Below are 54,917 nucleotides of genomic sequence, written 5' to 3' on the forward strand. Positions count from 1 at the left end.
GCACGCCCCGTCGGTGGGGGCTGAGCCAGGAAGGACCCGTTGCCACCACATCACGCCTCGCGCGCGTACACGCGTGCGCACGTCGCGCGTGCAGGGGCGGGATGAGAATATGAGGTAACTGAAAAGAAGAAGTAGTAAGTTGTTTATTATTCATATCTTACGCTTCTCCCAGTTCCCGCATCGGACCAGGCGGCAACCGTGAGGGTACGGCGGCAACTATCCCCTGCGGATCGCCAGTTGCCGCATTTTGATGTGGTAACTGCGGTAACTGCTCACCACCGCTCGGGGCCAGCAAGCGATACCGCACGGCAACGGGACCGCCCACGGGCGTCGAGCCCACGTCGTGCTCGATGCGCCGCTGGCCACGCAGGGCGTTGCGGACCTCCTCGATGTCCTTGTCGCTCCACTTCAGTCGGCGGGACAGCTCCCAGTGCGGCATCCACGCATCCCCGCGCCGCTGCCGCCACAAGGTGAGCACCTCGAGCATCCGCTTGCAGCGGGCGTCGAACTCGCCCTCGGCCACGTGCTGGCCGGCCATGAAGAGCATCCGCCGGGTTTGGTAGTCCACGAACCGCCACGCCCACCGGACGGCCGGCTCGCCGATCCGCATCTGAAGATGGTTCTCGCTCGCCGCGTAGACGAGCGCCAGCTTGCGGGCCTTCTCGTAGGCCCGGGCCCAGATGGCCATGCCCGCCGGGTCGTCCCGGTCCTCGGCCTCGGCGTAGCGGTCGTCGGCCAGCGCGCGGAACTCCTCAAGCGCCGCTTCGGCATCCGGGGTCGCCTCTACGCACACTGGGATGGGATGCCAGTTCTGGAGGTTGCCTTCCCCGGGCCGAAAGTCGGCCCACCAGCGCGCCGTTTGGAGGATGGCCTCTGGGATAGGCCGCGATACCGGCGTCTGGCCCCGGCCCCGCTTGCCTGCCTCCAGGACGATCAGCCGCGCGAAGAAGCCGTTGTTGAGCATGCGGACGCTCAGGGCCTCGTAGTAGTACTTGGGCACGGCCGTGCCGAGCATGCACAGCGACGGCTGGTCGATCACCCCGGGCGATCGTCCGCCGGCCTTGACCCGCATTGGATGGATGGTGCTGCTGGAGGTGTACATCTTCAGCAGCACGTTCATGATGCCCTCGTGCCGTGCGTCGGCAGTTCGGTTGATGGCGTTCATCAGGCCGTCGATCTCGTCGGTCTGGAACAGCACCGATGGCGTGAGGAAGAGGCGGTCCTCGATGCCTTCCCCGGAGGCGAACGCATCGCCCAAACAGTCCTGGAGACCTACCTCGACGCAGATGCGCTGGTTGACCTTGCGGGGCTCGTTCTTGCCCGCGCCGCTATTGGCCAGGGCCAGGACGTAGAGGTTGGTGCGGTTGTCGGCCGCGTCGCGGACCTTGCGTCCGGCCAGGAAGGCTTGGAGGACCAGCGCTGCGGCGAAGGCCAGCGCCGGTTGTGGATATGGCGAGACGGCAAGCGTGTAGTCGGTCACCTGCCGAATGAATCCGGGTACATCCAGAAGGTCGTCGGGCATCGGCCCGGGATCGGGCGTAGTGGGCTCCGCAGGGGGCGGTGGATCGGTTGGGCCGGCAATGCCCGACAGGTTTACCGCCTGCGGCACGCCGGAATCGCTGCCGAAGCCTTGGGCACGCAGGGCGGACGCGGCGGCCGTGTAGTCGCCGCCGTGCTCGAGCAAGGCGTACACGGCAAAGGGCGAGTAGGCCCGCTCGGGCTCGAACGGCGCGGCGCTGGTGGTGAAGCAGTAGAACACGCCGTCCTTCAGTGTGGCTGAGGTGCCGATGGTTTTACCCGGTCGTCGCCAATGCTCGTTCCCGTCGCCGTTGGCTTTGACAAACGTCCAGCCGTGCCGCTGGAGGACCGCTCGGACATCGCCCCGCTGGTTGAAGTCGTCGCCGGGGCGATTGTCGGTGCCGCCGGTGCGAGTGGGCACCGCATCTACCACTGGCGGCCAGTACTCGCCCAGCGACCAAGCCGCCTCCAAAAGCGTCTCCCGCTCGGCCGCGGAGAGCACCGGCAATTCCGCCAGGTCGCCTTGCAGCAACTCGTAGCCCGGCGTCGGGGCGCACAGGAATAGCCCGCCTTCGCCGCGGGTCTCGATCAGCGTGAGCACGACGGACCACTGGCCATCGGCGTCTTGCCGGGGCTTGTAGGCCTTACCGGCGATGGTCACCTCGTCTGGGCCGCCGACAGGCTCGACCCGCTGGGCCAGCTTCAAGTTGCCACACACCATTTCCTGGCAGCGATAGACAACGTGCCATCCGCCCGAAGGCGATTGCTCGATGACCAAACGCTCTGGCAGCGTCGCGTCCACTTCGCGCACCTTGGCGTACCAGGCGTCGAACGCTTCTCCGCCCACGTCGAAGTCGAGTATTTCGAGGTTGCCCGAGACGGCCCCGCAGACCAGACACAGGGCATCGGCGCGGCGGCACCAGGCCGCAAGCTGCGTTTCGCTGGGCCGCGCACGCTGGAACTGCTTCCAGCGCGGCACGGCCGGGCGTTTTTCAGCCCGGACGGCCGGCAGGGCGCACAAGCCCGCTTTCAGGTATCGCAGGGCCGCCTCGATCATCCGCGCTCCTGATTGCGTGCTGGAATGTCGATCATTTCGGGCATCGCTTCCTCGAAGTGGCACACGCCCAGGACGTTCCATGCCGCGTGGGCCAAGTGATCTTCCGAATCGTCGCCCGCTAGGTATAGGTAGATGTGCCGGATGGCGTGATTGAGCATGACGCTGGCCGGGATGCCTTTCTGCCAGTTGTGCTCGCCGTACTTGGCTGCCCCTTCGGCGCAGGTTTCGGCCAGGCGACGTAGGCCGATGGGCGTGATCAAGTCCCAGCGCTCGCCGTCGGCGTCCGTGCCGCGCACCGCGCCGGTGGCGAAGCGGGTGACACCTGATCGCGGCAGAGTGCCCACGCCGTAGACGCTGACGTAGGGTTCTTCATGCTGTTCGGTGCTCATGTGGGGCTCCTGGCCACGACGAAATCAGGAAACACCTCGTCGATCTTGAACACCACGAACCGGGAACTGCCATCGAGGTTCTCTTTCAACTCGCCCGGCCAGTCGTGGTGGGTCGCTTGGTACCACCGCACCCAACGGCGGAAGACGTCCAGGTCCCCCAGAAACCACGCCGCCAGCGCGGTGCCATCCTGGCTAGCGAAACCGTAGAAGAGATAATCCCCCCAGCCGGCGAGCAGTTTGTCGATCTCGGTCGCGACCCCGCTGGGCCGCGAACATCGCAACGTGAATTCATCCCCGTACAGACGCAGGTATTCGTGCTGGCGGACCCGACAGGCGATGCGCATGTCGCCAGCCAGACGCAACGTGATCAAATCCGTGTTGTGGAAGGCGTCCTCGGCCACGTCCGCCTCGGCGATCAGGTGCTCGCCTACGATCCGTTTGATGGCGGGGATGAACCGGTCGGACCAGGCCTTGTCAGACTTCCAGTTCTTCATGACGCCAGTGCTCTTCCGCCAGCCTGTGGACCGCCTCGGTCGCGACCCCATGCCATTGCGGCTCCAGGTCGATTCCGAAGAAGTCGCGCCCTGTCTGGTAGGCTTCCACGATCGTGTTGCCGCTCCCCATGAACGGGTCGACCACGGTCTGGCCAGGCTCGGTCACCGCCTCGATCAGTTGCCGCAGCAGGTCCCGCGGCTTCTCGCAAGGATGCTCACTTGCGGGCGGATCCTTGCCGTAGAGGACGTCGGCCACGCGTTGTTGTAGCCTGGGCTGGCCCTTGACGGCGTGGAGGATGCGTTCATGCTTCGGGGCGAAGCAGCCGGCCAGATCGCCGGTGCCGTGGTTGGGTTTGACCCAAATGAGACTACCTTTGAGGGTGAACCCTGCCTCTTCGAGGACTTGCCGGAACTCGGGCTCGTGACGCCAGCCGGTGAACACCAGGCAGGTGGCGTGGTCGGCCATGCGGGGGTACGCTTTGGCGAGCACGTCTCGAAGCAGGGCCAACGCCTGGTGCTTCTCGTCACCGGCGATCTTGGCCTTCTTGGGGGTCACCACCCGGCGGTGGCTTTGGAACTCCACGCCGTAGGGCGGGTCGGTCAACAGGAGCGAGAACCCCGGGGGCGCTTCGAGGATCAGGTCGCGGGCATCCCCGCAGCGGAGCTTCTTGGTCTGGCTCTCCAGGAAGGCCAACCGTTGTTGTTCCCGTTGGAGCCGCAGGGCCTCCTGCTCTTTGGCGTCGGCTTCGGCCCGCAGCCGGGCGGCTTCCGCTTCCTCTTGGCGACGTTTCCGTTCGACGACCTGCCGCAGGGCGTGGCTGACGGCCGACTCGGTCCGCGCATGCTCGTGGGCCAGGACTGCGACGAACCGCTCCCGCCAGATTCCTTCGGGCAAGGAGTGGTACGCCTCCTCGGCCATTCGGATGAGCGCTTTCCAGCGCCCGGCCGCCTCGCGGACCACGCGGACCGTCGGCCTCTTGCCCGCGGAGGATCCGCGATGCTTGGTGAGGATGTCGTTCACCAACTCGGTTTGGGCCTGCGTGGTAGTCAACCAGGGGGAAAAATATGCGACGTCGCATACGACGGCAGAAATCGCCTCAAGATGCCCTTCATCGAAGAGGCCGTCGCATACAGCCTGTTTTGCAGCTTCTGGTAGTGAGGTGTGCCATCGAATGCGGCGTGAAACTGTGGATTGATCCCACCCTTTCGCGTCAGCGATCCGCTGTTGCGTCCAGCCTTCCTGCGTGGCAAGCCGGTGGCATTCGGCCCACACGTCCAGGAGGCTCACGGGCGTGTGGTATTCGTCGTTCTCATTGTCCTCGTCCGCCTTGCGGCTGATCTGGTCCTCGGAGAGGCCGAGGTGGACAAAGACCGGGACGGTGCGTAGGCCGGCGATTCGGGCCGCCTCCAGGCGCGTGCCGCCAGCGAAGATCTCGTACTGGCCGTTGACTTCCACGCCCCACAGGCTCCGCGTCCGCTCGAACCCGTTGCGCCGAATCCGTTCCGCCAGACGCCGCACCTGTTCCGGGTCGCGTCGCTTCCGTGTGTTGAACCGGCTGTGGACACACCGCTCGATGTCGGCGTCCACCAGCCGTATGGGAACCGTCCCTGTGGTTTCGCCGCATGCAGTAGCCATGTCGGATTCCATTCAGAAAGACCTCTCGCTCGCAACCATGTTTGTAATGGTTTTTGCCTCATTCACGGCCTTGCCTCCATTCAGAACGGAACGCCGTCCAAGTCGTATTCCGTGTTGCCGATGGGCACGGGCTCCGGCTTCGGGCCCAGCGTGTAGCCGACGATGCGGTCGTACTTCTCGCCGGCGATGGAGCGGACCACGATCTTCTCGGTCCACGCCACGCCGCCGCCCTCGGCGATCTCGACGGCCCGCTGGGCCGTGTCGGGTATCGGGTCGGGCGAGCGGCGTCGCCACCACTGCTCAGCCTTCCATCGGGCATAGCCGTTGTGCTCGAAGCACACCCATTCGGAAACGTAGGTGAACTGGCCGATCTGGTAATCCACTCGCATGGTCTTGGGGGCCTCCGGCGGGGCGTCGCGCTTGGTGTGGACGCTGTAGCGGATGTCCAAGACCTCGTACTCGGTGTCCGTCACTTGGCCGGAGAGCACGCCGGCGGTGCCGGCCCGGGCGTCGTGCCTCTGGCGATCAGGCGGCGGGAACTCGTAGCCGCACTCCGGGCAGGTGGCGTAGCCGGCGGCGATGACCGATAGACACTCGGGGCACTCCTTGGCCGGGGCTTCGCCCGTGCCGCGCCCGGGCGCGTCGGGCATCGTGAGTTGATCCACCGGCCCGTGGCGCAGTGCGTTGCCGCCGAAATCCAAGACCAAGGCGTTTTGCTTGCCCGGATGCAGCCGGAACGATCTCCCGACCATCTGGTAGTAGAGCCCCGGCGACATCGTGGGCCGCAGGATGGCCACGCAGTCGATGTTCGGGGCGTCAAAGCCCGTGGTCAGCACGTTGACGTTGACCAGGTATTTCAGCGGGGCCTGCGGCAAGAGGCCCGGAGCCGTCTCTCTGCGGAACCGGGCGATCAATTCCGCCCGCTCGGCGGCCGGCGTCTCGCCATCCAGAAAGCCCACCTCGCATCCCGAAATCTCGGCCAGTACGCGGGCCACGTGCCGCCCGTGGCGCACGCCGGAGGCGAAGACCAGCACGCTTTGGCGGTCGTGCGTGTAGGCGACGATCTCGCCGCAGGCCGCGGCCACGAGCCGGTCGTCGTCCATTAGGTCCTCGACCTCGTCGGCCACGAACTCGCCGCCGCGGACATGGAGCCGCTCGAAATCGGCCTTGTTGATTCCCGCCTTCGTGACCAGCGGGCAGAGATACCCGTCGCGGATCAACTCCCGCACACCCACCTCGTAGCAGATGTGGTTGAGCACGCCCTCCGGCGTACAGATCGGCCCGCTTGACAAGCGGAACGGCGTCGCCGTCAGCCCGATCACACGCAGGTGCGGGTTGACGACCTTCGCCTCGGCCAGGAAGGTGCGGTACATCCCATCGGCCTCGGTGGGGATCAGATGACAGTTGTGTGCAAGAACCCCGCCAGCGTAGTAAGTAGGGTGTCCCGAGACTTGCAGATTGAACACAGCCACAGGGCTTTGGCATTCGATAGCCGTAATACGCACCACCCGTTGCGAAGCAAGACTGCCGTCTTTCGCTTGTCGGCGTTGTGCGTCGCCAGTGTCCGATGCGATATTCCGTCGAGCTCGATGGCGATCTTCTTCTCCAAATGGGCGATGTCGATCTTGAGATTCTTGGGCAGTCCCGGAGGACGCGGATGTCCAACTGAAACCGTCACTTCGGCCTGCCATTCGGGGCCCAGTATCTTGAGAAGCTGAACCTGCGGCGTGGTGAGTCGTCCGTTCCCGCCACGTTCGACGGGCGCATGCCCGATCTCCTTGAGCGTCCGTCGGAGTCGCTCTCGAACTCCCGGAATCCACATCGCATTCTCGACCTTCTTGGCGCAGGAGATCGAGCAGAACCGCTGCCGTCGCCAGTCCTTCTCGCGCATGTAGCTGATTAGCTTGCCCATCGAGTCCAGCTTGATCCAGGGACGGAACTCGCTGCCGCAGCATTGGCATGCTTTCCTGGCGGAGTGAATCCTGACGGACCTCCAAGGTGGCAGCTTCATTGGACGAGAAGGCCGAGGCTTCCGCCTCGATTGTGCGCCGCACTTCGCCGAGCAATACTCCTGGGCATCCCACTCGGTCTCCGACTGACACACCTTCGGGCTGCCGTCGGGGTTGATGTAGATTCTCGGATGCATTACTGTTCCGCAGTGCTTGCACGTCTTTTGGGCTAAAAAGACGCGATCCCACCTCCAGGGCCTTGGCTTCCCGCCATCCCTGTTCGGTGAAGAACGGATGATTGGGTGTGCATCGCAGGGTTCGTCCATCTTCGAACTCCAGTTCAAGCAAGCCGTTCGCCGGTCTGGCAGAGATCGCCTCCACCTCTCCCACACCGAGGGCAGTATGGACGGGCTGACCGATGGACAGGTCTTCGATGGCCGTGTCACCGCGGGGCGTGGAGATCATCGTTCCCGCCGGGAAACACTCATCGACGATCGCCAGATCGAAGGCGTCCAGCTCGCAAGCCCGCTTGTAGACCGATTGGATGCCAGCGACCACGACAGGTTTGTCGGCTTCGCGGCGATTCAGCCCCGCCGAGTAGATGCCGATGGGCACCTCCGGGCACAGCCGCCGAATCTTCTCGGCATTCTGCTCCAAGAGTTCCTTCACGTGGGCCAGCACCAGCACCCGGCCGTTCCACCTGAGCACGGCGTCTTGGACCAACTGAGCGATGACCCAGCTCTTTCCGGCCGCGGTCGGAAGCACCACCGCCGGGTTGTCGTCGCGCGTGCGCAGATGCTCGTAGACGGCCTCGACCGCAGCCTGCTGATAGGGACGAAGCGGCGTCACGTCGGCACCTCCAGCCCGTCGCACAGCACGCACCGCCGCCGGATCGTCACGACGGCTTTGCCCCCTTTCACAACGTCTCGCTTCTCGACCGAGAGCTGTTCAATCAAGCTGTCGTCCGGGTACACGCCTGCATGCTGAAGCGCATCGAGCAGCGCCTTCAGGGCGTTGTCCAAGTCGCGTCGCCGGCGATCGGGCGGATACAGCGAGACTTCCACACGGAGCGGACCGGTCAAGGGCAGTCGGTCTGCCGCATGGTCGATCCGCCGCACGGCGGTCGCCACGTCGCGGCGATACGCCCGTCCCTGACGGCTGATCAGGGTCCGCGGCCCAACTCGTCGCCAGTAATGATTGACGGACGGCGGGTAGGACAGCTCCACCGTAAGCATGCTCTTCCTTTCTTCGTGCGGAGGTGCAGGCGTGCGTCTCGCAGGGGACCGGCAGTCGCCGGTGCGTGTCCTGCAAGTCGCGGGGACGATCGTTTCGCCTTCGCCTTTCCTTTTCGGCTCCACCGGGGCGCTGACCTGTCGTCGCCGCTCCACCGCGCCGGCTCGCACGCACGCCTATGACCTCCTCGTTTCTGCCACGCCACGCCGAACCGTGCCAAACCTCGCCTGTCCAAGCCGTGCCAAGGCCCGCCATGCCCGGCCATGCCCTGTCATTGCGCGTCCAACAGATCGAATCGCATTACTTGGAACCGGCCGTAGGTGGGCCGGAAGTCGCCCACGCCGATCAACCGCCCGGCATCCGTCAGCAGGCCATGCAGCATCTCCAGCGAGACGTATTCCGGCAGATTCACCAGAAGCACGAAGGACGCCGACCAGCCGGCGCCGAGGGCCGGCCGCACGCGGGTCACTCCGTTGCGCTGCACCTGCACGCGGCACCGATGCTCGTAGTCCCACGCCTTCACTCCCAGAGTGGCCAACGGCGTCAGGCTGACGATGGCAGCCTTCACCAAGTCCATCGCGCTTTTGCGTGGCGAGCGGGGGTCCTGCCGGTACTTGGCGGCAGCAATGATCGCCTGCCGCAGGTACTCCCCGGGGAGGCACAGTTCCCCCGCATCGTTGCGGTAGACGTAGGATTCCAGATCGTCGGCCTTCTTGGCTGCCGAACCCTTGGCCGCCTTCGCCTTGGCCTCGACCGCTTCGCAGTTCCAACGGTGGAATAGCACGTCGGCCTCGCCGCGGACCGTAACCTCGACGCGATAAGGCAACGAAAGCGCGATGGTGCCGCAGGCGCCATTGGTCGCCTCGGGCCCGATGGATTTGGGTTTGCCGTTTCCGTTGTGCATACGTTCCCCTTGCGAATGAAAAGCCATGCCACGCCTTGCCTTGCCCAGCCGCACCACGCCCGACCACGCCACGCCAAACCGGACCAGGCCTTGCCTGCCCAGGCCTCGCCACGCCCAGCCTTGCTGCGCCCCGTGCTATCACGGCCTCCGCCACGGCGGTGTGCTCGTCTGGGCCTGCTGCGGTCGGCCGGTCACGGCGTCTCGCTTCTCGTAGCCTTTGATGACGTTGACGACCTCGTCGGTGTCCCTACGGCGCTTACAGGTCACCCGGACCGTCAGAGGGACGCCATGTAGCTCGCAACTGTCTCGTGGAGTCAAAACGCCGGCTGCCCGGCAGATCGCCGACAGTTCAGCCCGGGCGATCTTCACCGCCAGTTCGTTGGGGTTGTCCAGGTTGAGCCGCGCCCAGAGCTGCCGGCCCTTGTACTCGCCCTCGAGGATCGTGAAGACCAGCTCCAGGTAGCTGCCGGTACCCGCCTTGTTCGGCTTCATCTCCGAGGCGGTGATCATCGCCAGGTATTTTCCGGCGGGGATGGGATCGAACGTGGTGGTGGGCTCCACCTGTGAAGCATCGAATCCAGCTAGATTGGCCATACTTTCAGGCTCCTTGGGGCTTGAGGTTGTGGTTGCTGATCGCCGCGACGAAGGCCGGCCAGGACAAGGGCAAGCTCTCCGCGATGCCATAGCGGTTCTTGGCCACCAGTTGCGGCGTCTCGTAGAGGACGAGTTCCCGCTCCTGCCCCACCAGGCGAATCGCCCCCACGAAGTCCGACCACTCGATCATCGTGTTGGCCAGGTCGGGGTGAATCTCCGGGGCGGACTTCTCCAGTTCGATCCCGTCGATCGTGGTAATCGAGCGGCGGGCGGCATGGGCCAAAAGCAGCACAGCCACGCCCGCGTTGACCAGCCGATCCAGCACCGGAAGCAGGTACTGGTAGACGTAGTTCTTCAAGACTTGCCGGCCGTTGCCGTAGCCGCCGTGCGAGCGGTTGAGAGTCTGCTTCATTCCGGCGGGCGTGCCGTCCACCCCGGCCACGTGCTCCTCGATCCGCCGCAAGAGCCAGTCGATCGAGTCGATCACCACGGTCTGGTACTCGTGGCCGCCGGCGGCTAGGCCGTCGAGCCAGGGCTCGATCTCCGGCCATGTGGCCAGATACGGCGTGCGGTGGCACTGCACATGGGCCGCGCCGTTTTCGCAATCGACGATGAGCGGCCGATCGGCCGAGGCCCCATAGGTCGTCTTGCCCGAACCGGGCGGTCCGAAAACGATGCCCTTCGGGGCGCGGAGGTGGGATTGGGTCAGGACGGTATCGGGTAAGGCCATAACGAATCTCTCCCGTGCAAAGGGAATCTCGAAGCTCAAAAAGGGCCGGTCGCCTTCGGGTGCACGCAGCGATCCTCATCCATGACATGCCTACGTGGCTTCAAAAGACCCGACAGGCGACCGGCGGTCATGCGGGCAGCCAAGCCATGCCATACCCAGCCTCGCCAAGCCACGCCCGGCCCAGCCTCGCCTCGCCTAGCCCCACCGTGCCAGGTCCAGACGTGTCAAATCGAGTCGAAAAGCCGAAGGGATTCATAACCTGTCTGCCATGTATCGCTGGCCATACACCGCCGCAAACGTTCGATGGCTGCCTCGTTGTCGCGCCGCGCCTGGGCCAGGACATCCTCGTGGACCCGCCAGACGCCCGAGCGGTACGGCTCCTTCTTCTCCACAGCGATGAAGTAGACCGGCATAGGCAAGGCGATCGTTTGCGAGAGCACGGCCTGGTAGAACCCCACCTGGTGGACGTATCCGTAGCGCCGGGCGTCGGCCTCGAACCAGTCCAGGTCGTCGCAGGTCTTCAGGTCCACGATCCCCCGAAGCGGGTCGAACCAGTCCATGCGGATCTGGCACGGCATCTGGCAGTACTCGGCACGCACGACGCCCTCAGGAACGCCTTCCGAAAGCAGGTCGCAGGCCAATTGGTGCCCACGAACCCCTTCGGCCATGCGCTCGACCAAGTCATGCTGCTGCACGGTGAGCACAGGCTTGCCCTGCTGAGCGGCCCACTCGGCAAACGCCTTGGTATTGGAACCGTAGGGTTCGCCGGTCTTCGGATTGACGGGCCCGCCGACGGCGTACTGCTCCTCAAAGGCGTCCCTGCCTTCCAGCACCAGCGTGTGCAGCGCCCGGCCCACCAGGTATGCCGGCCGGTCCTCGTCCTCGATCAGGCCCAGCTTCTTCTTGCGGTACAGCACCGGGCATCGGCGGAAGTCGGCAAGCTGGTGGCTCGTGAGGTACTCTCGTGCCTTTTCTTGATAGGTCGCGTGCGACTCGCGGAGGATCGGATCGGCGATCGCGCTCATGCGGCGGCTTTCGTTTTCGTCCAAGGGGGTGTCGTGGCGCGGAAGTGCGCGGCCTCGCGCGCTGGCCGTTGGGGCCACCCGTCAGGCCTGGCACGGAGATGAACCGGCCAGCCGAAGGTCTCAAGCGGCGCGGCCTCTACTAGTAGACCTACCGGCTGGCCGGCCGAACTGTCGCAAATCACGCCAAATAATCCCGCAGGTCCGACCGCTCGAAGCGCTCGCGGATGTCCTCAAGCAGCCCGTACAGGGCGGACCGCGAGATGCCCAACTCCCGGGCGATCGACGCCTTCGACTGGCCGGCCATCAGACGCCGGCAGATTTCTTGCAGGCGGTCAGGCAGCGTCTGAAGCACGGTGGCAACATCCTGGACCAGCTCGGCAGTTCCTTGGGCGGATCGCGGCCAGTGGCCGGTCCGCTTGCCCGGCTGGGTGTCGGGGAGGGTTTCGCCGAACTCGGTGCGACTGCCCTCCCCGTCCTGGATGGGACGGTCGAGCGATCCTTCCTCCCGCTCGGGCGAGCGCATCTCGGCCTGCCGACGCTCCAGAATCGTGGCCAGACAGTTCTCGCACACGACGACCACGAACGCTTCCCAGGTTCCCTCGCCGGGATCGAAGTTCTTGCGCCGCTCGATCAGGTCGAGCGCGAACTCCTGAAGCAGATCCTCACGATCGGCCTCGGTGAAACCAGCCCGGCCGATCAGACCGCGGACCTTGCTGCGCATGAAACGAACCGTAAACTCGTCGAAGCAATCGAGATGATGCTTGCGTGCCATAGGAAGCTCCTTCTCGGACCGCCGAGGAGGGCGTGCGGGTGGTCGCCAAGCACCGGCAAGAAAGCAGCACGAGCGGAAACGTGCGGGGGCGCCATCGGTTGGCGACTCCCACAACGCCTCCGCTCGTGCGGTCGGTCGGTTGTCCGGAATCGAATGGGGTTACGAAGAGAGAACCATTACACCTGTTCGCGGATTTCCAAGGCCACCGGCAGGCCGTCGTGGACCTTGATCGTGTCGATCACGCCCGTGCCGATGGCCGCCAGCGTTTCGACCAGCGCGATCTCGGCGGGCTTCAAAGGGCGTTGGGCGCCGGCGCGTTCGGGGCGCATGGGCCCGACCTCGGCAAGCCGGACCGCGCGAACTGCCATGGCCTCAATGCGGCAACCTATCGCACACCCTGCGAAGGACCGATGCCCAGATGTTTGCGGATATCATCCGCTTTGCCCCAAAGCTCATTCACAGCAAGGCCTTTTCCAAGAATGCGAATGCGCCAGTCCCCTGGAATCTGGCAACCGCTGTTGCTGGACATCCCAATGATAGCAATGAGCAGAGCGTAAATCATCAGAACGGGGATATAGAAATGCCCGTCTCTTTCACCGTAGAACGCCTCTTCGGCAAACATCACATTCCCTGGGAGCGACGCTTCGTGCAGTAAAGTGCAGCGAAGGGTCTCATAGATTATTCCTTCGAGAGCCTCTAACTGGTTTGACGATCCTGGTGTTTTGAGGTGCAATTTCGATCCGGGAGCCGAGTAGATTGCCCCACCAAAGCCGACCGCAGTGATAATGTCGAGGTTACGATTCACGAAGGCCTCGCATCGTTTCCGGGTATTTCCCTTTGTTGCCAAGTGCGGAAATTCTCTTCGCGCAGTGGCGTCCAAGGCGATGCAAACGGCGATCATCGCCGATTCGTAATCCTTCTCTGCCAGATGGCGAACAGCTTCGGCCACACGGGACGCGATGGACATTTTGTGCGCTCCAGCAATCACGGTAACAGTTGGCCAGCCCCCAATCCGGTGCCTTGGGATGCCAGCGTTAGGAAGTCATTCTATGGGGCAGATCGACATTCGTCACCGTGTTCGCGTGCCTCAGCTCGGAAAGCCTTCCTCGCTTCCCGCCACATGCGCCGCTGGCGCTGCCAATCCGGCTCGGCGGCGATGGGCAAGAGGTCGCGCAGCACGAGCGGGTCGCGGCCGCGCTGGACGGGAGGCAGAAACAGCAACTCCTCCTTGATATCCGGGGCCAGGCCCAAGAGGTCCATGATCTGCGTGACCCGCGCCCGCATGACATGCCATGAGCCGGGCCAACTCGGCCTGGTCCGCCACGTCGTCACGACGTAGGCGCGCAGCGAACTCCCGGCCCAAGGGCCGCTCTGCCAGATCGCCCGCGTTCTGGCTGCCGGGGTGCTTCGCTTGCGCAAGTGCGGGGCCAGTCTTGCCGAGATCAGCAGGCCGGGACCGAAGCCTACCCCAGAATCCGGCCGCCAGGGCCTTGAGTTTTCCAACGAACTGAGGCTCAGTAACCGTGCTGGTTGACGGCTCCTGCGTCCCCAAGAATGGAGAAACGGCATGGCATTGAATATCGAAAGAGAACTCGCCGCGATGGCGCGGATGACGCCCAAAGAGCTCCAGGAGAAGTACGCGCAAGTTTTCGGCTACCAGCCCCGCAGCCGCAACAAGCAGTGGATGCTGAAGCGCATCGCCTGGCGGTTGCAAGCCAACCAGGAAGGCGATCTGTCCGAGCGGGCCCGGCGCCGGGCCACGGAACTGGCCAACGACGCCGACCTACGGCTGACGGCACCGCGCTTGCGAAAACGTTCTCCGGATGGGCAGGACCGGACCGTGACCCTGCCGGCCCGCTTTTCGGGCCCCGCGTGCCTGCCGCCGGCCGGCACGATCCTCACGCGGCAGTACAAGGGGCGCGTGCTCCAGGTCAGAGTCCTCCCGGACGCGTTCGAGTACGAGGGCCAGGTGTACAAGTCGCTCACCGCCGTAGCCCGGGCGATCACGGGCGTCCACTGGAACGGCTACCACTTCTTCGGGCTTACAAGGCGGGGAGATGCCCAATGAGCCGGACGATGGCAGCCGCGGCAACCCCGTCGCCACCGGCCGTCCGCTGCGCGATCTATACCCGCAAGAGCACGGAAGAAGGGCTGGACCAGGACTTCAACTCCCTGGACGCCCAGCGGGAGTCCGCCGAGGCCTTTATCGCCAGCCAGCAGCACGAGGGCTGGCAGTGCCTGCCGGACCGCTACGACGACGGCGGCTACTCGGGCGGCACCATGGAGCGGCCGGCCCTCAAACGCCTCTTGGCCGATATCGAAGCGGCCAAGGTCGATTGCGTGGTGGTCTACAAGGTCGACCGGCTCAGCCGGTCGCTTCTGGATTTCGCCAGGATTCTGGAGACGTTCGAGCGGCACAAGGTCTCGTTCGTCTCGGTCACCCAGCAGTTCAACACGGCGACGTCGATGGGCCGGCTGGTGCTCAACGTGCTCTTGTCCTTCGCCCAGTTCGAGCGGGAGATGATCAGCGAGCGGACCCGCGACAAAATGGCCGCGGCCCGGCGCAAGGGAAAGTACGTCGGCGGCCGGCCGATCCTCGGCTACGACGTGGTGGACACGAAGCTGGTGGTCAATGAAGACGAGGCCGAGCGCGTGCGGCAGGTCTTCGAGCTGTATTTGCAGCACCAATCCCTGCTTCCGGTCGTGAAGGAACTGGGCCGCCGCGGCTGGACCACCAAGCGCTGGACCAGCAAGAGGGGCACGGCCCGTGGCGGTCAGCCGCTGACCAAGAATCGCCTGTACCAGTTGCTCACCAACGTGGCCTACATGGGCAAGGTCCGGTACAAGGGCCAGCTTCACCAGGGCGAGCACCAGGCCATCGTCGATCAGGAGGTCTTCCGGCAAGTCCAGGCAGCCTTGAAGCGGAATGGCCGGGGAGGCGGCGTGCGGAATAAGCACGGGGCGCTGTTGCGGGGGCTGCTTCGGTGTGCATCATGCGGGTGTGGCATGGCCCCGACGTACACGACTAAGGGCCAGCGGCGCTATCGATACTACGTCTGCATGCAGGCCCAGCAGCAGGGGTGGCAGACCTGCCCGGCGCCGTCGGTCCCTGCCGGCCAGATCGAAGCTTTCATCGTCGACGAGATCAAGTGCATCGGCCGGGACCCGGAGCTGGTGGCCGCGACGTTGGCCGAGACACAGCGCCAGGCGGAGGAATCGCTCAAATGCTTGGAGAGCCAGCGCGAAGCCTTGAAGCGCCAACGCCGCGACGACGAGGGCCTGCTGCGGCGTCTGGCCGCCTCGCCCGGAAATAACGGCGATCGCCTCGCCCGCCTGGCCGAGGTGCAGGAACGCTTGCGGCTTGCCGAACAGCGGCTGGTTGAGATCGATGAACAACTGGCAGCGCTGTCGGGCAATCTCGTGGACGAACAAGAGGTGGCCAAGGCCCTGGCCGAGTTCGACCAGATGTGGAGTGTGCTGGCCCCGGCCGAGCAGGCCCGGGTTCTCAACCTGCTCATCGAGCGGATCGACTACGACGGCCCGGCCGGGAATGTGTCGATCACGTTTCGCCCCACCGGGATCAATTCGCTGGCCGCAGAACTCGGCGTTTGCAGCCAGGAGGAGACCGCATGCCCCAGAAACTGACCGTTGCCCGTCCGTTCCATGTCCGCCGCGGGAAATATGGCCGCAAAGACCTTTGCCAAGGCGAGGCTGCCCCGACGCCCCCTGCCGGCCGCGCGCCCCGCGTTGCACGGCTTATGGCCCTGGCCATCCGCTTCGACGGGCTCATCCGCCAGGGGGTGGTGAAGCACCAGGCAGAGCTGGCCCGCTTGGGCCACGTGAGCCGAGCAAGGCTGACGCAGATCATGAACCTGCTCTGCCTGGCCCCCGATATCCAAGAGGCGGTGCTGTATCTACCTTGCACCCATCGCGGGCGTGATGTGATCACCGAACGTCATCTTCGTGAACTCGCCGCCGTCCCGGATTGGCAAACGCAGCGCAGGCTGTGGCAGGAACTTGTCGTTCGAACAACGTTGGCCTCAGGGTCCGAACCGAACCTAGTTGTAAACCAAGACGGGCCGGCCGGGCGGAGAGTCTGAGAGTTCGCGGCAAGTTCGGTTCGGGGTGCGATCGAAACCTGGCAGGTTCGGCTCGCTGCCCGAGCGGAACTAAGCGAACCGGAGAGTCGTTGGTTAACGCAGATCGAAAGGCCCTGGTCGTCGTAACGCCTTCGGCCGAAAAGAGTTACGCAAGCGCATGAAAAAACGCCGAAGCGACCCGCGCCCCGGCGTAGAGAGTCAACCGCCCGAGCAGCCCCTTTCCGCTACTTGATCGAAGGCTCCCCGGCCAGGGCTCGAACCTGGGACCTAGCGGTTAACAGCCGCTCGCTCTACCTACTGAGCTACCGGGGAAAAACTTTGGCAACTAGCGGTCTGGATTACGGCCTGAAAAACCCACCAAGAACCAATTGTGAACGATCCCAGACAGCTAGACCTCTGCGCGGGAAAGATCACAACAGACGGGGTTCTTCCGACCTCACTCATTGCCTAAACCAGGCAATGGATCGCCGTCGCAGTGTAAGACCCCATATTACCCGTTACGGCGATCCTCTTCAAGAGAGGCACGCACTGGCTGTTACCCATCAATTGGAAGTGTCCGCGTATTCTCATGGATGGAAATTAACGTCGAATGGGGGATCATTCTCCCACCCACATTGGTCTTACCAGATTCGAACTCGCTCCGCTCGTCTTCCTGTACAACCCAAAAGAAACGCCCGCCTTAGGGTGTGAACCGTTATGGTCCGATCCCCCCATAAAGAAGGTGTTAGCGAGATCGCAATTCTTTTCACGGCTCAGCGTACATGACCCATCCATGGGGGCGGCGGATGATTGCTCGCGGCGTGACGAAGGCGAGACGTGCTCCTCGGAGAATTAACGCGTGGCTAAGAGCATGTCTTCAAGTCGGGCCGCACACTTCCCCCCTCTGCGAGTAGGTTAGGGTGAGGGCGGCGTGGTCAAGAAACAGCACATTCCTCTTGCCTCAACCACAACGGTCACCTTTATTGGGTGGCTCAACCGCCACCCTCTTCTGAAGGGAAACTGGGCCATTTGAAGACACGCTCCAAGGTACAAAACCTAATCCCGCGGGATTTAGTCCGCAAAACGATGTTCTATTGAGCCCGTTCCGGAGGGGGCGAGTTTCAGCAGGTACAGATCACAAATTCCGGCCTCGGCAACCGAGGAGGGGGCCGATTTCGACACCGCGAACGCGACACGACCGTCAACGCAGGGGAGGGAGCGGGACGCTTTCGCCCGCAAGCTGGCGACCTTGGTCCCGGCGGTCATAGGTCCCATAGAAAGGGACGTTGGCATCCATCCAGAGGGCGAGGCAGCGACGCTCGGCATCGGAAAGCTGAATGACTTGCTGATGATTCTCGTCGGCTAAGACCCGCCACAAGGGGCTTTCGTCGGCCCCCATCCGACCCGGTTGCGTGACGATTTCACTGATCGTAGATCCGCCCCATTCGTACCAACGGAGATAGGGGCGAAGGTTTTGGTAGGACGCGATGAAAGGCGCGGCGGGTCGAGACGTCAGGGCTGGCGGAACGGTATTGCCTGCGTCTTGTTCACCGTGGCACGACGTGCAACGGCGGTCCAAGATCGGCTGAATCAGCCGCACAAAGCTGAAGGGGTTGGTGCCGTCGGGACCGGATTCCAGTCGCGATGGCGGTCGACGCACGGCGAGGGCCCGCCCCGGCGGAACGGAGCTACCAGGCGGTTCGTGGCATCCGATGCAGGCGCGGCGTTCGCCGCGCTGGAGATAGGTGGCGGATCGCATGCCCTGCACCGCGTGTCCGCGTTCGTCCACGATCTGAAAGTAGAGAGGGCGTTCGGCCGGCACCCGAAAATAGGCGGAACCGTCCGCTTCCACCGGCACGGAGCCCAGATAAGCTCGGACGTTTTCTGCGCTCGCGTGGCCGATTCGGGGATCGTTGACGGGATGCGTCGCCTTGGGCAATAGCTGGAAAACACGAAGCTCCTTGATCGGACGATCCTCCGGCAAGGGATACAGGCTGCGACGCACGTCGTACACAATCAACTCCGCCTCGTCGCCAAGCTCGTCCCTATCCGTCTCTTCCAACGACGCCGGTGCGGTACGGGGAGCAACCGGGATCGGGTCGAGGCAAGCCCAACCGGGATCGCGATACAGGAGTTCGAGGTTTCCAAAGCGGTCGAAGTAATAGATGCCCGGTCCCTCTTCGCGACGCACGCCGGAACCCATGCCGGGAACCGGTTCGTAGCCGAAACCGATTAAGTAATAGTCTTCCGACAACGGCCACGGGCCGACTACGTGACCGGGCGACCATTGGTCGGGAGCCTCCGGAAAGGCGATTTCCGGCGTCAGCACTTCCAGGCAGTCAAAACGGTCCTCGCCCGTCGTGGGATCGAGCGCGACTTTGTCCGGATCGAGAAGCACCAAAGATCCGCCTACAACCGCATGGTGGGCCCCCGCGATGAATGCGATCTTGTGCGATCCCGGTACGGCGCGAGGTTGATAGCATGCGCTGATCCGCATGGTGTAGTTCCCAAACAGGGACCGCGGATTGGTCCCATCGGGATTGGTGGTCCACAGCCCGTGAAAATTAGCAGCCGAACGATCCACGTAGTCCCAACGGGAATAGATGATCCGCCCATCGCAAAGAACGGAAGGATGCCATTCGTTGGTTTCGTGGAACGAGATGGTACGAACATTCCCTGATTGCCCGTCGAGGTGATGCAACGTGTAGGTGGGAATCGGCTCCCAAGGGTTGTTGCAGCGACAGAATCCACCGCGCCGGGAGGAGACGAAAACCACGTCGCCGTTGGGCAGCGGACACGGGTTGGTATCGTCTTCGCCGCCGTCCGTCAGTTGCCGCAGCGTACCGCCGTCCAAATCCAAGGCATAGAGTTTGAACGTGGTCCGTCCGGGACCGAAGAAGTCGAATTCCGGCGGCATGGGACCGGCGGTAAGCACGCTCCAATCGGGAGCCAATCGGCGTTTTCGGTCCCCCTCGGGAATGGGCGCAAAGGCAAAGTAGGCTGTACGTCCGTCGTACGATAATGCCAGTGTTTGGTAGGTACCCCGAGGGAGTTTGCCTTCCGTGAGACACTTGGTCTCCAAGGATCGGCCGGGATGGGGCAACAGAAACACGCCTGCTCCCGTCAAATCGGCCGCGTTATAAAAGTAACCGACGTATTCGTGAAGCATCTGACACAGGAACCGTCGCGTCTTGATAAACACCACGGGACGTCCCTGAATCAGTGGATTGGCCAAGGCGACCCGACGGAGGAACCAACGGATTTCAAAATACTTTTCCAGTCGCTTTTCCGGTGCTGCCTCCCAGTCGACCGTCGCCTTAAGGGAACGCCATTTCTCCAGCAAGAGGCCGTAATCGGATTCTCGAAAGGAACCCTGGCTTTGCGCAGCGTGGATTAGCTCTTGCCCCCGCTGAAGTGCGGCTTCCAACGCCTCACGACTATCGGCCGACCGTCCTCTCCATTTCTCCTGTCGAATCCAATCCTCTTCAACGGCCTTACGCAAATCGGCCTCTTCCAGCGTTTCCAGCACCGAAGATACATCGGCGTAAGATCGGGAATCCGATACCAATGCCCCGGTGATGGACGAGTCCGTCGCCCCGGCCGACGGCGAAAGAGGAGCGGATTGTTCCGCCGGCACCGACGCGGCGAGGAACAACGCGGCGACTTGGAGCGGTAAAAGGAGTCCGTAAGCCGCGAAAGACGAGAATCTCATCGCTGAGGCTCCGCACGGAAAACCAGGTTTTTTCGCCCAATCAGCGGAAAAAACATTACGCAAAGCGGCAATTGGCGAGGTCGTGCCGTGTCCTGCGGATCTGTGAACCCCGAGACTTTGGATCGGCTTCGACCGGCTGACATTTCTTGATAAAGCCGCCTCGCGACTGCACGGATTCTACGTGTCGGCCGTCTCGCTTGCAACAAGAAACGGACCGCCGTGACGTGCGGCTTGGGTAGCTTCGGGAAGGATGCGTTCATGCAAGTTCTCGAGACACCCTGGCCCGTTTACAGACCAGCCTCGCGTCCGTATTCTGAAGTTTCAGCCGTCCGAGGTCGCACGAACGCGGTCCGGCGAGTCTCTCAACGATCCGTTATCTAGTCGGAGAAGGAGTCCGGTGATTTCCTCATCTGATCTAGGCACCCTTGTTCATCGCTACACGAATGGATTGACTTTGCTGGGGGAGCCGATGCCTTGGGTGGAGTCGGCGGCCTTCACGATCGCCGTACCCGCCGGCAGCGGTTGGGACCCGGTCGATCGTTCCGGTCTCGCCTCGGTTACGTGCGAAATGTGCTTGCGCGGTGCCGGCGACCGCGATAATCGCCGTTTCATCAGTGACCTGGAATCGCTGGGGGTGGAGTGGAGCGAGGCGGTAGGCACGTTCCACATCCGCTTCACCGGGGCCTGTGCGGCCGATGTCCTTCCGCAGGCGCTCCAGATTTTTTCGGACGTTCTTCGGCGTCCGCGATTGCCGAAGGAAGAATTGGAAAACGCCCGGCAAGGTCTGTTGCAGGATATCCTCTCCGTGGAGGACGACCCGGCGGATTTGGCACGCCGCGAGTTGCGACGCCGATTCTTCCCCATTCCCTTCAATCGCCCGAACGAGGGCGAAGTGGATCATGTCCGGGCCGTAACTTTGGCGGAAGTGCGCGACCATTTTGAGCGGCATTTCCGGCCCAACGGTACGATCTTAGGCGTCGCCGGAAAGTTCGATTGGGATCAATTGCGCGACCGCGTCGGTGATTGGCTCGCCGATTGGCAGAGTCGGGAGCCTCTTGCCGTCGTCGCGACACCGCAAGAAGCCGTCGTGGCCCATGTCGAGTATCCGTCTCAGCAAACTCACATCGCGGTGGCGTACCCCAGCGTCGCCTACGATCACGCGCAGTATTTCGAGGCTGTCGGCGCCGTGGGAGTGTTGAGCGGCGGCATGAGCGCCCGCCTGTTTACCGAAATCCGAGACAAGAGAGGATTGTGCTACAGCGTGCATGCGTCGCACCGGGTACGTCCCGGAATGGGAGCCGTCCTCTGTTACTCCGGAACGACCGCCGAACGGGCTCAAGAGACGTTGAACGTCCTGCTGCGCGAATTGGTTCGGCTGAAGGACGGCGTTTTGGAGGAGGAATTGGATCGTCTCAAGTCGCAGTTTCGAACCGGTCTTGTCATGCACCAGGAATCCAGCGCAGCACGCAGCGCGGCCGTTGTGACCGATTGGCACTTGCTGGGCCGAACGCGTCCTCTGGCCGAGATCGACCGTCGCATTCGCGGGCTGACGACGACCACCCTCAATCAGTTCCTGCGAAAGAATCCCCCACGGTCCTTTACCATCGTTACCGTCGGACCGCAGCCTTTGGAGGTGCCGCGTGACGTGCTTGAAGCACACGCTACCTAACGGTTTGCAACTGATCGCCGAGTGCTATCCGGAAGCCTACACGTTGGGGATCGGCTTTTTCGTCCGCGCCGGATCGCGTGACGAACCCGCGGAATCGGCGGGCGTCAGCCATTTCTTGGAGCATATGGCGTTCAAGGGCACGCCGACGATGACGGCGGAAGAAGTCAATTTGGCCTTCGATCGCATCGGAGCGGCGTACAACGCATTCACCAGCGAGGACGCGACCGTCTATTTCGCCGCGGTCTTGCCCGAGTTCCAAGAGGCCGCGTGCCGCCTTCTGGCCGAGTTGATGCGCCCGGTCTTTCCCACGGATGAGTTCGACCGCGAGAAGCAGGTGATTCTGGAAGAGATCCGCATGTATTTGGACGAACCGCCGTTCGGCGCCGACGATTTATGCCGCGCAAGATACTTCGCCCAGCATCCCCTCGGCCGCAGCGTTCTAGGCACGCCCGAAAGCGTAGGGGCGCTCACCGTGGAGCAAATGCGCGCGTATCATCAGCGGCTATACGCCCCAAACAACATGGTACTAGCCGCGGCAGGACGCGTCGATTTCGACGCCCTCGTGCGTCAGGCCGAAACCTTTTGCAGCGAATGGGAGCCATGGGATACCGATCGCATGCTGTATCCATTGGAACCGGCCTACGGGTTTCACGTCTCCCCCAAACCTTCGGCGTCGCACGAATATCTGATCCAATTGTCAGAGGGACCGACCGGGTATAGCGAAGAGCGTTTCGCGGCGCATCTCCTGGCGGGCATCGTCGGCGATGATTCCGGCAGCAGATTGTTTTGGGAATTCGTGGACTCCGGGATGGCGGAATCGGCTTCGCTCACGTTTTCCGAACACGAGGACGCCGGAGTGTTCGGGCTGATGCTGAGTTGCAGCGAGGATTTGTTTTCCGAGAACCTCAAGCGATTGCAGAATGTGATTCGCGTTTTGGAAAGTGACGGGATCACCGAAGAGGAACTGCAACGCGCCAAACGCAAGATATTCACGCGGACGGTGCTGGCCGGGGAGCGTCCGCGAAATCGTTTGTTCAGCCTCGGTTTGAAGTGGCTGCTCTTTCAGTCCTACCAAACCGTCAAGGAAAAGCTTAGATTGGTGGAGGCGGTGACGCTGGAGGATGTGAACCGTCTCATTCAGCGCTATCCGTTTTCGTGTCACGCCTCCGTGGCGGTGGGACCGTGGGAGGCAAACGATTGAAAGACTCGCAGCCTAGCGCGACAAGAATGGCCCCGCGTCACCGCTCTCGAACGCCTTCGTCTTTCGTTCGGTTGCATTCCCCACGACGGGTACCCCGATGACCATCCAGCCTAGATAGGGAGGTTCGTTCATGAATTACGATCGCTCGTTTTCTGGTCCTAGGCTTCGCGTTTACCTCTTGCGTGCATCTACGGCGCTGGCCGCACTTGCGGCGATGTTATTTCGGTCAACGCCGCCCTCGCTTGCCGCCGAAGCGCAGCGACCGCCTAACGTGGTCGTGATTCTCGCCGATGACATGGGGTACTCGGATCTGGGCTGCTACGGCGGGGAAATTCAGACGCCCAACTTGGATCGGCTTGCCGCCCACGGGTTGAGGTTCACGCAGTGTTACAACACGGCGCGATGCTGGCCGTCCCGCGCGGCGATCATGACCGGGTATTACGCTCAGCAGGTTCGTCGCGATACGGTCCCGGGCGTCCCCAAAACGGGCGGCCAGGGCACGCGCCCGGCTTGGGCGCCGCTGCTGCCGGAACTGCTCCGCAGCAAGGAGTATCGCAACTATCATTCCGGAAAATGGCACATCGATCAGCAACCCTTGGCTTGCGGCTTCGATCACAGCTATGAATTGGACGACCATGACCGGTTCTTCACACCGAAACGGCACGACTTGGACGGACGACCGTTGCCGCAACCGGGCGAGGCCGACGGTTTCTACACGACGGACGCCATCGCTCAACATGCGATTGAAATGCTGCAGGAACACCAGCGTGCCTATGCCAAGCAACCGTTCTTCCTATATCTGTGCTTCACATCCCCTCATTTCCCACTACAGGCCCCGGAGGAGGTCATTGCACGGTATCGCGATACCTACCGGCAGGGCTGGAATCGGATTCAAGAGTCGCGAGGGCGACGGTTGTTGGAGTTGGGACTGGTCAGCAATCAACCGCCCGCCATGGAATTGCAATTAGGCCCGCCGTATTTCTTCCCGGATGCCTACGAGAAGTTGGGATCGGCCGAGGTCTCAAAGCCGTTTCCCTGGAATGACCTGACCCCGGAACAACAGGCGTTCCAAGCCACCAAGATGGCGGTTCACGCGGCGATGGTCGACCGCATGGATCAGAATATCGGCCGGGTCCTCCAACAACTGAACGAGATGGGAGCTTGGAACGACACGCTGATTCTCTTTGCCTCCGACAACGGGGCGAGCGCGGAGATCATGGTACGGGGCGACGGCCACGACCCGAACGCCCCCGCCGGCAGCGGAAAGACATTCTTGTGCTTAGGACCGGGCTGGTCCAGTGCCGCGAACACACCGTTTCGGCGGCACAAGACTTGGGTCCACGAGGGCGGTATTTCCACGCCGCTCATCGCACATTGGCCGCGTGGTATTTCGGATGCCGGGGAATTGCGGCACACTCCCGTTCACTTCATCGACGTCGTGCCCACCGTCTTGGAACTGGCCGGCATTGAGCCTCCAAAGGAGTGGGGAGGAATGCTTCGCCCGGCGTTGCCCGGCAAAAGCATGGTCCCATTGTTCGCGCAGGACGGCACCGTCGGCCACGACTACCTTTGGTGGTTGCACGAGGGCAACCGCGCCATTCGTGTGGGAGATTGGAAACTGGTCGCTGCGCGTGACGAACCGTGGGAATTGTACAACCTGCAAGAGGACCGCGGGGAATCGCACAATCTTGTCGGCGAGTTTCCCGATCGAGCGACCCGACTTCAAACCCTTTGGGAAGAGGCCTGGGAGCAGTTTCAGGCCGACGCCAAACGCGATTTGAAGCGCTGATCGCGATTTCATGGCTGCCGTCGAGAAGGATAGCGCATCGCCGCCGGTTGCGTGCTTGCGCCCATCGCATCATTCCGGCGCAAGTCTTCGCAGATCATTCGGAGAACCTTTCCGTGGAGTGGAGAAGAACCACCGTTCTCACCGTCCGCCTGAAGGACGCAGTGGCATTGGGGGCCGACGGCCAGGTCACTTTTGGAAACACCATCCTGAAGCCCGACGCCGCGAAGATCCGTCGTTTGGCCGAAGGAAAAGTGCTGACCGGCTTTGCCGGCGCCACCGCCGACGCATTTTCGCTCTTGGAGCGATTCGAGGCCAAGCTGAAGGACCATCCCAACAACTTGCCGCGAGCGGCTACGGAATTGGCCAAGGAATGGCGAACTGATCGCATCCTGCGGCGTCTCGAGGCGATGTTGATCGCCGTGGATGCCAAATACACACTGTTGATCTCCGGAACGGGTGACGTATTGCAACCCTCGGACGGAGTGCTGGGAATCGGCTCGGGAGGACCGTATGCGCTGGCTGCCGCCAAGGCGCTGATCCGCACGACCTCCCTGTCGGCCAAGGAAATCGTTCAACAATCGCTCGCCATTGCCGCCGAGATCGACGTTTACACGAACGCGCAGATTCAGGTGGAGGAACTTCCGTGCCGACCATGACACCGCATCAAATCGTCGCGGAGTTGGATAAATACATCATCGGGCAGTCCGCGGCGAAACGGGCGGTGGCGGTCGCAATACGCAATCGTTACCGTCGACAACAACTCCCGCCCGACATGAGAAACGAGGTGGCGCCGAAGAATATCCTGATGGTCGGTCCCACCGGAGTGGGCAAGACGGAAATCGCTCGACGTTTGGCCAAATTGACCGGCGCCCCCTTCGTCAAGGTCGAGGCGACGAAGTTTACGGAAGTCGGCTATGTCGGGCGCGACGTGGAATCGATGATTCGCGAACTCGTGGAAAACGCCGTATTCCTGGTCCGCTCGCAGGAATTGGAGAAAGTGCGAGAAGAGGCCGAGCGCAAGGCGGAAAAACGATTGGTACAGATACTGCTACAGCAAACGGACGATGCCGAGGATTCCGCGGACGAGAGTCCCGACGACGTGTCGCCGCGGCGGCGGCGCGAGAAAGCTCGTGCCGCCATGTTGGAACTGCTTCGCAGTGGAGCATTGGACGACCGTCTTATCGAAATCGAAGTTGAAAAAAAGCAGACTCCCTTGTTTTTCGGTGGGCCGGGAGGAGAGCAGTTCGATTTGGATTTGCAGTCCATGTTCGGGAAATTGCTGTCTTCGCGCGGCACTCAGCGCCGTGAAGCGACCGTGGCACAGGCCAAGGAGATTCTCGCCTCGCAAGAGGCCGAAGCTCTGATCGATGAAGATAAGGTGCACTCCTTGGCCGTGGAGTTAGCCGAGAATTCGGGCATCGTATTCCTGGACGAAATCGACAAGATCACGGCGGGGCACGGTGGGGAAGGTCCCGACGTCTCGCGGGAGGGAGTACAACGCGATCTGTTGCCGGTCGTTGAAGGCACCACTGTTCAAACCCGCTACGGCCAGGTCCGCACGGATCACATCCTCTTCATTGCCGCCGGAGCGTTTCACCGCTCCAAACCGAGCGATCTCATGCCGGAATTGCAAGGGAGATTCCCGATTCGCGTGGAACTGGAAGACCTCACCAAGGAAGACTTCCTGCGAATCTTGACCGAGCCGAAGAATTCCCTCATCAAGCAGTATCAAGCACTGCTTGCGACCGAGGGCGTCGAACTGATATTTGCGGAAGGCGCGATCGAGGCCGTCGCTGAATCAGCCTATTATGTGAACCAGACCACGCAAAACATCGGGGCACGGCGATTGTACACAGTCATGGAGCGTCTGCTCGAAGAAATCAGTTTCGACGTCCCCGATGCGCTAACGGGCAGGGTGACCATCGACCGATCCTTTGTGCAATCGAAGCTCAGCGAGATCATCAAGGACGAGGACCTGAGTCGCTTCATCCTGTGACGACTCCTCAATAACGGCATGCCGCCGTCGGCCCCCTCCGCTTTGTCTTCCGGTGACCGGTCGTTTGGCGGAACGGCAGCGGTCGGCCGACGTCCGAGACTTTCGAGGCTACGGACCATGTCACGAAGGAAATGGTATTCCCAGGGCTTGCGATTTTCCTGCACCGGATGCGGGTACTGTTGCTCAGGGCAACCGGGATACGTCTACGTGAACGACGAGGAAATCGCCCGGATCGCACAACACCTCGGTCTGGAAACCCAGGAGTTCATCTCGCAATTCACCCGCGAAACGCACCGCGAAAGAAGCCTGAACGAGCGTCCCAACGGTGACTGCATCTTTCTTGATCCAATTTCTCGATCTTGCCAAATCTACCCAATCCGCCCACGACAGTGTCGCACTTTTCCGTTCTGGAACTCGAACCTCCGTCGTCCCAAAGATTGGGATGACGTCTGCCGAACCTGTCCGGGTTGCGGCAAGGGCGAGCTATTCTCTTGCGAGTCGATTGAAGACTTGCGTCGCGTGATCGACATTTGATTCGGTCTTTGTGCGGAACTCGGCCCACGCGGTTCCGACCTGCCGCAGCGCGCTCAGCGTCCATCCAAGGGCAGCATCCGGGAAGAATACGCGGAAACGGGCTGAATTATTCCAATTATTCGGCCGATACAGGTTGTAAGCGAAATGCCTGTTAACGCGATGGGTCTGAGTCCGACCGGGTACCGGATCCGATCGCCGAACAGGCTCGCTCTTTGGCAACTGGGAGCTGTGTGTGACGGTCCGCCTAGGCAAGTGCCGGCTGTCCGATCGCGAGCGCAACATGCAAGGCGTCCTTGACATTAAGTCTTGTGGCGCCTAAACTTGCACCGTTCGCTCAGGATCATGTCAACAGCAAACCTTCTCTTGCCGGCGGAGTTCGGACTCGTGACCAAGAAAGACATCGTGCGGGAAATTTCCAAAAAATTGGATTTGAAACAGACCACCACCAAACGGGTGGTTCAGATGACGCTGGATGCGATCATCGACATCTTGGTCGAGGACCGTGAAGTTCAATTGCGGAATTTTGGGGTGTTTCGGGTGCATGTCCGAAAGCCTCGAAAGGCAAGGAATCCCGTGACCGGCGACCCTGTTCAGGTCCCCGAAAAAGTCGCGGTGCGATTCAAGCCGGGAAAAGAGATGGCTCGGCGATTGCGACAAGCCTACCGCTCGGCCGCAAGCCAACGCAGCGAATCCGGGGTACCCGCTCGGCGCAAAGCCGCGGAGTAAACTTCGGAAGTCTGCAACCGACCGGTTGTGTCGGCGCTAAAACGGCCCTGTTCCGCGTCCTTGCGAAGATGACGCGCGAGCGGCGCAGCGCTTATGGAATGCCCCGGCATGACATGGCTGACGGTTCGCGGGGCGATCGTCGAACGTGGTCTCCGAAATACCTCTCCGCAGGGAAGTAAGACCGCCGCCGAAATCATCCTTCTTTTCTCATCGGTGGATCGTCACACACAGTTCCCAAGTGCCGCACCCGGAAGGGAGTTAGCTCTCAGGCACGGGGAATCGGTCGCGCCTTCATGCGGCGCGGGTGGAACGAGACAACAAGGCCGTCCCGGGGCGTCGCGGAGAAGCGGCGGCCCAAGTCAGGGTCATGGAGGATGTCATGCAAAAGCTGCTACTCGGCGTCGTTCTAGCGCTCTTGGTAAGCAGTGCCGTGGGTTGCGTCATTCCCATCTACTCGGCCGATCCCAATCGGCGCGTTCAGCAGATGATCTTTACGTCGGAGGGCTTGCGGCTTTTCATTGACGAATGGGAACGGGCATGGATGCTCGATGCACCCGACCACATGACGCCCTACCGCACCCACGGCGGTATCATCTAGGGGACCGCTGAGCGTCCGCGCTCGACGGATCCGCTGACCGAGGCGTGACGCGAAGCATCCTCGGAAAAATCCTCGGAAAAAGGGGCGTGCCGCCGTCCTGCTCAATCGAAGCGAAAGCACCTTCGATCCCTGAGCATCGCCATGTCGCGATCGGCATGCGCGGCGACGCCGAACGCATACCCGAGAAACCTACAGACTAGCGGAAAACGCGTGAGGGGGGAAACGGCCGCGTGAATGGCGGCCGTTTTTTGTTGCGCGATTCAGCCTCGCCGCGTCATATCACGAGGCCGCAAGCTGAAATGCTCGTGAGACGGAAAAGCTAGGCCAACCCGCTTGAAAGCGTCCCCGACAGGACTCGAACCTGTAACCTTCGGCTCCGGAGGCCGACGCTCTATCCAATTGAGCCACGGGGACCCGATAAACGACCGTTTACTCTCGCCGTAACGCTTACCGTCGCTTGCCAATCAGGCCGGCGACGCCGCATATCCCCCCGTCAGACACCGACTGCGGCGTTGCGATCATACAGTCCTAATCGCCAGTGACACTCTTTTGCGGACGCTGCCGACAAAACCCGCACGACGTACCAACGGTTGCCGATCCGTCAACACGGTGCGATGCAGAGCCGGATACACCGCCCGTGCTTTGCCGTTATTATATGGTGTGCGGCGCCTCGCGCAAAGCGACCCTTTCCGCCGTCTACCGATTTGACAACCCTTCGGCGATTCCCAGTTGCAATCGGCATTTCCAATTACCACGTTTTGTTGTGCGGAGTAGCGCGGACCTGCCCGGCACGAACGCTCCGCAGATATGCAACGCCCGGCGTGTCACACACGCCGCAATTCCGCTTTACACTTGCTTGGAAAGCGTCCGGACGTACCATGCATCAACGCGCCAAAACCGGGATGCGAGCTTGGTTTAGCCGCCCCGACTACCCCACGACTCCCATTCCCACAACAGGTCTGCCTCCGGGTATCCCGTACATCATCGGAAACGAAGCAGCGGAGCGATTCAGTTTCTACGGGATGCGGGCGATTCTCGTCATCTTCATGACGCAATACCTGTTGGGCTTCGGAGGGCACGCGCAACCGATGCCGGAATCGGAGGCCAAGTTCTACTACCATTTGTTCAACGCCGGCGTGTACTTTTTCCCGATCCTCGGCGCACTGCTGGCCGACATCCTGTGGGGCAAGTACAACACCATCGTCGGCTTGTCTTTGGTCTATTGCGCGGGGCATGTTGCCCTGGCATGGGACGAAACACGGCTTGGGCTCTTCTTGGGTCTAGGACTCATTTCCATCGGTTCCGGAGGCATCAAATCGTGCGTTTCCGCGCACGTTGGCGATCAATTCGGCCAAGCTAATCAACACCGCTTGAGCGAGGTGTTTTCTTGGTTTTACCTGGCAATCAACCTCGGGGCCGCCGGTTCCACGTTGGTCACCCCCACGCTTTTACGCCATTACGGCCCCGGTTTGGCGTTCGCAATCCCCGGCTTGCTAATGGCTGTGGCGACGCTGTCTTTTTTCCTTGGAAGAGCCAAATTCGCGCACATCCCGCCCGGCGGTCGAAACTTCGTCCGGGAACTCTTCCAAGGCGACGGGCTGAAAGCGGTTCTCCGTTTGATACCCCTGTATCTGTTCGTGGCCATGTTTTGGGCCTTGTTTGATCAGTCCGGATCCGCTTGGGTGCTCCAAGCGGAACGCATGGATCGCCAATTCTTGGGCTGGGAATGGGATTCCGCTCAAATTCAGGCGATCAATCCCGTACTGATCCTCGTCTTGGTGCCCGCCTTTACGTACGGAATCTATCCGCTTTGCAGCCAATTCTTCGATTTCACCCCGCTTCGCCGCGTGGGAACCGGCCTATTCTTGGCGGCGATTTCTTTTTCGTTACCGGCCTTCGCAGAACACATCATCCAAGGCGGAGGACGGCCCGGTATCGGATGGCAACTCGCCGCGTACGTCATTCTCACATCGGCGGAGGTTCTGGTTTCCATCACCTGCCTCGAGTTCTCCTACACCCAAGCCCCGCGCACGATGAAATCCCTAGTGATGGGCCTATATCTGCTTTCCGTGTCTTTGGGCAATGTTTTCACCGCTGGAGTGAATCAGGCCCTCCGCATAACCGGTGCGGATCAACCCGGCGGCCTCTTGGCGGGATCCGGTTACTACTGGTTTTTCGTGATATGCATGCTGGTCATGGCCTTCCTGTTCGTACCGACGGCATTCTTTTACCGCGGTCGTACGTACTTGCAAGATCAAGCCGATTTGCCCGGCGATAAGGGTCCGAAACCATAAGGGCCATCACAAGATGCCTCTATCAGGAAGGGCGGTGCGAGTGGCCCGATGTCCCGTCCTCCCTTGAGATCGACGATCCGTCCCCAGTTGCCTACCACCTACCACCTCAAGAGGGGTTTGCAGGGACTGCGATACGCTGTTTTAATGGAGAGTTACCGTTTTTCCCGCGACTGAGATCGGTGGGTGACGGACTGCGAGAAACGGCACGGCTTCGGGATTTGGGCGCCGCCTTGAGAGTTCCGCCGTCGACGCCCGGCCGCTTCCTGCTGCTTCTGATTCCAACCCCTTTGGGCGGGCGATGACGAATGGGTTCGGCCTTCGATTTTTTCTCGCAGGCCCCTCCCATTGACGCACAAACCGTCAGCACCTAGAATCAGAATTTCCCGCTTGGAGATGCGGCGAATTTCTTTGAAAACGTGGGATTGGGTGACCAAGGAGAGTGCTCGTGTCGGCACCGTTCAACGAGATCATTCGCATTCGAATGGAAGCGTACGACCACATGGTCCTCGACCAGAGCGCGAAGGACATCGTGGACACCGTTCTACGATCGAATTCCAAGGTCCACGGCCCCATCCCATTGCCGACTCGGGTTGAACGATACACCGTGCTTTCCAGTCCTCACGTGGACAAGAAGGCGCGCCAACAGTTCGAGATTCGCACGCACCGGCGCCTGATCGACATTCTTGAGGCTACGCCCAAGACGATCGACGCACTCAACAAGCTGAATCTGCCTGCGGGAGTTGACATCAAAATTAAGGCAACGGCTCGGTAAGAGCGGCAACGCTTTTACGCCTGGGCGTTAGCTACCGGGATTCGATATGACGTGGATGTTTCTCGGGTAACGGCGACCGGCACTCTTGGTCGAAGGTCCCGAGAAGCGACGTGGCAATAAGGCGAATAGCGATGGCGATCGGAATTCTTGGCCGCAAGGTCGGCATGACTCAGATTTTCGATGAACAGGGGCGATCCGTTCCCGTAACGGTCGTTCAAGCCGGTCCTTGCAACATCTTGCAGATTCGCACCCCCGAACGCGACGGTTACGAAGCCGTTCAACTGGGGTATCTCGATATCCCTCGCCATCGGGCCTCGCGTGCAGAACGCGGTCACGTCGCACAGTTGGATAGCAAGGCCCAGCGGAGGCGATCCGCCGCCGGGCTTCAGTCCGTCCCTAAAGCCAACTGCGAACCCAAACGGTTCATTCGCGAATTCCGCGTCTCCGGCGATGGGTTTTCCGTCGGCCAAGTCTTGTCGGTCGATATCTTCCTTGGCATTTCCGCCGTCGACGTCACCGGAACCACGAAAGGGCGAGGATTTTCCGGTGTCATGAGGCGACACGGATTTAGCGGCCAACGAGCCACTCATGGCGTGAAAAAGGTCCATCGTCATCCCGGCGGCACGGGTTGCAATACCAGTCCGGGTCGCGTCATACCGGGCCGCAAAATGGCTGGTCAATACGGCAATGTTCGTCGTACCGTACGGAATCTCAAGGTTGTCAAGATCGATCCTGAATCCCATTTGCTCGTGATTCGGGGGGCGATTCCCGGTCCGAACGGCGGTTTTGTCGTTATCCGTCCTAGCAACAAGGTCGGCTGACGCGTTGAGTTTCCCAGTCCTGTCGAAGCCAAACGTTAAACGTCGCTCACAAAAAATCGAAAGTAGTCGCAATCGGCGGATGGGTTTGAAAGTCAATCAAATAATAAGACATACGGACTGAGTTAAAGGTTCGGTTAGTCCCGAGGTTGAATAGCTTGCTTGGTAGCCGGGGCGTTTCGGGCGATCCAGTACGATTACGCGGCGGTAGGCCGACAGCGAATAGAGGCGGGTCAAAGATGGTAAGCTTGCCGGTATACAATCGCGAAGGGAAGCAGGTCGATGTCTACGAAATCGACCCTGCCGAACTCGCGCCGACCATCAATAAACAGCTTCTGCATGACGCGGTCATTATGTACCTCGCCAACCGGAGGCAGGGGACGGCAAAGTGCAAGAACCGCTCCGAGACCGCGGGATCCACGCGCAAGCTGTACCGGCAGAAGGGCACGGGCCGTGCCAGGGCCGGTAATCGCCGCACGCCGGTGCGTCGCGGCGGCGGTCGGGCCCACCCGAAGCGTCCCCAAGACTGGTCGTACCGTCTGCCGGTCAAAGCCCTTCGCAAGGCGACGCGGATGGCCCTTGCAGGAAGAATAGCAGACGGCGAGGTCGTCCTGCTGGATGAACTCTCGTTCGACCAACCCAAGACCCGCGATGCTTTTGCGATTTTATCGCGGTTGAATTTGGTTGGAAAACGCCTGTTGGTAGCGATCGAAGGTTACAACCCTACCGTGTATAAGAGCATTCGCAATATTGATCGAGTTCAGGTTTTGCCGGTGAGCGACCTAAACGCCTTCGAGATTTTGCGGCCGAAGCAGGTGCTCATGACGCGAGCCGCTTTGGACGTGTTTCGAGCCAAGGTCGCGGTCCAGAATGGTGAGACCGCCGGAAAGGTAGGAGCGTAGCCATGCTTCGAAATCCCCCCAAGCCTGAATTGACCGGGCTGCAGCCCCATCAGGTCATTCTACGGCCGCTGATCTCGGAAAAGAGCGTTCATAAGGCGGAGCGATTGAATCAATACGCCTTCGAGGTCAATGTTTTGGCTGGTAAAGCGGATGTGCGAAAGGCCGTGGAAGAGCTTTTCGACGTCAAAGTCGTTCGAGTGAATATTCAGAACCGGCGAGGCAAAGTTCGTCGGGTGAGGATGCGAAGCGGCGCAACTCGACAATGGAAGAAGGCGGTCGTGACGCTGGATTCCGAGTATCGAATCAATCTATTCTAATCGGCGGAACCGTTTGTCGAGATGGGTTGTCCGGCGCGGCCGTATCCCGGAGGCTCTGGAGCAGACGTTTGTAGACTGGGCCATAAGTCATGGGTATTAAATACTATAAACCTACCTCGCCTGGACGTCGCGGAGCATCGGTCTCCGATTTTTCCGAATTGACACCGGGCGTGGAGCCGGAAAAGAGCCTTTTGGTTCCGCTGCGCAAGAAGGGCGGTCGCAATAACCAGGGGGTTATTACGTGCCGACATCGCGGGGGAGGTCACAAGCGAATGTATCGTTTGATCGACTTCCGCCGAAATAAGGATGGTATTCCCGCCCGGGTGCAGTCGATCGAATACGACCCTAACCGAAGTGCCAGAATCGCGCTGTTGGTTTACAGGGACGGCGAAAAGCGCTACATCATCGCTCCGCAGGGGCTAAAAGTAGACGACATCGTCCAGAGCGGTTCTAGAGCTCCGGCCAAGGTCGGGAACTGCCTGCCGCTTTCGGAGATCCCGCTGGGGCTTCAAATCCACAATGTCGAGTTACAACCCGGCCGCGGCGGCGCACTGTGCCGTTCCGCCGGTTGCTCGGCTACGCTTTCGGCTCGAGATTCCGATTGGGCGCAATTGATCATGCCCAGCGGCGAGATCCGGCGCGTGCCCGCGAAATGCCGCGCGACCATTGGGGCCGTCAGTAATCCGGATCATGAGGGAGTAAGGCTCGGGAAGGCCGGACGCCGTCGCTGGAAGGGGCGCAAGCCTCACGTTCGGGGCACGGCGATGAATCCGATCGACCATCCGCTCGGCGGAGGAGAGGGCCGGACCAAAGGCGGACGTCATCCGTGCAGTCCGACCGGTAAACCGGCAAAGGGCGGATACACTCGGAAGCGAGGAAAGCCCTCCAATAAGGCGATCGTCCGGCGGCGTCGATCCGTCCGTTACGGTCAGGTGCCGATTCGGTAAGATTTCGGCGTTTTCTTTGTGTTGTGAATGCAACATTGCGGTTTGGGTATTCGAATTGCGGATTGCGACTCGGGAATAAGGCGGCGTAGCAGTCATGGGTCGATCACTGAAGAAGGGTCCCTACGTTGACGCCAAGCTGTTCACCAAGGTGGAAAAGCTGAACGCGACGGGACGCAAGGAACCGATCAAGACCTGGGCCAGGGCGTGTATGATCGTGCCCGAATTCGTCGGACATACGTTCATGGTGCACAATGGCAAGATGCACGTGAAGGTATTCGTCACCGAGGAGATGGTCGGCCATCGACTCGGCGAATTCGCCCCCACACGAGTGTTTCGCGGTCACGGCGGCAAGGGCAAGCGATAATACAATTATTGTTTTCACACGGCCGAACGTTTTGGTTGTTCGAATTTATTGAGTCGCACTGAGTAATTGTAATTATTTATTGGCGGGTGGCGACATGGTTGAATTTGATCGGTCTTATCGAGCGGTGTACCGTTATGCCCGCATTAGCCCGCGAAAGGCCCGGCGGATCATGGATACCGTTCGAGGGCGACAGGTAGACGAGGCCCTGGCCGTTCTCAAGGGGCTTCCGCACCGCTCCGCACGCATGATCGAGAAGGTCATCGCCAGCGCCCTTGCTAATGCACAGGATCGGCAAGATTTAGATCCGTCGGAATTGCACGTGGTGACCGCCACCGTTGATGAGGGTCCGCGGATGAAACGCCTGCGACCGATAAGCCGCGGTATGGCGACGATTATTCAAAAACGCATGTCGCATTTGACCGTCGTCCTGGGTCCTCGTTGAGTTTTAGTTCGGACATGGGCCGTTTAAGCTATCGGTTACTAGTTTACAATCGCTGACAATTCGGTTCTCGCCACCATACGGATCGATTGGCTAGGTTTTCCTCAACGGCGAAAGTTGATAGAGGATTTTCGCGATGGGTCAGAAGGTCAACCCGATTGGTTTTCGCACCGGTGTCACCCTCGACTGGAAGAGTCGTTGGTATGCGCCCAAGCGAGAGTTCTCAGACCTGCTGCTTGAGGATTACAAGATACGCCAATTCATCCTGAATCGCCGTGAGGCCTCTTCCGATCGAGATCGTGGGAAGGGACGGCGGATGTATCCGATGATTTCGAAGATCGAGATCGAGCGGACGCGGGATGAGGTGAAAGTCATTATTTTCACCGCCCGGCCGGGGGTGCTGATAGGATCTCGCGGCGGCAAAATCGAGGAACTGCAAAACGAACTCCAGGCCCTGACGGGTCGGCGCATTAATCCGAAGATCGAAGAGATTACTCGCCCCGAATTGGTCGCGCAGTTGGTGGCCGAGAGCATCGCCGAAGAACTGATGCGGCGTTCCAGTTTTCGGCGGACGATCAAAAAGGCCATGGAAGCGACCATGGCTCAAGGGGCTAAAGGAATGAAGGTGCAGTTATCGGGTCGACTGGGAGGCGCGGAAATGTCGCGCCGGGAAAAGCAAATGGTCGGCTCGGTACCGCTATCGACTTTGCGGGCGAACGTGGATTACGGTTTCGCGGAAGCCACAATCGCCCAAGGGCAGATCGGCGTACAAGTGTGGATTAACCTGGGGATGTTCAGCGAGGACGACGATCATGGCGCTGATGCCAAAACGGGTCAAGCATCGAAAAAGCCAAAGAGGGCGTATAAAGGGTGAGGCCACCCGCGGTAATCGCGTCGTGTTCGGCGACTTCGGGTTGCAAGCCGTTCAAGGCGGTTGGATCCCTGCGGCGACAATTGAGGCGGGTCGTATCGCGGCGCAGCAGTACCTGCGGTCGGAAGGGCGACTTTACATCCGCATCTTTCCCCACAAGCCCATCACCTCGATTCCCCTCGAAACCCGCATGGGCAAAGGAAAGGGGGAACCGGAATATTGGGCCGCCGTGGTGAAACCGGGGACGGTCCTATTCGAAATCGGTGGGATATCGGAGGAAGCAGCGCGGCTGTGTTTCTCCCGTCTCGCCCATAAGATGCCGGTAAAAGTTCGCTTCGTGCGTCGCCGTGAGGTCTGACCCACGAACGTTGCGAGCTTGGGGAAGACGATTGTAAGAATCCCTGCACATTGCAAAATATACCTCGGGTAATGCGGTGAGGCGATGAAGGCCAAAGAACTTCGAGAAATGAGCACGGAGCAGTTGCTGGCTACGCTGAGGGAGGCCGTCGACTCGCTGTTCCGACTGCGCATTCAACAGCAGACGGAGCGTCTGGCGAATCCCCGCGAATTGGCCAACAAGCGTCGGTTGATCGCCAGAATCCGAACGATTCTGCGAGAGCGAGAATTGAGTGCGGCGTGAGGTCTATCGCGCTTTTGTAAATCGGTTACCTAAGCGTCACGAGTAAAACTGATAAAAAGGTCTAAAGGCATTCCGTTCTTCGTCGCAACGGCGCTTGCACGACCAAGGGATAAAAGATGGCAAAGCGAGTGGAAGTCGGCATCGTCACTAAGGCTGGAAAGCCCAAGTTTCGTCGCGTGGAAGTGACGCGGATGATGCCCCACGGGCGATATGGCAAGTATATACGACATCGAACGATCTGCTACGTACATGATGAAAACGACGAGTCCGGCATCGGCGACCGCGTTGAAATCGTGGAGTCGCGACCGTTGTCGCGTCTCAAGCGATGGCGACTGGTTCGGGTGATCGAAAAGGCCGGTGCCGTGGACAAGCGTATCGCGAAAGGTCGCGACGTGGAACAGGAACTTCAGGCGGTTGTCGGCGGCGATCAGACGGAGTCCGAACCGAGCCAACAGGGCGGTGATCAGGCGTGATATTGACCGGCATCATGCCGGGCGCCGGAATCGTTGAAGGCCATCGCGGACGGAATGAAGTCGGCACAGAGTTAGGTGACAGCCATGATCCAAATGCAAACCCGGCTGGATGTTGCGGACAACACCGGGGTGCGCGAATTGATGTGCATCAAGGTTTTGGGCGGAAGCCGCAAGCGATACGCGGGGTTAGGCGATATTGTTGTTTGCAGCGTAAAAGGAACGATACCCGGTAGCACTTTCCAAAAGGGTGCCGTGGTTCGGGCCGTCATCGTTCGTACAAGGAAGGCCAAGCGGCGGCCCGATGGCAGTTATGTTCGATTCGACAGCAACGCTGCTGTGATTGTAGATAATGACGGCAACCCACGCGGTACGCGTATCTTCGGGGCGGTCGCGAGGGAACTGCGGGAACGGAATTTCATGAAAATCGTCAGCCTCGCCAACGAGGTGGTCTGATGCAAGTACGTATCAACGACATGGTGGAAGTTCTTGCCGGCGAGGACCGCGGCGTCCGAGGACGGGTGTTGTCCGTCGACCGGAAAGAAGGAAAAGTGGTTGTCGAGTCGGTCAATGTCGTAACCAAGCACATGCGGCCGACCAGGCAGGCCAAGCAGGGCGGGCGGCTTTCCCGGGAAATGCCGATCGCGATATCGAACGTGGCTTTAGTCTGCCCCGCTTGCGGCGCCCGGACCAGGACCGGCGCCCGCTATTTGGATGACGGGACGAAAGTGCGATTTTGCAAAAAATGTGACGCGAACATCGGGCCGATCGCGCCGCCCCGGTCGCGTTACGCTAAGAAGTCGTGAGGCCGGTGGGAATCATGGAACCTCGATTGCTCGAACGATACCGTAAGGAAGTCGTCCCCCACCTGCAAAAGAAGCTGGGGCGAACGAATATCCTCTCGTTGCCGCGTTTGAAGAAGATCGTCATCAATATGGGCGTGGGCGAGGCGATAACGGAGAAAAAGTATCTCGACGAAGCCGTCGACGCCCTGAGCCTGATCGCCGGGCAGAAGGCGGTGGTGACGCGCGCGAAGAAGTCCATCGCCGGTTTCAAGTTACGGGAGGGAATGGCGATCGGTTGCAAGGTCACGCTCCGCGGCAAGAGAATGTACGAGTTCCTTGATCGACTGATTTCGATCGCCCTGCCGCGTGTGCGGGACTTCCGAGGTTTGAACCCGAACGCGTTCGACGGACGCGGCAATTACAGCCTTGGATTGACCGAACAAATGGTCTTCCCCGAATTGAACCCCGACAAATACTCCCGCAATCAAGGCATGAACATTTGTTTGGTGTTCGATTCTCGGAGCGACGACGAGTCTCGAGAATGCCTGCGTATGCTGGGAATGCCCTTCCGCGCGGAGTGAACAAAGCAAAGCCCCGTCCCTAGGGAGAACCTTGAGGAACCGAGTGCATGGCCAGTAAGTCCAAGATTGCTAAGTCTTTGCGTCCTCCGAAATTCTCGACGCGACATCGTAATCGTTGTCGCATTTGCGGACGACCGCGGGCCGTGTATCGTAAATTCGGCCTCTGCCGCATATGTTTGCGGAAGTTGGCCGATCAAGGTTTGATTCCTGGACTTGTCAAGGCGAGCTGGTAGAGGGTTAAACAGCCACCATGATGACCGATCCCATCGCCGATATGTTGACTCGAATTCGTAACGCCATCCGCGTCGAACGACCGCAGGTCGTCGTCCCCAGTTCGCGGCTGAAGCGAGCCTTGGCGGACGTTCTGAAGCGTGAGGGCTACATTTGGGACTGGGAGGAAATCCCCGGTTCGCCGCGCGGCATGCTCCAGATTCACCTCAAGTACGGCCCGAACGGCGAACAGGTGATTCGCCACATTCGGCGCGTCAGTAAACCCGGGCGGCGAGTGTACCGAAAGGCCGGAGAACTGAAACCCGTACTCAACGGCCTCGGGATTTCCGTCGTGAGCACCAGTCGCGGTGTCGTCAGCGACCGCGAGGCCCGACAACGAAACGTCGGCGGTGAGGTTTTGTGCGAAATCTGGTGACGGTCGCGTTGGAGACGCAATCACTCGCATCGCGCTGGCGACCGGCAATACGACGGCGAAGTTAGGCGGGTAACGGGTTACGAGAGAGCACGACGATGTCGCGAATTGGAAAGAAACCGATCCCTATACCCGACGGAGTGAAGGTTTCGTTGGATAATCGGACGGTAATCGTAGAAGGCCCAAAGGGGCGGTTGACGCGAGAACTTCGCCCCGAGGTGGACGTCGATCTGACCGAGGGCGGTAAGGTGCTGTCGGTGCGACGGCGAGACGACAGTCGACCGGCACGCTCGCTTCACGGCCTGACTCGCGCCTTGCTGCAAAACATGGTATTGGGCGTCTCCCAGGGGTTCGAGCGACGACTGGAAATCGTCGGCGTCGGTTACCTGGCCGCCGTGCAAGGATCAGTCCTGCAACTACGCGTTGGCTTCGCCAACGAATTGCAAGTCCCAATTCCCCCCGGCCTGACCGTGACATGTCCCGATCAACAGCACGTGGTGGTGCAAGGGGCGGACAAGCAATTGGTCACCAATTTCGCCGCGTCGGTACGTGCTTTACGAAAACCGGAACCGTACAAGGGTAAAGGGATTCGCTATCAGGGCGAACAAATTCGCCGTAAGGAAGGCAAGGTATCGGCGAAATAGTCGGTTGGCCCCTTGGAGGATCGCCCGCTTCAGAACGGATGCCGTACGCTTATTCCCGGGTTGGGATGATTGCTTCGCAGCTTCAGAGGATTTAATCGTTTAGAGAAAATTCCCGTGAGCCAGTTAAAACGACTGCAAATTCAACGTCGCCGTCGCACGTTTCGAGTGCGGAATAAGATTCGCCGCGTGAGCGTGCGACCGCGTTTGAGCGTCTTCCGCAGTAATAAGCACATCAGCGCTCAGATTATCGACGACGTGCAAGGGCGAACGCTGGCCGCCGCTTCCACATCCGAAAAAGAACTACGTGATGCGGTCTCGGGTTACGGCGGAAACATCCAAGCCGCTGTGCTGGTCGGTAAACGGATAGCGGAGCGGGCTTTGGAGGCCGGTATTCGCCAAGTCGTCTTCGACCGCGGATCGTACAAATATCACGGGCGCGTTGCGGCTTTGGCCGATGCTGCGCGGGACGCCGGTCTGGATATCGGCCCCAAAAAGGAACCTGAAGCCAAGCCCGCCAAGGGCGACGGTGACAAGCAGGCCAAGAAAAGCGTCAAGGCTGACAAAGGCGGAAAGGGCGAAAAGGCGTCCGCAAAGAAGGCGAAGTGATCTTCAGCTTCGTCCGCACAAGAAGGGCGAACGAGAGAGACTCTGTCCCGGGAAAATTGATACCGAGTAGGTGCGATGGCGACTGACAACATCGAATCGGTTCGCGGCGAATTGATTGATAAGGTAATCAAGATTCGTCGTTGTGCCGCGGTAGTAAAAGGCGGTCGGCGATTCAGCTTTACCGCCATGGTCGTGGTCGGCGACGGAAACGGTCGCGTCGGTTGGGGCTACGGCAAGGCCAATGAGGTGCCGCCTGCCGTTGCGAAGGCCGTCAAAGACGGGACCCGCCGCATGGCGCCGGTCAACCTGGTCGAGGGGACCATCCCTCACATCGTGAAAGGGCGGTACGGAGCGGCTAAGGTCGTGCTTGTTCCCGCGGGACCTGGGACGGGCGTCATCGCCGGCGCCGCCGTTCGCGCCGTGTGCGAGGCCGCCGGTATCAAGAACATCTTGACGAAGTCCTTCGGAAACACCAACCCAATCAACCTCGTCAAGGCCACCATGGATGCGTTGCAGCAAGTTCGCCCGCGAGGCGAGGTCGAGCGGTTGCGGGGAGTGTCGCTAACATGAATTTGAACGACGTCAATCGGGGAATCGTGCCGCACAAGAAGCGGAAGCGCGTCGGTCGCGGTCCGGGTTCCGGTCACGGGAAGACCGCGGGACGCGGTCACAAAGGCGCTCGCTCCCGCAGTGGGTGGCGTGCCAAGTTGGGCTTCGAAGGAGGCCAGGTTCCGCTCATCCGCCGCATCCCGAAACGCGGATTCAACAACAAACGATTCGCCACGCAAATCGCCGCCGTCAACGTCGCGGTTCTGGAGAAAGAATTTGCGACCGGCGACGAGGTGACGCCCGATGTCTTGCAATCTCGCGGCCTGTTGAAAGGAGTCTTTCAGGAACTCAAGATTTTGGGCGACGGCGAGTTGTCGAAGACTCTGCGCGTCTCCGCCCATCGTTTTAGCCGGCAGGCGAAAGAGAAGATCGAAAAGGCGGGCGGGCAGGTCGTCGTTCTTCCCGGTCGCGCTCCCGTCGTCAAGAACGTTAAAAGCAACCGCAAGACGCAATGAGGACTTGGGCCGGTTGTGCCGCGCGGGGCAAGTAGCGACGGCCCGGCAGAGGATCCAAGATCATGCTTGAAAAACTCCGGGTCATCTTCAGCATCAAAGAGCTGCGGACCAAGATACTCCTCACGCTGCTCCTTCTGGCGATCTATCGGGTCGGCGAACAAATTCCCGTCCCGGGGATCAATACCGAGAAGATGAGCGCCGTCTTCGGTCAGCAGGCATCCGGTGGTCTCCGCGATCTGTTGGATCAAGTGACCGTCTTCGCCGCGAGTCGTTTGGACCAGGCAACCATCTTCGGCCTGGGAATCATGCCCTACATCTCGGCGTCGATTATCTTCCAATTGCTCGGCACGGTTTACCCTCCCCTGGAAAAACTGCAAAAGGAGGGGCCGGCGGGCTACAAGAAAATTAACGAATACACGCGATATGCCACCGTCGCGATCTGCTTGGTGCAAAGCTACGTTTACGTCGCCATGTTGGTAGGCCGCGGCCTCGTGAGACCCGAGTACACGAATGCCGACGGCGGAAGCGTCTATACCTCGTGGATCATCATGGCCGTATTGACCATGACGGCGGGCACGACGTTTCTCATGTGGTTGGGCGAACAGATCGATGAGTACGGCATCGGTAACGGGATTAGTCTTTTGATCATGGCGAGCATCCTGGCCCGGATGTTTCCGTCCTTGTATCAAGAACTGCGGCCTGTTTTCGACGAAGGGCTGGAATTGAGCGGTAGCGGCGGGAAGATCGGCGCTGACACGCTGCTGATTCTGCTCTCGCTTTTCGTGGCCGTTGTCGCCGGCGTCATTTTTATTACAAGAGGTCAGCGCCGCATCATCACTCAGAGCGCGAAACACGTTCGCGGACGGCGTGTCTACGGCGGAGCGCGCGATTATCTGCCGTTGCTGGTCAATCAAGCCGGCGTGATGCCCATCATCTTCGCCAGCAGCCTTCTGCTCTTTCCTCTGGCGTTGTTTCAATCGTTGGCGAACATGTATCCCCAATCGACTATCCTGACCGCGCTCGCCGACGTGTTTCACCGCGGCGACGGGTTTTGGTATAACGCCATGTATATCGGCCTGATCTACTTCTTCTGTTACTTTTGGACGGCGATTACCTTCAACCCCAAGGATATCGCCGATCGCCTAAAAGATAACGGTAGCATTATTATGGGCCATCGGCCGGGGCGTCGCACGGCGGAGTACCTGGAAAAGGTCATGGTGCGCATCACCTTCGTCGGTGCCGGTTTCTTGGCAGCGGTCGCCATCATTCCCACAATCGTGGCCGATTGGATGGGAGTCAATTACCAGATCGCTCAATTCTACGGCGGGACCAGCCTGCTTATCGCCGTGAGTGTTGCGTTCGACCTTGTTCAGAAAATCGACAGTCACATCGTAATGAGAAATTATAAGGGGTTGTTGGAAGGTTAACCCGCGTCCGGCAACGCCGTGCACGGACGCAAGCCCCGTTCCGCGTCGATTTGGCGCAGAAACTTTAGCCTGAAACTTTGTAATTGTAACGCCTTCCTACTACGCGTTTCGTGGATAAGAGACGTATCGCTTCCGGGCTTGATAGGACGACTGGTTCTGCTGAAGCAGGCAGAGCGGCTTCGTAGGGCGAGAGGGACGAGTTATGCGACTGGTTTTCATCGGACCACCTGGCGCCGGCAAAGGAACCCAGGCGGCCAAGATCGTCGATAAGTACCAAATCGCCCACCTTTCGACCGGAGATATGCTGCGGGCCGCGCGGGATGCCAAATCCCCGGTCGGCCTGAAGGCGGACGAGTTCATGTCCAAGGGAGAATTGGTCCCGGACGACGTCATCATCGAAATCATCCGCGAGCGCTTGCAGTCGCCGGATTGCGCTGACGGGTATTTGCTCGACGGTTTCCCGAGGACCTTGGGCCAGGCCGAGGCGCTTGACGCGATGCTCGCCGCCTCCGGAACGCCGCTGGATGTCGTATTGGAGTTGCGGGTTCCCGAAGAGGAACTGTTCCAGAGGCTTTCGCGACGCGGTCGGGCCGATGACAAACCCGAGGTGATTCGTCAGCGACTGGTGGCCTATCGTAATCAAACCGAACCGCTGTTGAATTATTATCAGGGCAAAAACTTGTTGCGGTCGGTGGAAGGCGTCGGCACGGTGGAAGAAATCTTCGAACGGTTGGTCAAGGTTCTCGATTCCGTTTCCGGATCCTAAGCGAAATTCGGATGGAGCGGACGGTGTAGGGGAGTTGAACGGGTGGTGACGCTCAAGACCCGTGCAGAAATCCTCAAGATGCGGCATGCCGGGTTTCTGGTTTGGAAAGCCCACCAACTGGTTCAATCCCTCATTCGACCGGGCATCACGACGCGTGATCTCGACGCCGCGGTGGAGAATTTTTTCGAGTCCCAAGGGGCCGAGGGCTTGTTCAAGGGAGTGCCCGGCCGGGTGCCTTATCCGGCTGTGACGTGCATTTCCGTGAATGAAGAGGTCGTACACGGCATTCCCGGTCCCCGAGTCATCCAGGACGGCGACATTGTCAGCGTCGACACGGGTTGTCGCATGGAAGGCTGGTGCGGAGACGCGGCGGTAACCTATCCCGTCGGAACGGTCGATCCGGAAAGGATGCGACTGCTCCATGTGACCAAGTCCGCCTTGGACCTGGCCATCGAATTGCTCCCCAAACGCAAGTACTGGAGCGAAGTTGCGGCGGCGATGCAACAGTACGTGCAAAAGGAAGGCTTCACGGTCGTCGAGGCCTTCGTGGGGCACGGCATTGGGCGAAGGATGCATGAGGAGCCTCAAGTACCGAACTTCGTGAATGCCCAATTCGTTCAAAACGGCGATTTTCGGCTCCAGCCGGGACTGGTCCTGGCGATCGAGCCGATGGTCAACATGGGAACGCGCAACGTTCGTTTGAAACGGGATTTTTGGACGCAAGTAACGGCGGACGGAAAACCCAGCGCCCATTTCGAGCATACCGTGGCCCTGACCGACAAGGGGACTTACGTCCTCACCGGACCCGCGTGCCCGATGGATGCGGAGATGGGCTTCGCCGCGTGATGAGGGTGTATAACAGGGGGCGGTGCCGTCGATCCGAATGTGTTGGCGAATTCGGCGTTATCGCAAAAACGCGGTTCGACAAAGGAATTATGCCTTGCCCGCCCCTTGAGGGGCACCGCCCATTCCCCATATACTAAATGATTCCCGGAGGCGAAATCCGGAGCCGAAAACCGGTTGAGGGTAACGATTATGAAAGTCCGATCGAGCGTCAAGCGATTGTGCGGCAACTGCAAGGTCGTGCGCCGCGCCGGCCGCATTTACATCATTTGCTCCAACCCGCGTCACAAGCAACGTCAGGGATGAGTTAGGCCCGTTCGGATCTCGGGCGATCGGACTGATCCGTCCCGGCAAAAGGTGTATTTGGGAGATTGGTATGCCGCGTCTGTTGGGTGTCGATATTCCGAACAACAAGCCCACCGTGATTTCCCTTCGCTACCTGTATGGTATCGGTCCGACCCTGGCGAAGGAGTTGTGCTTCAAGGCCGGCATCGATCCTCATGCTCGGGCGGGGGATTTGCGGGAAGATGAGCTTGCGAGGCTTGCGACGCTTCTCGACAAGGACTACGTGGTTGAGGGGCAATTGCGGCGGCAGATCGCGCAGAACATCACGCGGCTGAAGGATATCAATTGCTACCGCGGTATCCGGCACCGCCGGGGATTGCCCGTCCGAGGCCAAAGAACGCGGACCAACGCTCGAACCCGCAAAGGTCCGCGTAAAACCGTGGCCGGCAAGAAGGGCGTCAAGGACCTCCGCTGATAAAAGCAAACGGGAGTTCCAGAACGATATCCGGCGGCTTGAACGATCCGTACAACGCGTGACAAACAAAAAATGGGTGTTGGCGTCTAGCGTGCAGGAGAACACAAGGCGTGGCCAAGGCAAGCGGTAAACGGAAGAAAGCGCGGCGTCATGTTACCATGGGGATCGTCCACATCAAGACGACCTTCAACAACACCATGGTAACGGTGACGGATGTGAAGGGTGAAACGCTGTGTTGGGCCAGTGCCGGAACCTCCGGCTTCAAGGGCAGTCGGAAGAGTACGCCCTTTGCCGGCCAAATGGCCGCGCAGCAGGCGGCGGAGAAGGCCATCAAGATGGGCCTTAAGGAAGTCGACGTCAAAGTAAAAGGGCCTGGAAGCGGACGGGAAAGCGCAATCACGGCGTTACAAACAGCGGGCTTGAATATCAAGTCCATCGAAGACGTCACCCCGTTGCCGCACAACGGTTGTCGGCCAAGGAAACGACGTCGCGTCTGAGTGCCGTTGTCGGCTCAGCATAGCGATTTGGCGGTAGTTCTCGAGCGCTTCGAGTTGGAACACACGAACTGGTAACACGCAAAATCTTTGGGGATAACGCAGGATGGGTCGTTTTACGGGACCGGTGTGTCGGTTGTGCCGTCGAGAAGGAACGAAGCTGTTCCTCAAGGGGACTCGGTGCGACACCGAAAAGTGTGCCTTCGAACGTCACCGCGCTTCGCCGGGCATGCAGGGTTCGCTGCGAGGAAAGCCCACGGATTACGCCATGCACCTTCGCGAAAAGCAGAAGGTCAAGCGTTACTACGGGGTACTGGAACGGCAATTTCGGCGGTACTTCGATATCGCCTCCCGGTCCTCGACCAACACGGGCGAAGTGCTGCTTTCGCTGTTGGAACGGCGGTTGGACAATGTGGTGTATCGCCTCGGCTTCGGGCTGTCGCGCTCGCAGGCACGGCAAATCATCCGCCACGGCCACATCCTCGTCAACGGAAAGCGGGTCGATATCCCCAGCTATTTGGTGCAACCGGGCGACGTGGTATCCGTGAAGAATCGCGCCAAGAGTCTTCAGGTCGTTCAAGCCAGCCTTTCGGAACGGCAACAGGATGTGCCCGATTACCTGAACCTGGTCCCCGGCCAGGTTCCGGAGGGGCATGTCTTGAGGGAACCTACCTTGGATGACGTGGGCATTCCGGTACAACCCCAATTGATCATCGAGTTCTGCTCGAGATAGCGGCTGTGACGGCCTATTGTGACCGGTAGCGGAACCCGCGGAGGTGCTAAGAGATGCGAGTGAAATGGCGCGGCCTGGAACTGCCCAGTCAGGTCAGCTGTGATAAGGCCACACTGACGGATCGTTACGGCAAGTTCACGGCGGAACCGTTCGAACGCGGTTTCGGCACGACCATCGGCAACAGTTTACGGCGGATCCTCCTATCCAGTTTGGAAGGCAGCGCCGTAACGAGAGTCAAGCTGCAGGGAGCACTCCACGAGATCACGTCGCTTCCCGGCGTGGTCGAAGACGTGACGGACATCATCCTCAACGTCAAGTCGCTTGTTGTCCGCAATCACAGCTTGCAACCCCGTGTGCTGCGGATTAACCGCAACACGAGGGGTGTCGTGACTGCGGCCGACATCGAACCGGACGCGCAGGTCGACGTGATCAATCGCGATTTGGTCATCGCGACGCTGACCGAAGACGTCCCCTTTGTGATGGAAATGATCGTCGAGAACGGTCGGGGTTATGTGCCGGCTTCGGAGCACACTCCCCAAATATCCGAAATCGGCATCATTCCCGTGGACGCCGTTTTCAGCCCGGTCGTCAAGGTCCGTTACGAGGTCGAGGAGACCCGGGTGGGCCAAAAGACCGACTATGACAAATTGACCCTGGAAATCTGGACTGACGGTTCCATCGACCCCGAAATGGCCTTGGTGGAAGCGGCCAAGATTCTGCGGAAGCACCTGAATCCGTTCGTTCAATACCAGGAACTCGGCCCGAAGGTCTTCGCCAACGGCAAGAGCGGTTCCACGGATCCGAGCTTGGAAGCGAAACTGGCCATGCCGATATCCGAGCTGAACTTGTCGTCGCGGGCGGAGAATTGCCTGCAACACGGCAACATTCTGACGGTCCGTGACCTCGTGTCCAAGACGGAAGAGGAACTTCTGGAACTGCGAAGCTTCGGCGAAACCACCTTGTCGGAGGTTCGAGAAAAGCTCGCTTCGCTCGGCTTGGGGATAGGTATGAAGCTTCCTCTCGGCTCCGCCGGCGTTTGAGCACGATTGGGATTTCGTCCGGACTTGGAAACTCGACCCGACGGGCGTGCATCGAAAAGGGAATCATTACACGGCGGGATGAATTGAACCATGCGACATCGGAAACTGGGACGAATACTGGGACGCAGCCCCAGCCATCGAAAAGCTTTGCTGAGGAATTTGGCCAGCGCCCTGTTTCTCACGGAAAAAGAGTACGAGTTCGAAAGCGAAAAGCCTCTGCAACCGGGCCAGATCGTGACGACCCTTCCCAAGGCCAAGGAAGTGCGTCCTCTGGTGGAACGGTGCATCACGATCGCCAAGAAAGCTCTTCCCGCCTTGCGAGAGGCGAAAGCTTTGGAACCGACCGCCCCCCGGAACTCCGAAGCGTGGCGGGCGTGGCGACAAAGTGAGAAATGGCAGGAGTGGAACCGGAAAATGGCACCGGTCGTCGCCGCTAGGCGACGCGTGTTGCGGATGATCGGCAGTAAAGAGGCCACCCAGGTGCTGTTCGAGCGGATCGCTCCGCGTTTTGTCGATCGCCCCGGCGGGTACACGCGGATTCTGCGTCTCGCGAAGCCCCGTGTAGGCGACGCCGGCACACGCGCCGTCTTGGCGTTCGTGGGAAACAACGATCGGCCGAAGAAAAAGCGTCGCGCTCCGTCCGTCAAGCCGGAATTCACTCCGCAAGAGGTTGATGTCGGCTCGGCGCCAGCGGAAACCGCTGAGTCCGAGAGCCAATAAGATTGCCATGCGTGCCGAAATTCGGCATGAACGAGGGCATCGAACAAGCGGCTTTGGCCGCCATTTTGGGTAGCCGTAAGTACTGAATAGCATGCCGCCTTCTCTTTCATAGGCGGCATGCTTTCGTTCTTGTTCCGGAGAATCGGCTAGAATCGCCGCACGCTCGCCCGCGCAGAGGGGTCACCTCGCCCTTGTCCCGCCTCGGAACGAGGCAAAAATGACGATAGCGGCACTTATCGTCCGCATCCCTGCCTTCGATCCTGACGTATGGGGAAACATTCCATGAACGAGTCGCGGAACGCCGTTGAGCATTTCCGAGGCTACGCCTGGGAGGATTTGGCCCACAGCCCTTTGATGCTCTACTATGAGGTGACGCAAGCCTGTGATCTCGTTTGCAAGCATTGCCGGGCCTCCGCCCAACCCGAGAGTCACCCTGCGGAACTCGACACCGGCAACGCGATTTCGTTGTTGAGACAGGCAACGGCGTTTCCCCGCAAGCCGAACGTTGTTTTCACCGGCGGCGACCCTTTGAAACGGAGGGATATCTGGCGATTGCTGGAAACTGCGGTCGCGTTGGGATTGAATACCGCCCTCACTCCTTCCGCGACTCCGCTGGCCACATTCGATGCCTTACGTCGGGCTAAAGACGTCGGCGTGTCGGCGATCGGCCTCAGTCTTGACGGCGTAGACGCGCCCACGCACGATGCCTTTCGCGGTTGGGACGGCAGTTTCGCCCGGACGATCGAACTCCTCGCGATCGCCCGCGAATTGGGCTTCTACGTTCAGGTCAATACCACCATCACGCGTCGCAATTATGCCCAGGTCGACGCCTTAGCGGAGATGTTGGCCGCATACGGAATTGCCATGTGGTCGGTATTCTTTCTGGTACCGGTCGGGAGGGGGCAAGCCGAGGAACGTATTTCTCCGGATGAGTATGAAGAAGTTTTTGCCCGGCTTTGGCGACAATCGCTCTCATGCCCCTTTGCCATTAAGACAACAGAGGCGCCGCATTATCGGCGATTCGTGCTCCGCCGGATGGAGCAGGAGAACGTACCGGTCGAGCGCCGGAAAATCCGTTCTTTGGTGGGTGTGGGGGATGGCCGCGGGATCATGTTCGTCAGCCATATCGGGGAGATTTATCCCGCGGGTTTCCTGCCAATTTATTGCGGCGTCTTTCCGCAGGCCTCGATCGTGGACGTGTACCAGCGCCACCCGGTCTTCCTAGCCCTTCGGCAACCGGATCTGTTCCGGGGAAAGTGCGGGAGTTGCAATTATCGCTACGTCTGTGGAGGCAGCCGATCTCGGGCTTACGCGGTAACTGGCGATTATCTCGAATCGGAGCCTGACTGCGTTTTTGTTTCCGAACCGAACGCCTCGCCTATCCTTCCGGAAACGCTTCGCGTTTGACTCCGACAAAGATCGTGGTCGCCCAATGCTTTTGCTAACCACGCCTTGCGAGAAATGGAACCGCATCGCGATTACACGCCCGCGAAACATCCCTTGTCGCTTATAGGGGCGTCGGGTACCATCAAATGCTTAAAAGAGGGAGGATGTGCGGCCCTCCGATTCGATCGCGTCGCGGTCGATTCTTCGTGTTGACCGGCGGCGTCTAATCGCCGGGCTCTCAAGATTTGACGTCGAGACATCGAATCGGACATTTCCCGAGCCTCAATGGACGCGAACGATCAAGTCGTCATCACCGGACTGGGCGTAGTCAGTCCGATAGGGATCGGTGGCCAAGTCTTCCGGCAAAGTCTGCTGGAAGGCCGATCGGGGGTGCAAACGATTCCGTCTCTGTGTGGCCTTGCCGCCCCTGCTCCGATTGGGGGTTATCTTGCGGAATTCGATGTTGCGGATCGGGTGCGGCCGCGTAAAGCCCTGAAAGTCATGAGCCGCGACATTCAAATGGCTTTCGCCGCCGCCGATCTTGCAGTTCAAGAGGCCTGCATCCTTCGCTCCGGCATCGAACCGGAACGTTTGGGGATCGTCTTCGGAACCGACTTGATCCCATGCGAATTGGACGAAATCGCCCCGGCGGTGCGAAGCTGCCTCGTTGACGGCGAATTCGATTTTGGACGGTGGGGAGGTCGGGCGATGTCCGACCTCTATCCTTTGTGGCTGCTAAAATACCTGCCCAACATGCCTGCCTGCCACATTGGGATAGCCTTGGACGCGCAAGGCCCTAACAATACCTTGACCCTGGGAGAGGTTTCCGGGCTTTGCGCCATCGCTGAGGCGGTTCGGGTAATTCAGCGCGGTCAGGCGGATGTCATGATCTGCGGCGGTACGGGTAGCCGCATTCACCCCGCTTTTTGGGCGAGGCACGGAGCCTATCCCACCTCAAAACGCACTGATGATCCGGCGGCGGCTTGCCGCCCCTTCGATGCCGACCGCGACGGCATGGTACACGGCGAAGGAGCGGGGGCGATCGTGCTGGAGCGCAAGCGCCACGCCGAAGCCCGCCGCGCCGCCGTCTACGCCGAGATCAAGGGGTTCGCCAACACGTCCGGCCCGACTGGAACCGGTTCCGGATTGACTGAGGCGATTGCCCGCGCGATCCGATCGGCTGTGGAGGCCGCCGGGCTTTCGATTCGCGACATCGGCCACGTCAATGCGCACGGCGTGGGTACGGTCGCCGACGACGAGATCGAAGCCCGAGCCATTCAGCGAGTGCTGGGCGATGTTCCGGTAACAGCCCCCAAAAGCTACTTCGGCAACCTGGCCGCGGGGGCCGGCGTGGTCGAGTTGGCGGTTAGTCTTCTGGCCATACGAGACGGATCCGTCCCGCCCACCCTGAACTATCATCGTCCGGATCCCCGGTGTCCGATCCAAGTCATTCACGATCGCCCACTGACCGGCGCACCACCGGCGGCAGTGGTGCTCAATCACTCACCGACCGGCCAAGCGGCGTCCCTAGTAGTCGCAGCACCGTGATGCTCGTGGTGCCCCCTGGTAAGCTGGCGGCAGCAACCCGCTAACGCGAAGGGGCTGCTTCCCGGGCGCCGTCGGCGACATCTTCCTCGACGGCCTCGATACGGGGAACGGTTACGACATCATCCTCGTACCAATCGGGCCAATCGGCAAGCCCGGCCGTCCAGGTGACCAGCCGATGTAAGAATTCGGCATAAGCCCGCCCCATTTCAACGAATCCGCCGTCCGGAAGGTGCTGCACGATCCGTCCCTGCCCCCAATCGACCATGCCGCCCACCCAATGGGGCGCGACATCGCAAGCCAGCGCTGCCGTTCGCCCCCGGCCATGCTTGCCCACGATCAACATGGGCGCAACCTCGGCTTCCGAGAACCGCAGTTGGCGGACGTCGTCCTCGATTCGCAGACGCACGCCCACCAGCAACGTCCGGGCATCGGGTTTCGCCGCCAATCGGTTGTAGCCAGCAACCACAGGGGGCACATTCCACGGAAGGCCCTCTAAAATGGGATGATGCCGTACCTGGCGCAGGACGCAGCCCTGGGGACAATTGACGCGATCATCGTCGTGAGCCAGATAGACGGGAAGGGCTTGCTCCAAGGGAGTTCCCCGGTACTCGCCGGTTCGCCCAAAGAAACTCTCCCAACCGCCAATCATCAACAATCCCGCCCCTTGGGCCACCGCCTCGGCGAGCTGAGCGAGTTGACTCGTCGTGAATCCCGCGGCGGGATAATCGCTGAGGATGTAGCCTCGAAATCCCCGCGACGCGAAATCGGCCGGGGCCTTGCGCCAACTGGGAACGTGATGGTATTCCACGCCGGCGCGACCGAGGACCGCGGCCAAATAACCGGCCGCTCCGCTTAAATCGTCATCTCCGAAGTAGCAAATCATGCCGTGTACCATTAATTGCGAGAGAATGGAACCGAGCACTCCGCAGTGTCAGCCGGTTCATTCCGGTAAGGGCTGATCTTTGGTCTCCGGAGCGAACGGCAAAATCAACAAGCCGATGACATAGAAGGCGCACATGGTGACCCCGGCCCAACGGATCGGTTCCTCGAATCCGGCGAAAACGACGCCGCTGAGGATACCCAGCATGGCCGGCCCCGCCGCCGAAACGTATCGCCCAATGTTGTAGCACATGCTGGTTCCCGTGCTCCGCAGACGGGTCGGGAACAGTTCGGGAAAATAGATCGCGTAGCCGCCGAACACAGAAAGCTGGCAAAAGCCCATCAGCGGGGCCAACCACAGCACGTGATACCACTCTCGGACAAAAAGGAAGAACACGACGGTGGCCGCCAAAGCCGCTACAAAGAAAATGGCGAACGCGGGGCGTCGGCCGATGTTTCCCGCGGCCATACTGAAGGCGTAAATGCCGAAAAAGGCGCCGATATTGAAAAGCAAAAGCTGAATACTCCCCCAACGCGCCACATAGCCATCGATCTGCTTGGTTCGCTCGCGGATGCGGTCGATGTGCTGCTGAATGTCGGGACCGGCCTCGCTCGTTTCCTTCAGCAAATCCGCCCGCCTCGCGCGATCGGTATCCGACTGCGCCTTGCGTTTGGCGTCCAACCGCGCCAACGGAGACCCATCGACGGACTGGTCCTGATCCAATAGAGCCAGCGCGGCGTCAGGGGTGACGGGCTTACCACCGGCGTGAAGCGTCAAGGCCGCGGCGGCGAGCAAAGGAACATCCCGGTCCTTGGGATCGGCGGTGAGTAAAGTTCGCGGCTCAATCTTCGAGTCTGCGAATGCCTTCAAATCGTCGGGATTCCGGAAGAGCTGGAGTAACAAAAGTCGATCTTGCTCGGGTTCCCCCTTCCGGCGATATTCCTGCGTGATCTGGGTGCGGAAGATGTTTTGAACCAAATCAACGCCGAAGACCCCAATGCCCCACAAGCCGATCACGCCCGCGGACGCCAAAATAATGCCTACAATCGCGCGATGCCGCCACCGGGGATCCCCGAATAACTCCACGATCGAACCCGCTCTGTGTTTGCGGGTCTTCCCTTCGGCGACGGCCTGCTTCCACTTCTCCGGTTCCTTGAGCCAAAACATAATCACCACGACGAGAACGGCCGGGATGATGCCCACGCCGAACATCCAGCGCCAGGGTTGGCTTTGAAGAGTCCCCTGGAGAATCAGCCAGGCGAACAGCATGCCAATTAGCCCGGCAGAGATGTTGCCGACGGCGGAAAAGGCTTGGAGAAATCCGAGTGCCTTTGGACGAGCACGGTCCGGCAACGTTTCCGCCACCATCGCGGTTCCGAGACCGAACTGCCCCCCAATTCCCAGCCCCGCCAGGAATCGATAGAGCAAAAAGTCCCCCAACCCGACGGAAAAGGCGGAAAGTCCGGTGAACACCGAATAAAACAGAATCGTGAGAATCATCGTTTTGGCACGGCCCAGGCGGTCCCCCATCATGCCAAAGATGATCCCGCCTGTAGCCCAACCGATCAGCATCACGGCAGTCGCCCAACCCGCCGCTTGATTGATTGCCTCCGGCGTGGGAGACTGCAGCAAGTCTTTGACCGCGGATTGCCTCGCCACGTTGAAAAGTTGTTGATCGAACGTATCGAAGGCCCATCCCAGGGTGCAGACGATCAACACAAACCATTGATAGCCGGTCAAAATGCGGTACCAGGCTCGCCCATTTTCGTCAACCATTCCGGGTTGAACGGAGCTAGATTGATTCATTCAGTCTCTCCCTTTGCCTGGACAACTCGTTTGCCAAAACCGCCCGAACCCCCGTACCCAGCGTCTCCCCGGCCCAACGCCGATAACCGTCGCCGTATTCCAGACTGCGCTAGTGTGCTTTCCAAACTCGTAACACTAGCGGCCGCCGAGCCGATAGGGGCGCAGCACGCATGGTACAGCCGATGACCGAGTGCGGATTGACATCCCAATAACCGTAGATTGCGATTATGCCCGGACCACAGAGGCATGTCTAGTCTTCTCGGGCGAATTTTGGCCCGCGCGCTATTCTTCGCCCGCTTCCCTTTCATCGCAAAACCACGCCGGCTGCGCACCGTCATTGCTAGGCATTCAAACATCCGCCCTGCCGCCCAAGACCGCTGCCCCTGCGAACTCGTTAAGGCATCGAACTGCTTTCGCATCAGTGCGCATGCTCGGTTACCGGTCGTTGACACCTTGACGCCGTTTTCGGACAATAAAAGTTTCTCTCCGCAGGGGGGATCGTGTGTGATTGCGCTGGGACGCTGACTTTTACGAACGGTGGTGTTCTTGCCGGGCAAGACAAGCAAACACGGCACAGCTCGAGAGATAACGTGTAGGACGGATTTCGCGCCCCCCCGGGGCGAGGCGACCGGCCTCCCAAGACTCGCGATCGTTGTGCCTACATGAACCTCGGCAGTTACGCGAATCCGAAATATTCGACCGATTGTGAGATTGGCCCGGCACATTACCAGAGTGTTGCAGCCAGAAAGCAT

At 60.5% G+C, this 54,917-nt stretch carries 61 protein-coding genes, 2 tRNA genes and 1 pseudogene; 43 read left to right on the forward strand and 21 right to left on the reverse strand.

Features of this window, described 5'->3' with window-relative positions:
• Positions 1-157: 157 nt before the first annotated feature.
• From ACYQ6J_RS00625 to ACYQ6J_RS00700, 16 genes and pseudogenes are all read right to left on the reverse strand, one after another.
• Positions 158-2,575: a bifunctional DNA primase/polymerase gene (locus ACYQ6J_RS00625; protein ID WP_460182262.1), complete on the reverse strand. Its 2,418-nt coding sequence runs from the start codon at positions 2,573-2,575 to the stop codon at positions 158-160.
• Positions 2,572-2,964 carry a dATP/dGTP diphosphohydrolase domain-containing protein gene (locus ACYQ6J_RS00630; RefSeq protein ID WP_460182263.1) on the reverse strand — a complete coding sequence of 131 codons (393 nt, stop codon included), beginning with the start codon at positions 2,962-2,964 and terminating at the stop codon, positions 2,572-2,574. The genes ACYQ6J_RS00625 and ACYQ6J_RS00630 overlap by 4 nt, the downstream gene beginning before the upstream one ends.
• Positions 2,961-3,458, reverse strand: a complete 498-nt coding sequence (locus ACYQ6J_RS00635) for a hypothetical protein (protein ID WP_460182228.1) — start codon at positions 3,456-3,458, stop codon at positions 2,961-2,963. Before ACYQ6J_RS00635 ends, ACYQ6J_RS00630 begins: the two co-directional genes overlap by 4 nt.
• Positions 3,439-5,094 (reverse strand): DNA methyltransferase, encoded by a 1,656-nt coding sequence (locus ACYQ6J_RS00640; protein ID WP_460182264.1) that lies wholly within the window; start codon positions 5,092-5,094, stop codon positions 3,439-3,441. Before ACYQ6J_RS00640 ends, ACYQ6J_RS00635 begins: the two co-directional genes overlap by 20 nt.
• An 80-nt stretch (positions 5,095-5,174) precedes the next feature.
• Complete coding sequence (locus ACYQ6J_RS00645; RefSeq protein ID WP_460183291.1) at positions 5,175-6,467, reverse strand: DEAD/DEAH box helicase; 1,293 nt, start codon at positions 6,465-6,467, stop codon at positions 5,175-5,177.
• 20 nt (positions 6,468-6,487) lie between these two features.
• A complete protein-coding gene (locus ACYQ6J_RS00650; protein WP_460183292.1) occupies positions 6,488-7,369 on the reverse strand; it encodes a DUF559 domain-containing protein in 882 nt (293 codons plus the stop codon).
• A gap of 166 nt (positions 7,370-7,535) precedes the next feature.
• Positions 7,536-7,925: pseudogene (locus ACYQ6J_RS00655) on the reverse strand (DEAD/DEAH box helicase); the annotation flags it as partial.
• Positions 7,889-8,278: a RusA family crossover junction endodeoxyribonuclease gene (locus ACYQ6J_RS00660; protein WP_460182225.1), complete on the reverse strand. Its 390-nt coding sequence runs from the start codon at positions 8,276-8,278 to the stop codon at positions 7,889-7,891. The gene ACYQ6J_RS00660 and the pseudogene ACYQ6J_RS00655, both read right to left, overlap by 37 nt.
• Before the next feature lie 269 nt (positions 8,279-8,547).
• Positions 8,548-9,207, reverse strand: a complete 660-nt coding sequence (locus ACYQ6J_RS00665; protein WP_460182224.1) for a hypothetical protein — start codon at positions 9,205-9,207, stop codon at positions 8,548-8,550.
• Between the two features lie 111 nt (positions 9,208-9,318).
• A complete protein-coding gene (locus ACYQ6J_RS00670; protein WP_460182265.1) occupies positions 9,319-9,774 on the reverse strand; it encodes a DUF669 domain-containing protein in 456 nt (151 codons plus the stop codon).
• Between the two features lie 4 nt (positions 9,775-9,778).
• A complete protein-coding gene (locus ACYQ6J_RS00675) occupies positions 9,779-10,504 on the reverse strand; it encodes an ATP-binding protein (protein ID WP_460182222.1) in 726 nt (241 codons plus the stop codon).
• 224 nt (positions 10,505-10,728) lie between these two features.
• Positions 10,729-11,529, reverse strand: coding sequence for a PD-(D/E)XK nuclease-like domain-containing protein (locus ACYQ6J_RS00680; RefSeq protein WP_460182266.1), 801 nt, complete (start codon positions 11,527-11,529; stop codon positions 10,729-10,731).
• 178 nt (positions 11,530-11,707) lie between these two features.
• A complete protein-coding gene (locus ACYQ6J_RS00685; protein WP_460182267.1) occupies positions 11,708-12,301 on the reverse strand; it encodes a sigma-70 family RNA polymerase sigma factor in 594 nt (197 codons plus the stop codon).
• Positions 12,302-12,477: 176 nt separating this feature from the next.
• Positions 12,478-12,630: a hypothetical protein gene (locus ACYQ6J_RS00690; RefSeq protein ID WP_460182268.1), complete on the reverse strand. Its 153-nt coding sequence runs from the start codon at positions 12,628-12,630 to the stop codon at positions 12,478-12,480.
• Positions 12,631-12,686: 56 nt separating this feature from the next.
• Positions 12,687-13,268, reverse strand: coding sequence for a hypothetical protein (locus ACYQ6J_RS00695; RefSeq protein WP_460182269.1), 582 nt, complete (start codon positions 13,266-13,268; stop codon positions 12,687-12,689).
• An 80-nt stretch (positions 13,269-13,348) separates the two neighbouring features.
• A complete protein-coding gene (locus ACYQ6J_RS00700; RefSeq protein WP_460182270.1) occupies positions 13,349-13,870 on the reverse strand; it encodes a hypothetical protein in 522 nt (173 codons plus the stop codon).
• Here ACYQ6J_RS00700 and ACYQ6J_RS00705 point away from each other — a divergent pair.
• From ACYQ6J_RS00705 to ACYQ6J_RS00715, 3 genes are read left to right on the forward strand one after another with little or no spacing between them, the layout of a single operon-like run.
• The gene (locus ACYQ6J_RS00705) at positions 13,869-14,369 is read left to right on the forward strand and encodes a DUF2924 domain-containing protein (protein WP_460182271.1); all 501 of its coding nucleotides are present in this window, start codon (positions 13,869-13,871) and stop codon (positions 14,367-14,369) included. The two genes, ACYQ6J_RS00700 and ACYQ6J_RS00705, sit on opposite strands and share 2 nt — an antisense overlap.
• Positions 14,366-15,946, forward strand: a complete 1,581-nt coding sequence (locus ACYQ6J_RS00710) for a recombinase family protein (RefSeq protein WP_460182272.1) — start codon at positions 14,366-14,368, stop codon at positions 15,944-15,946. The genes ACYQ6J_RS00705 and ACYQ6J_RS00710 overlap by 4 nt, the downstream gene beginning before the upstream one ends.
• Positions 15,931-16,401 (forward strand): hypothetical protein, encoded by a 471-nt coding sequence (locus ACYQ6J_RS00715; RefSeq protein WP_460182273.1) that lies wholly within the window; start codon positions 15,931-15,933, stop codon positions 16,399-16,401. Before ACYQ6J_RS00710 ends, ACYQ6J_RS00715 begins: the two co-directional genes overlap by 16 nt.
• 239 nt (positions 16,402-16,640) lie before the next feature.
• On the opposite strand, the gene ACYQ6J_RS00720 is transcribed toward ACYQ6J_RS00715, so the two are convergent.
• Positions 16,641-16,713 (reverse strand) — tRNA-Asn (locus ACYQ6J_RS00720).
• 868 nt (positions 16,714-17,581) lie between these two features.
• Positions 17,582-20,092 (reverse strand): HzsA-related protein, encoded by a 2,511-nt coding sequence (locus tag ACYQ6J_RS00725; protein WP_460182274.1) that lies wholly within the window; start codon positions 20,090-20,092, stop codon positions 17,582-17,584.
• Positions 20,093-20,489: 397 nt separating this feature from the next.
• Here ACYQ6J_RS00725 and ACYQ6J_RS00730 point away from each other — a divergent pair, with 397 nt between their 5' ends.
• The 8 genes from ACYQ6J_RS00730 to ACYQ6J_RS00765 all read left to right on the forward strand — a co-directional run bounded on the left by ACYQ6J_RS00730 (position 20,490) and on the right by ACYQ6J_RS00765 (position 28,605).
• Entirely contained in the window at positions 20,490-21,761 is a 1,272-nt protein-coding gene (locus tag ACYQ6J_RS00730; protein ID WP_460182275.1) for a M16 family metallopeptidase, read from the forward strand.
• A complete protein-coding gene (locus ACYQ6J_RS00735; protein ID WP_460182276.1) occupies positions 21,733-22,962 on the forward strand; it encodes a M16 family metallopeptidase in 1,230 nt (409 codons plus the stop codon). The genes ACYQ6J_RS00730 and ACYQ6J_RS00735 overlap by 29 nt, the downstream gene beginning before the upstream one ends.
• 130 nt (positions 22,963-23,092) lie before the next feature.
• Positions 23,093-24,751, forward strand: a complete 1,659-nt coding sequence (locus ACYQ6J_RS00740) for an arylsulfatase (protein ID WP_460182277.1) — start codon at positions 23,093-23,095, stop codon at positions 24,749-24,751.
• Between the two features lie 113 nt (positions 24,752-24,864).
• Complete coding sequence (gene hslV, locus ACYQ6J_RS00745) at positions 24,865-25,407, forward strand: ATP-dependent protease subunit HslV (RefSeq protein ID WP_460182278.1); 543 nt, start codon at positions 24,865-24,867, stop codon at positions 25,405-25,407.
• A complete protein-coding gene (gene hslU / locus ACYQ6J_RS00750; protein ID WP_460183293.1) occupies positions 25,404-26,747 on the forward strand; it encodes an ATP-dependent protease ATPase subunit HslU in 1,344 nt (447 codons plus the stop codon). Before hslV ends, hslU begins: the two co-directional genes overlap by 4 nt.
• Before the next feature lie 117 nt (positions 26,748-26,864).
• The gene (locus ACYQ6J_RS00755; protein WP_460182279.1) at positions 26,865-27,281 is read left to right on the forward strand and encodes a YkgJ family cysteine cluster protein; all 417 of its coding nucleotides are present in this window, start codon (positions 26,865-26,867) and stop codon (positions 27,279-27,281) included.
• 384 nt (positions 27,282-27,665) lie between these two features.
• Positions 27,666-28,007: an HU family DNA-binding protein gene (locus ACYQ6J_RS00760; protein WP_460182280.1), complete on the forward strand. Its 342-nt coding sequence runs from the start codon at positions 27,666-27,668 to the stop codon at positions 28,005-28,007.
• Positions 28,008-28,386: 379 nt separating this feature from the next.
• A complete protein-coding gene (locus tag ACYQ6J_RS00765) occupies positions 28,387-28,605 on the forward strand; it encodes a hypothetical protein (protein WP_460182281.1) in 219 nt (72 codons plus the stop codon).
• A 340-nt stretch (positions 28,606-28,945) separates the two neighbouring features.
• Here the strand turns inward: ACYQ6J_RS00765 and ACYQ6J_RS00770 are convergent.
• Positions 28,946-29,019 (reverse strand) — tRNA-Arg (locus ACYQ6J_RS00770).
• 488 nt (positions 29,020-29,507) lie between these two features.
• Here ACYQ6J_RS00770 and ACYQ6J_RS00775 point away from each other — a divergent pair.
• From ACYQ6J_RS00775 to ACYQ6J_RS00930, 32 genes are all read left to right on the forward strand, one after another.
• Complete coding sequence (locus tag ACYQ6J_RS00775) at positions 29,508-30,899, forward strand: POT family MFS transporter (RefSeq protein WP_460182282.1); 1,392 nt, start codon at positions 29,508-29,510, stop codon at positions 30,897-30,899.
• A gap of 445 nt (positions 30,900-31,344) precedes the next feature.
• Entirely contained in the window at positions 31,345-31,671 is a 327-nt protein-coding gene (gene rpsJ, locus ACYQ6J_RS00780; protein ID WP_460182283.1) for a 30S ribosomal protein S10, read from the forward strand.
• A gap of 131 nt (positions 31,672-31,802) precedes the next feature.
• A complete protein-coding gene (rplC, locus tag ACYQ6J_RS00785) occupies positions 31,803-32,492 on the forward strand; it encodes a 50S ribosomal protein L3 (RefSeq protein WP_460182284.1) in 690 nt (229 codons plus the stop codon).
• 236 nt (positions 32,493-32,728) lie between these two features.
• Positions 32,729-33,391 (forward strand): 50S ribosomal protein L4, encoded by a 663-nt coding sequence (gene rplD, locus ACYQ6J_RS00790; protein ID WP_460182285.1) that lies wholly within the window; start codon positions 32,729-32,731, stop codon positions 33,389-33,391.
• Between the two features lie 2 nt (positions 33,392-33,393).
• The gene (gene rplW / locus ACYQ6J_RS00795; RefSeq protein ID WP_460182286.1) at positions 33,394-33,708 is read left to right on the forward strand and encodes a 50S ribosomal protein L23; all 315 of its coding nucleotides are present in this window, start codon (positions 33,394-33,396) and stop codon (positions 33,706-33,708) included.
• Between the two features lie 89 nt (positions 33,709-33,797).
• Positions 33,798-34,655, forward strand: a complete 858-nt coding sequence (gene rplB / locus ACYQ6J_RS00800; protein WP_460182287.1) for a 50S ribosomal protein L2 — start codon at positions 33,798-33,800, stop codon at positions 34,653-34,655.
• Between the two features lie 94 nt (positions 34,656-34,749).
• Positions 34,750-35,019, forward strand: coding sequence for a 30S ribosomal protein S19 (rpsS, locus tag ACYQ6J_RS00805; RefSeq protein ID WP_460182288.1), 270 nt, complete (start codon positions 34,750-34,752; stop codon positions 35,017-35,019).
• Positions 35,020-35,113: 94 nt separating this feature from the next.
• The gene (gene rplV, locus ACYQ6J_RS00810) at positions 35,114-35,461 is read left to right on the forward strand and encodes a 50S ribosomal protein L22 (RefSeq protein WP_460182289.1); all 348 of its coding nucleotides are present in this window, start codon (positions 35,114-35,116) and stop codon (positions 35,459-35,461) included.
• A 133-nt stretch (positions 35,462-35,594) separates the two neighbouring features.
• Positions 35,595-36,332, forward strand: coding sequence for a 30S ribosomal protein S3 (gene rpsC / locus ACYQ6J_RS00815; RefSeq protein ID WP_460182290.1), 738 nt, complete (start codon positions 35,595-35,597; stop codon positions 36,330-36,332).
• A complete protein-coding gene (gene rplP / locus ACYQ6J_RS00820; RefSeq protein ID WP_460183294.1) occupies positions 36,280-36,687 on the forward strand; it encodes a 50S ribosomal protein L16 in 408 nt (135 codons plus the stop codon). Before rpsC ends, rplP begins: the two co-directional genes overlap by 53 nt.
• A gap of 84 nt (positions 36,688-36,771) precedes the next feature.
• The gene (gene rpmC, locus ACYQ6J_RS00825) at positions 36,772-36,969 is read left to right on the forward strand and encodes a 50S ribosomal protein L29 (RefSeq protein ID WP_460182291.1); all 198 of its coding nucleotides are present in this window, start codon (positions 36,772-36,774) and stop codon (positions 36,967-36,969) included.
• Positions 36,970-37,085: 116 nt separating this feature from the next.
• Positions 37,086-37,442 carry a small ribosomal subunit protein uS17 gene (locus ACYQ6J_RS00830; RefSeq protein WP_460182292.1) on the forward strand — a complete coding sequence of 119 codons (357 nt, stop codon included), beginning with the start codon at positions 37,086-37,088 and terminating at the stop codon, positions 37,440-37,442.
• 84 nt (positions 37,443-37,526) lie between these two features.
• A complete protein-coding gene (rplN, locus tag ACYQ6J_RS00835; RefSeq protein WP_460182293.1) occupies positions 37,527-37,895 on the forward strand; it encodes a 50S ribosomal protein L14 in 369 nt (122 codons plus the stop codon).
• Positions 37,895-38,245: a 50S ribosomal protein L24 gene (gene rplX / locus ACYQ6J_RS00840; protein ID WP_460182294.1), complete on the forward strand. Its 351-nt coding sequence runs from the start codon at positions 37,895-37,897 to the stop codon at positions 38,243-38,245. Before rplN ends, rplX begins: the two co-directional genes overlap by 1 nt.
• 14 nt (positions 38,246-38,259) lie before the next feature.
• Positions 38,260-38,805, forward strand: coding sequence for a 50S ribosomal protein L5 (rplE, locus tag ACYQ6J_RS00845; RefSeq protein WP_460182295.1), 546 nt, complete (start codon positions 38,260-38,262; stop codon positions 38,803-38,805).
• A gap of 47 nt (positions 38,806-38,852) precedes the next feature.
• On the forward strand, positions 38,853-39,038 hold the full coding sequence (locus ACYQ6J_RS00850) for a type Z 30S ribosomal protein S14 (RefSeq protein WP_460182296.1): 186 nt from the start codon (positions 38,853-38,855) through the stop codon (positions 39,036-39,038).
• A 17-nt stretch (positions 39,039-39,055) separates the two neighbouring features.
• A complete protein-coding gene (rpsH, locus tag ACYQ6J_RS00855) occupies positions 39,056-39,451 on the forward strand; it encodes a 30S ribosomal protein S8 (protein WP_460182297.1) in 396 nt (131 codons plus the stop codon).
• Between the two features lie 95 nt (positions 39,452-39,546).
• Positions 39,547-40,092, forward strand: coding sequence for a 50S ribosomal protein L6 (gene rplF, locus ACYQ6J_RS00860; RefSeq protein WP_460182298.1), 546 nt, complete (start codon positions 39,547-39,549; stop codon positions 40,090-40,092).
• Positions 40,093-40,206: 114 nt separating this feature from the next.
• On the forward strand, positions 40,207-40,698 hold the full coding sequence (gene rplR / locus ACYQ6J_RS00865; protein ID WP_460182299.1) for a 50S ribosomal protein L18: 492 nt from the start codon (positions 40,207-40,209) through the stop codon (positions 40,696-40,698).
• Positions 40,699-40,773: 75 nt separating this feature from the next.
• Positions 40,774-41,268: a 30S ribosomal protein S5 gene (rpsE, locus tag ACYQ6J_RS00870; RefSeq protein ID WP_460182300.1), complete on the forward strand. Its 495-nt coding sequence runs from the start codon at positions 40,774-40,776 to the stop codon at positions 41,266-41,268.
• Positions 41,265-41,762, forward strand: coding sequence for a 50S ribosomal protein L15 (rplO, locus tag ACYQ6J_RS00875; RefSeq protein WP_460182301.1), 498 nt, complete (start codon positions 41,265-41,267; stop codon positions 41,760-41,762). Before rpsE ends, rplO begins: the two co-directional genes overlap by 4 nt.
• 62 nt (positions 41,763-41,824) lie before the next feature.
• On the forward strand, positions 41,825-43,189 hold the full coding sequence (gene secY / locus ACYQ6J_RS00880) for a preprotein translocase subunit SecY (RefSeq protein WP_460182302.1): 1,365 nt from the start codon (positions 41,825-41,827) through the stop codon (positions 43,187-43,189).
• Positions 43,190-43,391: 202 nt separating this feature from the next.
• Entirely contained in the window at positions 43,392-43,955 is a 564-nt protein-coding gene (locus tag ACYQ6J_RS00885; protein ID WP_460182303.1) for an adenylate kinase, read from the forward strand.
• A 45-nt stretch (positions 43,956-44,000) separates the two neighbouring features.
• Entirely contained in the window at positions 44,001-44,801 is an 801-nt protein-coding gene (gene map, locus ACYQ6J_RS00890; RefSeq protein WP_460182304.1) for a type I methionyl aminopeptidase, read from the forward strand.
• A 189-nt stretch (positions 44,802-44,990) separates the two neighbouring features.
• Complete coding sequence (rpmJ, locus tag ACYQ6J_RS00895) at positions 44,991-45,104, forward strand: 50S ribosomal protein L36 (protein ID WP_460182305.1); 114 nt, start codon at positions 44,991-44,993, stop codon at positions 45,102-45,104.
• A 70-nt stretch (positions 45,105-45,174) separates the two neighbouring features.
• Positions 45,175-45,558 (forward strand): 30S ribosomal protein S13, encoded by a 384-nt coding sequence (rpsM, locus tag ACYQ6J_RS00900; protein WP_460182306.1) that lies wholly within the window; start codon positions 45,175-45,177, stop codon positions 45,556-45,558.
• 110 nt (positions 45,559-45,668) lie between these two features.
• A complete protein-coding gene (gene rpsK, locus ACYQ6J_RS00905) occupies positions 45,669-46,055 on the forward strand; it encodes a 30S ribosomal protein S11 (protein ID WP_460182307.1) in 387 nt (128 codons plus the stop codon).
• Between the two features lie 103 nt (positions 46,056-46,158).
• Positions 46,159-46,785, forward strand: coding sequence for a 30S ribosomal protein S4 (gene rpsD / locus ACYQ6J_RS00910; RefSeq protein ID WP_460182308.1), 627 nt, complete (start codon positions 46,159-46,161; stop codon positions 46,783-46,785).
• A 53-nt stretch (positions 46,786-46,838) separates the two neighbouring features.
• Complete coding sequence (locus ACYQ6J_RS00915) at positions 46,839-47,825, forward strand: DNA-directed RNA polymerase subunit alpha (protein WP_460182309.1); 987 nt, start codon at positions 46,839-46,841, stop codon at positions 47,823-47,825.
• Between the two features lie 90 nt (positions 47,826-47,915).
• Positions 47,916-48,545 carry a bL17 family ribosomal protein gene (locus tag ACYQ6J_RS00920; protein ID WP_460182310.1) on the forward strand — a complete coding sequence of 210 codons (630 nt, stop codon included), beginning with the start codon at positions 47,916-47,918 and terminating at the stop codon, positions 48,543-48,545.
• A gap of 282 nt (positions 48,546-48,827) precedes the next feature.
• The gene (locus ACYQ6J_RS00925) at positions 48,828-49,952 is read left to right on the forward strand and encodes a TIGR04053 family radical SAM/SPASM domain-containing protein (RefSeq protein WP_460182311.1); all 1,125 of its coding nucleotides are present in this window, start codon (positions 48,828-48,830) and stop codon (positions 49,950-49,952) included.
• 264 nt (positions 49,953-50,216) lie between these two features.
• Complete coding sequence (locus tag ACYQ6J_RS00930; protein WP_460182312.1) at positions 50,217-51,479, forward strand: beta-ketoacyl-[acyl-carrier-protein] synthase family protein; 1,263 nt, start codon at positions 50,217-50,219, stop codon at positions 51,477-51,479.
• Positions 51,480-51,519: 40 nt separating this feature from the next.
• On the opposite strand, the gene ACYQ6J_RS00935 is transcribed toward ACYQ6J_RS00930, so the two are convergent.
• Positions 51,520-52,362: a glutamine amidotransferase gene (locus ACYQ6J_RS00935; protein ID WP_460182313.1), complete on the reverse strand. Its 843-nt coding sequence runs from the start codon at positions 52,360-52,362 to the stop codon at positions 51,520-51,522.
• A gap of 57 nt (positions 52,363-52,419) precedes the next feature.
• Complete coding sequence (locus ACYQ6J_RS00940) at positions 52,420-54,165, reverse strand: MFS transporter (protein WP_460182314.1); 1,746 nt, start codon at positions 54,163-54,165, stop codon at positions 52,420-52,422.
• Positions 54,166-54,917: the final 752 nt, after the last annotated feature.

It is taken from the genome of Thermopirellula anaerolimosa, from assembly GCF_054657335.1.

Excerpts from the sequence above, each read along its gene's own strand:
- rpsH (WP_460182297.1), top strand. The coding sequence starts at position 39,056 with ATGATGACCGATCCCATCGCCGATATGTTGACTCGAATTCGTAACGCC.
- rpsM (WP_460182306.1), top strand. The coding sequence starts at position 45,175 with ATGCCGCGTCTGTTGGGTGTCGATATTCCGAACAACAAGCCCACCGTG.
- rplW (WP_460182286.1), top strand. The coding sequence starts at position 33,394 with ATGCTTCGAAATCCCCCCAAGCCTGAATTGACCGGGCTGCAGCCCCAT.
- ACYQ6J_RS00925 (WP_460182311.1), top strand. The coding sequence starts at position 48,828 with ATGAACGAGTCGCGGAACGCCGTTGAGCATTTCCGAGGCTACGCCTGG.
- rpmC (WP_460182291.1), top strand. The coding sequence starts at position 36,772 with ATGAAGGCCAAAGAACTTCGAGAAATGAGCACGGAGCAGTTGCTGGCT.
- ACYQ6J_RS00715 (WP_460182273.1), top strand. The coding sequence starts at position 15,931 with ATGCCCCAGAAACTGACCGTTGCCCGTCCGTTCCATGTCCGCCGCGGG.
- secY (WP_460182302.1), top strand. The coding sequence starts at position 41,825 with ATGCTTGAAAAACTCCGGGTCATCTTCAGCATCAAAGAGCTGCGGACC.
- ACYQ6J_RS00705 (WP_460182271.1), top strand. The coding sequence starts at position 13,869 with ATGGCATTGAATATCGAAAGAGAACTCGCCGCGATGGCGCGGATGACG.
- rplP (WP_460183294.1), top strand. The coding sequence starts at position 36,280 with ATGCCAAAACGGGTCAAGCATCGAAAAAGCCAAAGAGGGCGTATAAAG.
- ACYQ6J_RS00650 (WP_460183292.1), bottom strand. The coding sequence starts at position 7,369 with ATGGACGAACCCTGCGATGCACACCCAATCATCCGTTCTTCACCGAAC.
- ACYQ6J_RS00885 (WP_460182303.1), top strand. The coding sequence starts at position 43,392 with ATGCGACTGGTTTTCATCGGACCACCTGGCGCCGGCAAAGGAACCCAG.
- ACYQ6J_RS00635 (WP_460182228.1), bottom strand. The coding sequence starts at position 3,458 with ATGAAGAACTGGAAGTCTGACAAGGCCTGGTCCGACCGGTTCATCCCC.
- rplE (WP_460182295.1), top strand. The coding sequence starts at position 38,260 with ATGGAACCTCGATTGCTCGAACGATACCGTAAGGAAGTCGTCCCCCAC.
- ACYQ6J_RS00830 (WP_460182292.1), top strand. The coding sequence starts at position 37,086 with ATGGCAAAGCGAGTGGAAGTCGGCATCGTCACTAAGGCTGGAAAGCCC.
- ACYQ6J_RS00930 (WP_460182312.1), top strand. The coding sequence starts at position 50,217 with ATGGACGCGAACGATCAAGTCGTCATCACCGGACTGGGCGTAGTCAGT.
- rpsC (WP_460182290.1), top strand. The coding sequence starts at position 35,595 with ATGGGTCAGAAGGTCAACCCGATTGGTTTTCGCACCGGTGTCACCCTC.
- ACYQ6J_RS00725 (WP_460182274.1), bottom strand. The coding sequence starts at position 20,092 with ATGAGATTCTCGTCTTTCGCGGCTTACGGACTCCTTTTACCGCTCCAA.
- ACYQ6J_RS00740 (WP_460182277.1), top strand. The coding sequence starts at position 23,093 with ATGAATTACGATCGCTCGTTTTCTGGTCCTAGGCTTCGCGTTTACCTC.
- ACYQ6J_RS00645 (WP_460183291.1), bottom strand. The coding sequence starts at position 6,467 with ATGTACCGCACCTTCCTGGCCGAGGCGAAGGTCGTCAACCCGCACCTG.
- rplC (WP_460182284.1), top strand. The coding sequence starts at position 31,803 with ATGGCGATCGGAATTCTTGGCCGCAAGGTCGGCATGACTCAGATTTTC.
- ACYQ6J_RS00710 (WP_460182272.1), top strand. The coding sequence starts at position 14,366 with ATGAGCCGGACGATGGCAGCCGCGGCAACCCCGTCGCCACCGGCCGTC.
- rplD (WP_460182285.1), top strand. The coding sequence starts at position 32,729 with ATGGTAAGCTTGCCGGTATACAATCGCGAAGGGAAGCAGGTCGATGTC.
- ACYQ6J_RS00915 (WP_460182309.1), top strand. The coding sequence starts at position 46,839 with ATGCGAGTGAAATGGCGCGGCCTGGAACTGCCCAGTCAGGTCAGCTGT.
- rpsS (WP_460182288.1), top strand. The coding sequence starts at position 34,750 with ATGGGTCGATCACTGAAGAAGGGTCCCTACGTTGACGCCAAGCTGTTC.
- hslU (WP_460183293.1), top strand. The coding sequence starts at position 25,404 with ATGACACCGCATCAAATCGTCGCGGAGTTGGATAAATACATCATCGGG.
- ACYQ6J_RS00625 (WP_460182262.1), bottom strand. The coding sequence starts at position 2,575 with ATGATCGAGGCGGCCCTGCGATACCTGAAAGCGGGCTTGTGCGCCCTG.
- ACYQ6J_RS00665 (WP_460182224.1), bottom strand. The coding sequence starts at position 9,207 with ATGGCTTTTCATTCGCAAGGGGAACGTATGCACAACGGAAACGGCAAA.
- ACYQ6J_RS00690 (WP_460182268.1), bottom strand. The coding sequence starts at position 12,630 with ATGCGCCCCGAACGCGCCGGCGCCCAACGCCCTTTGAAGCCCGCCGAG.
- ACYQ6J_RS00920 (WP_460182310.1), top strand. The coding sequence starts at position 47,916 with ATGCGACATCGGAAACTGGGACGAATACTGGGACGCAGCCCCAGCCAT.
- rplF (WP_460182298.1), top strand. The coding sequence starts at position 39,547 with ATGTCGCGAATTGGAAAGAAACCGATCCCTATACCCGACGGAGTGAAG.
- rplB (WP_460182287.1), top strand. The coding sequence starts at position 33,798 with ATGGGTATTAAATACTATAAACCTACCTCGCCTGGACGTCGCGGAGCA.
- ACYQ6J_RS00775 (WP_460182282.1), top strand. The coding sequence starts at position 29,508 with ATGCGAGCTTGGTTTAGCCGCCCCGACTACCCCACGACTCCCATTCCC.
- ACYQ6J_RS00850 (WP_460182296.1), top strand. The coding sequence starts at position 38,853 with ATGGCCAGTAAGTCCAAGATTGCTAAGTCTTTGCGTCCTCCGAAATTC.
- ACYQ6J_RS00630 (WP_460182263.1), bottom strand. The coding sequence starts at position 2,964 with ATGAGCACCGAACAGCATGAAGAACCCTACGTCAGCGTCTACGGCGTG.
- rplX (WP_460182294.1), top strand. The coding sequence starts at position 37,895 with ATGCAAGTACGTATCAACGACATGGTGGAAGTTCTTGCCGGCGAGGAC.
- ACYQ6J_RS00765 (WP_460182281.1), top strand. The coding sequence starts at position 28,387 with ATGCAAAAGCTGCTACTCGGCGTCGTTCTAGCGCTCTTGGTAAGCAGT.
- ACYQ6J_RS00680 (WP_460182266.1), bottom strand. The coding sequence starts at position 11,529 with ATGAGCGCGATCGCCGATCCGATCCTCCGCGAGTCGCACGCGACCTAT.
- ACYQ6J_RS00685 (WP_460182267.1), bottom strand. The coding sequence starts at position 12,301 with ATGGCACGCAAGCATCATCTCGATTGCTTCGACGAGTTTACGGTTCGT.
- rplN (WP_460182293.1), top strand. The coding sequence starts at position 37,527 with ATGATCCAAATGCAAACCCGGCTGGATGTTGCGGACAACACCGGGGTG.
- ACYQ6J_RS00935 (WP_460182313.1), bottom strand. The coding sequence starts at position 52,362 with ATGATTTGCTACTTCGGAGATGACGATTTAAGCGGAGCGGCCGGTTAT.
- rplV (WP_460182289.1), top strand. The coding sequence starts at position 35,114 with ATGGTTGAATTTGATCGGTCTTATCGAGCGGTGTACCGTTATGCCCGC.
- rplO (WP_460182301.1), top strand. The coding sequence starts at position 41,265 with ATGAATTTGAACGACGTCAATCGGGGAATCGTGCCGCACAAGAAGCGG.
- rpsE (WP_460182300.1), top strand. The coding sequence starts at position 40,774 with ATGGCGACTGACAACATCGAATCGGTTCGCGGCGAATTGATTGATAAG.
- ACYQ6J_RS00755 (WP_460182279.1), top strand. The coding sequence starts at position 26,865 with ATGTCACGAAGGAAATGGTATTCCCAGGGCTTGCGATTTTCCTGCACC.
- ACYQ6J_RS00670 (WP_460182265.1), bottom strand. The coding sequence starts at position 9,774 with ATGGCCAATCTAGCTGGATTCGATGCTTCACAGGTGGAGCCCACCACC.
- ACYQ6J_RS00940 (WP_460182314.1), bottom strand. The coding sequence starts at position 54,165 with ATGAATCAATCTAGCTCCGTTCAACCCGGAATGGTTGACGAAAATGGG.
- rpsD (WP_460182308.1), top strand. The coding sequence starts at position 46,159 with ATGGGTCGTTTTACGGGACCGGTGTGTCGGTTGTGCCGTCGAGAAGGA.
- ACYQ6J_RS00640 (WP_460182264.1), bottom strand. The coding sequence starts at position 5,094 with ATGGCTACTGCATGCGGCGAAACCACAGGGACGGTTCCCATACGGCTG.
- ACYQ6J_RS00675 (WP_460182222.1), bottom strand. The coding sequence starts at position 10,504 with ATGGCCTTACCCGATACCGTCCTGACCCAATCCCACCTCCGCGCCCCG.
- ACYQ6J_RS00700 (WP_460182270.1), bottom strand. The coding sequence starts at position 13,870 with ATGCCGTTTCTCCATTCTTGGGGACGCAGGAGCCGTCAACCAGCACGG.
- ACYQ6J_RS00660 (WP_460182225.1), bottom strand. The coding sequence starts at position 8,278 with ATGCTTACGGTGGAGCTGTCCTACCCGCCGTCCGTCAATCATTACTGG.
- rpmJ (WP_460182305.1), top strand. The coding sequence starts at position 44,991 with ATGAAAGTCCGATCGAGCGTCAAGCGATTGTGCGGCAACTGCAAGGTC.
- ACYQ6J_RS00695 (WP_460182269.1), bottom strand. The coding sequence starts at position 13,268 with ATGTCCATCGCGTCCCGTGTGGCCGAAGCTGTTCGCCATCTGGCAGAG.